The organism is Tessaracoccus antarcticus, assembly GCF_003688855.1.
Taxonomy (GTDB): Bacteria; Actinomycetota; Actinomycetes; order Propionibacteriales; family Propionibacteriaceae; genus Arachnia; species Arachnia antarctica.
In genome coordinates this window covers 570,923-628,593 of sequence record NZ_REFW01000001.1, presented here as the reverse complement: position 1 = coordinate 628,593, position 57,671 = coordinate 570,923, and the positions used below count along the sequence as shown (strand labels likewise).

Below are 57,671 nucleotides of genomic sequence, written 5' to 3'. Positions count from 1 at the left end.
TGATGGTCAGCCGCGCCCTAAAAGTCGCCGCAGCCGCCGCCATGATCGCGGCACTCAGCGTGCCAGGGGGTGTTGTCTCTGCCACTGCAGCACCAGCAACACCCACCGACGCCACCGTGGTTCCCCACTACTTCGGCCCATGGCCGAACTGGGCCAACAGTCCCCTCACCCTTTCCACGGCCGCCGTCACCATCGGTGGCCCCGGCAGTGGCGCGACAGGAGTTGCCGAGGTCGACCCGGTCACGGGAGGCATCAAGAGCATCGCCGTCACGTCACCGGGCCACGACTACGGCGCGGCCACCACAGTGGCCATCGGCGGCAGTTCCGGCACACCGGCGACGGCAAGCGCCACCATCAGCACATCCGGGGTGGTCATCGGCTTCACCGGGATCGTGCCCGGTGCCGGCTACACATCGTTCGACACCGTCCTCAGCGGCGGCGGCGGATCGGGAGCCACAGCGATCGCATCGGGAGGGGTCGATGTCATCGCCATCGGTAGCGGTGGCGCCGGCTACGTCATGCCCACCATTGACTTCGACCTGCCGGATGATCCCAACGGCACCATCGCCAAGGCACACGTCCCCAGACTCGCCAACGGCGACGCTGAGGATGGCCTGGACAGCAACGGCACCGTCATCGCCGTGGTCATCGATGATCCCGGCTCCGGCTACACCACCGCCCCTGCCGCCGCGATCCTCAACGGCACCCAGTTCGACCCGGTACCACTCGCCGACGGCGGTAGCCCCGCAGACATCACCACGACAATCGCACTCTCGGCCGTCAACGTCCTCGACTTCGGCTCCGGCTACACGAGCGCACCCAGCGTGGCCATCAGCGACCCGTTGGGCTCCGGCTCCGGTGCCGCCGCCGCCGCGCTCAGCGACATCGGGGCGGTCACAGCGATCTCCGTCGACAGCCCAGGGGACGGCTACCTCACCAAGGGCATGAAGAAGTTCGTGGATGACCTCCCGGTCACCTGCACGCCCGGGGACGCGGCCAACAACTGCCCCACTGCCCCAGGGGCCAAGTTCATCCCCAACGCCGTGCCACAGGAGAAGACGTACAACGGCGTCAAGGCTGACGAGTACGTCATAGGACTCGTGCAGTACCGCACTTCGTTCTCCTCGGAGATCCCCCAGGGCACCCTGGTGCGGGGCTATGTCCAGCTCGAGACCGCCGACAACGCCTCCATCAGCCAGCACGTCGCACTCACCAACGAACTCCAGAACGGCACGAAAGTACCCGTGGCGGGCGGCTACTTCGGGGTCACCTCACCGCAGTACCTCGGCCCGTTCATCGGCGCCAGCAAGAACAAGCCGGTCCGCGTGGTCTTCCGCAATCTGCTGCCCACCGGCACCGCCGGCGATCTCTTCCTGCCCACGGACAGCAGCATGATGGGCTCGGGTATGGGCCCGATGGCGATGATGGATCCGACCGATGACAAGACGGTCACTGACGAGATCCGCAACCCGGCGTGCAGTGAATTCCCCAAGCCCCAGGGCTGCTTCGCCGACAACCGGGCGACGCTGCACCTGCACGGCGGCATCACGCCGTGGATCAGCGACGGTACGCCCCACCAGTGGATCACCCCCGCCAACCAGACCACGGGATGGCCGCAGGGCGTCAGCGTCGAAAATGTTCCGGACATGACCGAAGCCGACGGCTCCGTCACCTGCGCCGCAGCAGACGACGGCTGCTCGACCTTCTTCTACACCAACCAGCAGAGTGCGCGGATGATGTTCTACCACGACCACTCGTGGGGCATCACCCGGCTCAACGTCTATGCGGGGGAAGCCGCGGGCTACACCATCACCGATGATGCGGAAAAGAAGCTGGTCGCCGACGGGGTCATTCCCGGACCCGCCGACACGCTGCCACTCGTTTTCCAGGACAAGACCTTCGTGCCCTCCGACGGGCAGTTGTACGACACCCAGAACGCCGACGGCACCACGGCCACCTACGGTCAGGACCCCACGTGGAACAAGGCCCGATGGGGTGGCGCCGGCAGCCTCTGGTACCACCACGTCTACATGCCGGCGCAGAACCCCGGGGACCCCTCCGGCATGAGCGCCTACGGCCGCTGGATGTACGGCCCCTGGTTCTGGCCGCCGGCATCCGACACCAAGTACGGAACCATCCCCAACCCCTACCACGACCCTGCCTGCAAGCTTGACGTCCCCTCGACCTGGACGTACCAGAGCGATCCGTTCTGCGAGCCGGACGAAATCCCGGGAACGCCGAACGTCTCGGCCGGCATGGAACAGTTCAATGACACCCCCGTGGTCAACGGGGTGGCCTACCCCAAGGTCACCCTCGAGCCGAAGTCGTACCGCATGCGCATGCTGAACGCGGCCAACGACCGCTTCTTCAACTTCCAGTGGTACGTGGCCGACCCCGATCCGGCCAACGGCAACGGGAAGACGGAGGTCAAGCTCAACGAGGCGGAACTGGCTGCCGCCCAGACTGACACCAACGTCTCCCCCACCCCGGCGGACGCACGCAACAACGCTGCGGGACCGGACTGGATCCAGATTGCCAGCGAAGGCGGCTTCCTTCCTGCCCCTGCGGTCCTCGACGGCCAACAGCCGGCAACATTCATCACGGATCCGACCAGGTTCGACGTCGGTAACGTCGACAAACACTCGATGCTCATTGCACCGGCCGAGCGGGCTGATGCCATCGTCGACTTCTCCAAGTTCGCCGGCAAAACGCTCATCCTGTACAACGATGCTCCCGCCGCCTTCCCGGCCCGGGTCCCGTCGTACGACTACTACACAGGCGCGCCTGACATGAGTCCGGTGGGCGCACCCACCCCCCTGCCGGGGTACGGGCCCAACACCCGCACCATCATGCAGGTGACCATCGCCCCCACCGCCCCCGCACCAGCCTTCAACCTGACCAAACTCCAGACCGCTTTCCGGCACAGTGCTACCGGTACGGGAGTCTTCGAGTCGAGCCAGCACCCCGTCATCGTTGGCCAGGCTGCCTACAACAGCGCCTACGGGACGTCCTTCGCCGCCTCGAGCAACTGCAACGCACCCAACAGCACGGCCACCCGCTGCGACGGACTCGTGAGGGTGAGTGACACCATGAACTTCGGCTTCAACACCCTGAAGGCCCAGAACGCCAAGATGACGTTGCCGCTCGGACCGAAGGCCCTGCACGACGAGATGAACTCGACGACCTTCGACGAATACGGCCGGATGTCAGCCACCATCGGAATCGAGGCGCAACCCCCGACCCCCGGTGCGCAGAACGTCACGCTGTACCCGTTCACCAACCCCGCCACCGAGCTCATCGACGGCACCAACCTGCCCAAGGTCGACTTCGCACTGGACGCCAACGGGTTGCCCGCGAAGGACGTCAAGGTGAGCGCCATCAGCAGCGCCACGGACGGGACGCAGATCTGGAGGTTCACGCACAACGGCGTCGACACCCACCCCATCCACTTCCACCTCTATGACGTCCAACTCGTCAACCGCGTCACCTGGGACAACATCATCATCCCCCCGGAACCGGCAGAACTCGGGTGGAAGGACACCGTCCGGATGAGTCCTCTCGAGGACACCATCGTGGCGCTGCGACCCATCATCCCGAAGGTCCCGTTCGAGGTCCCGAATGCCATTCGGCCCCTGAACCCGATGATGCCGCTCGGATCCACGGCCGGCTTCAACAACACGGACCCGCAGGGCAATCCGACGTCGCCGATCGCCAACGCACTCGTCAACTTCGGGTGGGACTACATCCTCCACTGCCACATCCTCAGCCACGAGGAGATGGACATGATGCGCCCCGTCAGCCTGGCGATGCCGCCACGACGTCCCGACGGGTTGGCCACGACGATGAACGGCACCGGAAACAGCGCGAGGGTGGTGCTCACATGGAACGACAACTCGATCAGTGAAACCGCGTTCGTGGTGCAACGGACAACGGTGGGCGCCACGACGTGGACGGACGTGCAGACGATCCCGTCCCCGCTCGACCAACCCAACCTCCATGGCGTCAGATCCTTCACGGACACGACGGCGGACGGCAGCATCCTCTATCGCTACCGCGTCGTCGCACTCAACACCGTCGGCTACGGCGGTGCCTACCCGAGCCTCACCGTCTCCTCGGTCTCCGACGAGGCGAACTCCCTCACCGCACCTGTCGCACCCACCAACCTGGCTGCGAGCCTGCAGGCAGGTCCCGGGGTCGTCCTGACATGGCAGGACAACGCCAACAACGAGTCCGGCTTCATGGTGGAACGCTCCGCCGATGCAGGTGCCACCTTCACGACGATCGCCACCACCGGCGCCGCAGCGAACACCGGCACCTACACCGACACCACCCCCGTCATCGGCAGCACCTACTCCTACAGGGTCTCGGCGGTGAACGCGGCGGGCACATCCGCCCCGTCCAACACCGTCACCATCGGGGTCCTGCTGCCCGGCACCCCCACGGGCGTCACGGCCATCGCAGCGCGGCAGGGCAACACCGCACTGATCACCGCCAAGTGGACCGACGTGCTGAACGAGACGGGCTACACAATCCAGTGGAGCACCACCCAGGCCTTCACCTCGGTGGCCGGGACGGGTACGGCACAGGCTGATGCCACGACCTTCACGACTCCCGCTGTCTCGTCCAACTCGACCTGGTGGATCCGCGTCCGCGGCAGCAATGTCGTCGGCGTATCCGCCTGGTCCACCCCCGTGATGGCGGCTGATCCGGCCGCTGCCCCGACAAACCTGACCGCAACCCTGCAGTCCGGTCCCAGGGTCAGACTGACCTGGCGGGACAACGCCACCAACGAAACCGGCTTCATCGTGCAACGCTCGGCCAACGGTGGTGCCACCTTCACAACCGTGGCGGCACCCGGTGCCAACCGGAACACGGGCACCGTCACCTGGACCGACACGACCGCCCTGGCCGGCAACACCTACGCCTATCGGGTCTCGGCGGTGAACGCATCGGGCACATCCGCCCCATCCAACACCGTCACCGTCGCGGTCCTGCTGCCCGGCACCCCAACGGGTGTCACCGCAACGGCGACACCACGAGGGAACAACACCCAACGCGTCACCCTCGTCTGGGGTGATGTCGCGAACGAGACTGGCTACACGATCCAGTGGAGCACCACTCAGGCCTTCACCAGGGTCTCGGGCTCGGGCACGACGGGTGCCAACGCCACGACATTCACCACTCCGACCATTTCCTCTGGCTCGCTCTGGTGGTTCCGCGTGCGCGCATCCAACGTCATCGGCGTTTCCGGTTGGTCGACCCCGGTGCTGGTGGGGAATCCGCCGGCAGCCCCGACGACCCTGACCGCAACCCTGCAGTCAGGCCCCAGGGTCAGACTGAGCTGGCGGGACAACGCCATCAACGAATCCGGATTCGTCGTGCAACGCTCCGCCAACGGTGCGGCCTTCACGACGATCGGCACACCCGGTGCCAACGGCAACACCGGCACCGTCACCTGGACGGACACCACGGCCATCACCGGCAACACCTACGCCTACCGCGTCACGGCGGTGAACGCCGCGGGCACGTCCGCCCCCGGCAACACCGTCGCCGTCGCGGTCCGGCTTCCGGTGACACCGGCCGCAATCCGGGGAACTGCGGTTCGCTCGGGCAACAGCGAACGCATGACGATCGCTTGGGGCGACGTGGCGAACGAGACGGGCTACACCATCCAGTGGAGCTCCACGCAGGCCTTCACCAGGGTCTCCGGCTCGGGCACAGCAGCCGCCAACGCCACCTCCTTCACCACCGGGCGGATCTCCAGAACCACGTGGTGGGTGCGTGTCAGCTCCACGAATGCCCTGGGTACCTCCAGTTGGTCCACACCCGTGATGGTGGCTTCCGCCTGACGCCAGCATCACCCTGACACCAGCCCAGCGCCACACCCCCGAGGGTCGCTGGGCTGGTCCACGTCCAGCCCCACCTGACACATGGGGTCCCCGCGGTCCTCACTCCCGGGGAGGGACGCCGTGAGCCCGTCGCCCGTGACGCGGAAAGTCCGGCTGGCCGGTGATCCAGCCAGCCGGACTTTCCGCCGGTGATGTCAGAAGATGCGCACGACCGTGGAGGCCGGCGCCTCCAGAAGGCGCTCGATCTCGTCGTCGAGCCGGACCAGCGTCAGGGAGGCGCCCGCCATCTCCAGCGACGTGCAGTAGTTGCCCACGTAGCTGCGCGCGATGGTGATGCCCTGGTCGGCGAGCTTCTGCGCGGCGATGCCGTAGAGCAGGTAGAGCTCGCTGATGGGTGTGCCGCCGAGCCCGTTGATCATGAGCGCCACACGGTCCCCCTTCTCGAACGGGAGGTCGGAGACAACGGCGTGCAGGAGTTCGTCCACGATCTCGTCGGCCGACGTCAGCTTCGCGCGTCGCCTTCCGGGTTCGCCGTGGATGCCGACACCCACCTCCATCTCGTCGTCGCCCAGGTCGAACAGGGGCGACCCCTTGGCAGGCGGCGTGCAGGCTGTCAGCGCGATGCCCATGGTGCGCGTCACGGAGTTGACCTTCTCCCCGATGGCGACGACGTCCTCCAGTTCGGCACCCTCCTCCGCCAGCGCACCGCAGCACTTGATGACGAAGAAGTTACCGGCGACGCCTCGACGGCCCACGGTGTACAGGGAGTCCGTGACGGCCACGTCGTCGTTGATGAAGAGGGTGGCCACCTTGATGTCATCGGCCTCGGAGAGTTCGGCCGCCATCTCGAAGGCCATCTTGTCGCCCGTGTAGTTGTTGACGAGCAACAGCACGCCCTTGTCCGAGGCGAGCCGCTTGGTGGTCTCGTAGACGTAGTCGCTGGGCGGGGCCGCAAAGACGTCACCGGGGCAGGCGGCGTCCAGCATGCCGGGGCCCACCACCATGACGTGGGCGGGTTCGTGGCCGGACCCGGATCCCTGGACGATGCTGACCTTGTCGTGGCGGGGCGCGTCCGAACGCATGATGAGGTTGTACTCGGGGACGTAGGTGATGGTGTCAGGGTTGGCCAGGGCGATGCCCCTGAGCATCTCGGGCACGAACTGCTTGGGGTCGTTGAGGAACTTCTTCATCGGTACCGCTCCTTCGAGGGTGGGTGGGTGTGGGTGGTCGGGTCCGCTCCGGCGTCGGCGCCGGGCGGGGTGAAGTCAGCGGTGGGGCCAGGCCTCGGCCAGTTTCTCGATGAACACGGCCACGCCCATCGCACCCGCGTCCACCGAGCCGATACTGCGTTCACCGGTGTAGCTGGCGCGGCCACGCCGTGCCTGCAGTCCTGCTGTCGCCTCGGCGGTCTGCCGTGCGGTCACGGCCATGGCGGCAAGGCCGTCGGAGGTGGTGGCGCCGCCGGCCATCTCTGCCTCGAGGGTGTCGATGGCGGGGACCAGCGCGTCGAGGAGGGTCTTCTCCCCCAGCTCGGCCTGCCCGCGCGCCTTGATGCCGTCCACGCAGGAGCGCAGGGCCGCCACGACGTCGCTGGCGCTGGCCTCCCCATGGCCCTTCAACGCGCTGCCGGCGCGCAGGAACGCGGTCCCCCAGATGGGTCCGGAGGTGCCCCCGACGCGCGACATGATGGTCTTGGCAACCTTCTGGAGGAAGACGCCCGGATCGGTGCGGTCGTAGTCGCCCCATTCCTCGAGGACCCGCTCGAACCCGCGCGCCAGTGAGTAGCCGAAATCGCCGTCCCCGACCACGGAATCCAGTTGGCAGAAGTACTCTTCCTGCTCCAGTGCCGTGTCCGCGATGCTGTGGACGACGAACTCGACGTCCTCCTGAGTGGTCATCCCGTGCCCCTCCCCTGATCGTGCGTGCATGTCACGTCGTCGAGGGGGATCACGATGGTGACGGATCGGCGTTGATCGTCGGGTCGAAACCAAGGTGGCGACTGGGTGTTCTAGCCCAGTATAGTCAGGACTTTACCGCGCTGGGGTGGATCGAGATGCGCCCACGCGACGCCTGACGCCAGCAGGACCCGCGTCGGACGACCCGATGGAAAGAGACACCACATGGCGCCCAGCACGCTCGACAGAAACTCCTCGGTTCCCCTGTACGTGCAGATCGAGAACGCGTTGCGGAGCAGCATCGCTGATGGTGAGTTCAAGCCCGGGGACCGGATCCCCTCCGAGGTGTCCCTCAACGACCTCTTCGGCTGTTCACGCATGACGGTGCGCGGCGTTCTCAATGCCCTGGTCGACGACGGCCTGCTCTACCGCGTCCCCGGCAAGGGCACTTTCGTCACGGAACAGAAGATCTCCGCCCGATCTCCGGCGTACCGGGGCATCCGGGAACAGCTGGAACAGATGGGTTTCACCACCACCACCGAACTCGTGACCCGGCGCGCCACGATCCCCGGCGAATCGGTGCGCACCACACTCCGGACGGACCGCAGCGTGGACGTGCACGAGATCGTCAGACGACGCCTCGTCGACGGCGTCCCCGTCAGCCTGCACCGCTCCTTCGTGCCCGTCCCCCTGGCCCCGGACCTCGCCACGGACGACGTGGTGGGTGAGCAGCTGTGCGTCATCCTCGAGCGGGAGTACGGCCTGCGACCCGCCCGCACCATCGAGCAACTGGAAGCCGTCGCCGCCACCCGGCAGGAGGCGAAGTTGCTCGGCGTCGCCGAGGGGGCCCCGCTGCTGCTGCTGGAGGACACCATCTCGGAGCAATCCGGCACGGTGTTCGAGTACTCGAAAATACTTTTTCGCGGCGACAGGATGAAGCTGCACTTCGACTACACCACCTGAGCCGCCTCAGGCGGGGGCGTGAGCGTCGATGACGCGGCGCAGGAACGCGAGGTCCACCACGGCGTCGCCATTGGGGGCCAATCGAGCGGGGTCGTCGACCACGCGCGCCGGCGCGGAGGGCTCCCCCAGATCCGTCAGCACCACAGCGGCTCCGGTGAAATCCTCCCCGGCCGTGTAGCCCGACAGGGTGACCACCACGGGCAGGCCCGCGGACACTGCTGCACGGCAACCCACGCCGGAGTCCTCGACCACCACGGTGTTGGCCGGGTCCGAACCGAGTCCCCGGAGGGCATGGAGGTAGATGTCGGGTGCGGGCTTCTTGCGCTCGACGACGTCGCCGGCGAACACTTTCACGCAACGCGCCGCGTCGCCGCCCACCACAGAGGTGAGGACGGACTCGACGGACGCCACGGCGGAGGTGGATGCCACCGCCAGGCACCAACCGGCCTCCAGCCCTTCGTGGATGAGACGCGCGACCCCCGGCCGGGCCGCCAGCGCACCGTCGGCCACCAGCTCGCGGAAAATTCTGGACTTCACCACGTGCCACTGGCCAACGACGTCGAGCCGGCTGTCCGCGTCATCGGACATGCCGAGGGCGGCGGCCCGTTCAGCCGTGAGGAAGCTCATGAGACGCTCCTTCCCACCGCCGACCCGGAGGAGATCCGCATAGGTGGAGTCGTCCCACTGGATGGGCACGCCAAGTTCCTCAAACATGTGATTGAAGGCCACGAGGTGGCCGTCGCGCTCGGTGTCGGCCAGAACACCGTCGCAGTCCAGGAGGAGGGTGGGGGTGCTCATCGGGAACCACCCGACGCGCGAGCCACGGACCCGAACGCCTCCAGGTGCGCCGTGACGGTCTCCGCCACGCGGGCAGAGATGGCGTCGAAGACAGGCAGGGGCTCCCAGCGGTTGGCATCACGCGCAGTGCGGAGCGCCTCGGCCGAGGCCTCCATGTAGATGCGCTTGATGGCCGTGGAGACGTTGATCTTGGAGACGCCCGCGTCGATGAACGTCCTGAACTCGGCATCGGTGAGTCCGGTGCCGCCGTGCAGCACGATGGGCATGTCGCTCAGCTTTCGCAGTGCCGTGACACGGTCCGGTCGCAGGACGGGGCGGCCCTTGTAGAGCCCGTGTGCGGTGCCGAGTTGGGGAGCGAGGAGGTCGGCGCCCGTCTCCGCCGCGATCTCGACGAGTTCGGATTCCGAGTAGGCATGCGTCAGGACGTCGCTGCCCACGCCGTCCTCCACCCCCACGATGTTCTCGATCTCGGACTCCACCTCAACGCCGCGGGCGTGGGCGAGGTCGACCACTCGACGCGTCTGCTCCCTGGCCTCGGCCAGTCCCAGGTGGGAGGCGTCGAACAGTACCGACGACCACCCGGCCCGCACCACGTCCTCGATCACGGACACGTCCGGGCAATGGTCGAGGTGGAGCGAGACCGGGACGGTGGCGGCGTCCGCGGCAGCATGGAACATGGCCGTGACGAGGTCAACACCCATGGCGCGTGCGGTCCGAACCGAGAACTGGATGATGACGGGCGATCCTGCGGCGGAGGCCGCCTGCACCACGGAGCGCAGGCTGAGGTCATCGAAGACGTTGAACGCTCCTACGGCGTAGCCGCCCTCCTGTGCCTGCCGAACGATGTCAAGAGTGGATGCCCTCATAGCCGCCTCCGGTGCGTCGAAAAAGGATCACGAACCCTTGTGACTATACCTGTCTAGACTGATATGGGCGGGTTCCACCTCGCGAGGCCCTGCGCAGTGGAAGTTCCTGATGCCGAACCAGTGGGCATCGAGCCGCAGGTAGGAGCCCGAGTCCACCACGTGCAACGTGGCGAAGTTGCGGGCCGAAACGTCCTGCGACCCGATCAGCCGATCGCCCTCGAACACCCCCAGCGTCAGGGACCACTCCTCCGGGGTGATGGCGGCCCTGGCCCTCCACAGGAACTGCTGGCTTTCACGCAGCCGACGCTGGGGGGGCCTTGGTCCACCAGTCGAAGACGTGGTGGGCGTTCTCGTCGGCGAACAACGGGGACGAGATGAGCTCGGCATAGGACGGCAGGTCGCTGTCACGCAACACCCGCAGCGTGATGTCTCCGGCCGTGACCCGCAGTCCGAAGGGCGGATACAGGGCTGCCAACGCGTCTTCAGTCATGTCAGACGACACTACGAGTTACCGCCGTGGGAGGCCACGACTTCACCCAACCGCCCTCAGGCGATGGGTCGCGGGACCCGGATCGTTGCGAATGTCCCCCCACCCACGGGGCTCACGAAGTCCAGCGTGCCGTCGAACGGGGCCAGCCGGCGACGGATCCCCGCGATACCGCCACCAGCAACATCCTGACCCTCCGCGCCACCCAGGCCGTCGTCGAACACCTCCACCACCACGTTCCCCTCCGACTCCGACAACGTCATGGTGACCCGGCTGGCCGACGAGTGCTTGATGGCATTGGTGAGCAACTCCGACACGGCGAAGAACAGGGCCGACTCCACCGACCCGACGAGCCGGCCCTCCAGCGACGAGGTCACGTCGGTGTCGATGGGACTGGACGCGGCCAGAGCGCGGAGCGCGTCCGGGAGGCCGCGGTCCGCCAGCACCGGCGGGCGGATGCCTCGCACGAGCGTGCGCAACTCCTGCAGCGCGGTGGCGGAGTCGTTCTTGACGTCGTCAAGAAGGGCGAGCGTGGCGTCAGGGTCGTGCCTCATGAGGCGGGACGCCTGTGTGATCGTCATGCCGATCGTCACGAGTCGCGCCTGGGCGCCGTCGTGGAGGTCACGCTCAATCCGCTGGATCTCCGCCTCCTGCATGTCCAGCGCCGTCATCCTTGTGGCCGTCAGTGTGCGAACCCGTTCCTCCAGGTTGTCCGACACCTCGCCCGCCAGCATGAACCGCACCCAACGGCGGTGGAGACGTTGGACGAGCCGCGCCAGTGGTGGGGCGAGGACCAACATCACAGCCATCGAGCCGAGGAGAAAGAACGTGTCCCCCGGGAAGAAGAACCCCTGGAGGCCCACGTAGAGACCACTCAGCACGAGCCCCCAGGGCACGGCGGCACCGAGGACCGTGGCCACCGGATTGAGAAGGTGCCAGTCAAGGTCTCGGGCGCGTGCGGGATCACAGAGCTGGGCGCGCACTTGGGCCAGGCCCCCGGGCGCGACAGCCGGGGGCTCCTCGTAGCTCGCGGAAACCTCGCGCGTCCCCGTCGTCGACGCCCACCGCCGCTGGTTGTCGGCGTCCCACCGAACCTGGTCGAAGGCCCCGTCGAGGCCGCCGAACCCCAGCAGGGACAGCAGCGCCGTCACTGCGAAGCGCAGCATCGCGAGTACCTCGAACGCGGCGAAGCCCACTAGCCGCAGGGAGTCACCCATGGTGGCGGTGTCCTTCAGGAGTCGCCGACTCAGGCCGCCGCTGCGCGTCCGGGGCCCAGTGCGACGTCGTGACCGTTCAGGGAGGGCTTCCATGCCCCTCAGCATGCCCGGTCCCCACCTGGTTGTCGGTGGTGCACACACCACTGTTGGCGACCCGTCCGTGCGGGTTGCGCCGGGACTGGGGCATGCTGTGAGCGTTGGAGGAGCGGAGGTGGGTCATGCGGGTGTTCGTTGCCGAAGACCAGTTCCTGCTGCGCCAGGGCCTGGAGAAACTTCTGACCAGCCACGGCGTCGACGTCGTCGGTAGCACCGACTCGGGGGCCGGGTTGGTGGCCGCCATCGTGGGATCCGCCGCAGACCTCGCGCTCCTCGACATCCGGATGCCCCCCAGCAACACCGACGAGGGCATCCGCGTGGCCCTGGAGCTGCGACGTCTGCGTCCGGGCTTCCCCGTCGTGCTGTTGTCGCAGTACGTGGAGCAGCTCTACCTCGACGAACTCCTCACCGACGGCGGCTCCGGGGTGGGGTACCTGTTGAAGGACCGGGTGTTCGATGACGTCTCGTTCGTGGCGTCGCTGCGGAACGTCGCCGAGGGTGGCACCGCCGTCGATCCGGCCGTCGTGACGGCGCTGATGCAGCGCCGGAGCGTGGCGCAGAAAATGCAGCGCCTGACACCGCGCGAGGTGGAGGTTCTGGGACTGATGGCGCAGGGCCACGCCAATCCCTCCATCGCGGCGCTGTTGTTCGTCACCGACAAAGCGGTGCAGAAACACATCAACTCAATTTTCGCGAAACTCGACCTCCAGGACGCCGCCACAGCCGCGCGCCGAGTGCAGGCTGTCCTCACCTACCTGCGCAGCTGACCGACCTGCCGCAGCCCCCAACGAACAACCACACGTTGATCCCTGAGTAGCCCCGCGACGAAGGAGCAGGGCGTATCGAAGGGCTCCCCGCACAGGCACCTCGACGAACAACTCGGAGCACGCCCTGTTTCGTGCCAGGGAACGGAGAACTCCGTGTCAGGAGGGGGGCGTGAAGATCCTGGCCTCCCAGCCAAACTGTCGTGCAGCCTCGACGGCATGGGGATCGGTGGCGGTGAAGTGCACGCCACCTGCCGCGACCACTTCCCCCAGCTGGTCCTGCAGCCTCGCGTGGGCGAGGGCGAGGACGTCACTCCCGGGCTGGTCGGCGGTGGGAGTGAGCAGCAGCGGGCTGAGGTGGCCCAGGCCGTGGCCCTCGAGCTCAGCGACGGCCTGCCCGGCATCCTCCGTCAACAGGAACACCGGCGTCTCCGCCCCCAGCAGGTCCTCGATGAGCTCGACTGTTTCCTCCGTGGGCGCATCAGGCCCCAGGAGGGTGCTCAGCGACAGGACTGCCAGCTCCCCGCGACGCAGGAAGTTTGCGATCCGCCACGGGGCCGGGGTGACGAGTTTGAAGACCTGGACGGTGGACAGCACCACCCGCACCGGCCCCTGTCGGGTCTCCAGGGTGACGGACTCCTCGTCGCGCCCCGTCACCACGCCGACGGTGTCGGTGGGACGACCGTCCTCCAGCCGACGACGCACGGTCACACGTTGCCCGTCCGGCACCGATCCCAGGGATTCGCTCATGCCACGGACACTAGCGCCACGGCACCCCCTCACCACACCCGTGTCGCGTCCGACCCCCAGTCGCGGACCCTGTGTCAAGCCTCCTTGACACACCCAGCAGTGACAAGTACGCTTGACATGTCAAGGTAACTTGACATCGAGAGGAGGTCGACATGCAGAACGACATCCGCCAGCTTCGCGTGGCCAACGACATGTCCCAGAAGGAGCTCGCCGAGGTGCTGAACGTCTCGCGCCAGACCGTCAATTCCATCGAGACGGGGCGCTACGACCCGTCGCTACCCCTGGCCATCGCCATCGCCCGCCACTTCCACCGCACAGTCGAGGAGATCTTCCATGTCGAGAATTGAAATGACATCCCGCCAGAAGGCCATCATGCTGATGATGGCCGCAGTGGGCCTGACGATACTCGTGGGGGTGGGCCTGCTGCTGCGGGAGCGGGCCCCCGGCAACATGGGCAACGGCTTCCTGGTCGGGGCGGGCGTCGCCATCGTCGCGGCGCTCATCATGGGCTGGCGTGCCACGCGCTCGCCCTCCGCCGCCACCTCGTTCGAGCGGGCATGGACCTCCCTCGGTGACGAACGCGACGACGCCGTGCTCACCAAAGCCTTGGCCTTCCTGGGCGTTCTGGCGCTGCCGCTGACAGGCGTGGCGGCCCTGGCCATCGGACTGGGCGCCGACGTGCCCATGGTCCTGGTTTTCCTCATGACCGCCGAGGCGTTGGCGGGAATCATTGCCTTCGCCGTCACACTGCGCCGCAACTGACACAGCGGCTGGGTGGGGGCCGTGGGACCGTGATTCCCTCCCTGCGGTCGCGCCCCACCCGGCCGCCCCGGGCGCCTCCACTCAGTCGAGAACCCGTGCGATCGCGAGGCCGTCGTGGCCCTTCGTGCCGACGGTCTGAATGGCCACACCGTCGAGACGCGGGTGATGGGCCATCAGCTCCAGCGCCCGCCGGGTGCCGACCACATCGGGGTCACAGTTCCCGGGCTCGACGATGCGGCCCTTCCGCACCACGTTGTCCAGCACCACCAGCCCACCGGGACGGGTCAGCTTCACGGCCCACTCGACGTAGTGGGGGTTGTTCTCCTTGTCGGCGTCGATGAAGACCATGTCGAACTGTTCCTCGTCAAGGAGCAGCGGCAGCGCATCGAGCGCCGGGCCCACACGCACCTCCACCACCATGTCCAGGCCCGCGCGGGCGATGTTGCCGCGCGCAACCTCCGCGTGACGGGGTTCGTACTCGAGGGTGACGAGCCGCCCGTCAGCAGGCAGAACACGGGCGAGGCGGATGGTGCTGTAGCCGCCGAGCGTGCCGATCTCGAGGATGCGTCGGGCGCCCACGAGTCCGGCGAGCAACTGCAGGAGCTTGCCCTGATTGGGTGCCACCGCAATCTGGGGCAGGCCCGCAGAGTCACTGTCGCGCAGGGCGGCCGTCAGGACGTCGTCGTCGGGCGCGAAGAGCGGGTTCAGGTAGTCGTCGACGTCATTCCAGATCTGGCGGTTGTCCATGTCATCTCCTGTTGTGTGGCCGAGCATCCCCACGCTATTGCCGCAGGGGCCGCCTTGCGAGGCGGTCCGCGATCAGGGGCAGGGCGGCGCGGTCGCTGGGAAGCCACTCGACGTCGCCCAGCGTGGCGGAGTCCAACCAGCGAAGCTGGTCGTGCGAGTCCACGGGACGCGGTTCACCCTGGGCGCTGCACCACCAGAGTTCCATCTCCAGCGTCGCCGAGATCGGCCACCTGCCGCCCGCGGACGACTCCAGTCGTCGCTCCACCCGGACGCTCAGGTCAAGCTCTTCCCGGATCTCCCGGGCAAGCGCCGCCTGCGCTGATTCACCCTCCTCCACCTTCCCACCGGGAAATTCCCACTTCCCGGCCGGCGGGGTGGAGCGGCGGGCAGCAAGGACGTGGCTGGGATTCTCCACATCGTCGACGATGAGGGCCCCCACCACCAGCTGTTTACCCATGCGCATCTCCTTGGTGTTCGTGCACGCCCCGGTCAGGCTATGCCACCCTGGTCACCATGGCTGATGAGCTGGTTGCGGGCCTCTACGAGCGACTGCTCACCGCCACACTGCGCGACTCCCTGCCCGACGGGCTCGATCTGTCGGCCCTGACAGGGGCCGTCGACGCCTCTGACGAACCGCTCGTGCTGACGCGCTACCTCTCGGGCGTCATCCACGACGCCCTCCTGCGGCAGAAGGATCCGGGGCGCCGACTCGCCCTGGCCAATAATCTGCTCCACCACTTGCAGCACACCGACCAGGTACTGGCCCCCACCCGGGAGCTGTTGTCACTGTCCCCGCCGCCGCAGCCGGGGAGCGCACCCCTGTCGCTGGTGCGCCCCACCACCCGCCTGTCCGACCCGGCGCTCCTGACCAATGCACCCGCGGAACCCTCCATCGGCTCCGAGCTGCAGAAGGAAATGCCCTCAGCCGACCGCGTCGACCTGTTGTGCGCGTTCGTGAAGTGGCACGGCGTCCGTGTCCTGGAGGAGCAACTCATCGACCTGAAGGAGCGCGGCACACCTCTGAGGGTGGTGACCACCACCTACATGGGCGCCACCGAGCGTCGCGCTCTGGACCGGCTTGTCCGCGACTTCGGCGCCGAGGTCCGCATCCAGTACGACGCACTGCGCACCCGGTTGCACGCCAAGGCGTGGCTCTTCGAACGCGACACCGGCTTCGACACGGCCTACGTCGGGTCCTCCAACCTCTCGCGGGCCGCCATGCTGGACGGGCTGGAATGGAACGTGAGGCTCTCCCGGGTGGCCACACCGACGTTGCTGGACAAGTTCCGGGCGACGTTCGAGTCGTACTGGAACGACCGGTTCTTCGAGCGCTACGACCCAGACGTCGACGCCGACCGGCTGGACGCTGCCCTGGCCCGTGCCGGCATGGGCACGTCACCCGGCGAAGTTGCCCTCGACCTCTCCGGCCTGGATGTGCGCCCCTACCCGTACCAGCAGGCCATCCTCGAGGCCCTGGCAGTGGAGCGGGAGGTGCACGACCGGCACCGGAACCTCGTGGTGGCGGCCACCGGCACGGGGAAGACGGTCATCGCGGCGCTGGACTACCGGGAACTGGCGCGCGGCGTCGACGGTGAGCGACCGTCGCTGCTGTTCGTGGCACACCGGCGGGAGATCCTGCAGCAGTCGCTGCGGACCTACCGCGAGGTGTTGGCGGACGCGAACTTCGGCGAACTGCACGTGGACGGCCAACAGCCCCAACGGTGGAGGCACGTCTTCGCGTCTGTGCAGTCGCTGCACTCCGCCGGTGTTGCCACCCTGGACCCGGCCGCGTTCGACATCGTCGTCATCGACGAGTTCCACCACGCCGAGGCGTCCACCTACCGCCGTCTCCTCACGCACTTCACCCCCACGGAACTACTGGGCCTGACCGCCACCCCGGAGCGGACCGACGGCGTCGACGTGCGCCAGTTCTTCGACGGCCGCACCGCAGCAGAGCTGCGCCTCTGGGACGCGCTGGAGGCGGAACTGCTGTCGCCGTTCCACTACTTCGGCCTGGCCGACGGGACGGACCTCAGCCAGCTGAAGTGGTCGCGGGGGCGCTACGACGACGCCGCCCTGTCGAACCTCTACACCGGCAACGACAGCCGCGCCCGGATCGTCCTCAAGCAGCTGCAGGACAAGGTCCTGGATCCCGGCAGCATGAAGGCGCTGGGGTTCTGCGTGAGCGTCGCGCATACCCACTACATGGCGGCGGTCTTCAACCGGGCCGGCCTGCCATCCGCAGCGCTGAGTGGCTCCAGCGGCCGAAGCGAGCGCGACAACGTGCTGGCGCGCCTGCGTAGCGGCGAGATCGTGTGCGTGTTCACCGTCGACCTGTTCAACGAGGGCGTCGACCTGCCCGACGTCGACACACTGCTGATGCTGCGGCCCACCGAGAGCGCCACCATCTTCCTGCAGCAGCTGGGCCGTGGACTGCGGCGCAGCCCGGAGAAGGCGGTGCTGACGGTGCTCGACTTCGTGGGCCACCACCGCAGGGAGTTCCGCTGGGACCAGAAGCTGCGGGCACTCACCGGGCGCCTGCCGGGTCAGTTGGGCGACGACGTCGAGCGCGGCTTCCCGTTCCTGCCCTCGGGCTGCCAGATCGTGCTCGACCGCACCACCCAGACCGCGGTCCTGGCCAACCTGCGGGCGCAACTGCAGCAGGCAACGTGGTCCACGCTCGTCTCGGAGCTGCGCACCCTCGGCGAGACGGACCTGCAGGGCTTCCTGGCGGCCTCCCATCGCGACCTCGCTGACGTCCTGAAGAAGGGGCAGCGGTCGTGGACGGAGCTCCGCCGCGACGCCGGCCTACACACGCCCACCGGAGGTGACGAGGAGGCGCCGCTGCTGAAGCGGGTCCGCGCCTTCGCCCACGTCGACGACGATGTCCGGGTCCGCGGCTACCAGCAGGTCCTCGGCAGCGACGTGGCGTACTCCCGGCTTGACCCGACATCCCAGAGGCTCGCACGGATGGTAGTGTTCTCCGTTTGGCCCAAGCTCGGCTTCGACGGCTTCGACTCCGCCCTGGACGCCCTGCGCCGTGAGGCTGCCGTCGCCTCGGAACTGGGTCACGTCATGGACTTGGCATTCGACCGCAGCCGCACGCTGCCCATTGAGCTGGACGGACCCCTCGCAGGCCTGCCGCTGCGGGCGCACGCGCGCTATCAACGCGAGGAGATCCTCTCGGCGCTGGACCATGCGTCGCTGTCCAACCTGCCCGGCAACTTTCGCGAGGGCGTGCTCTTCGTGCCGTCGCTGAACGTCGACGTGCTGCTGGTGACCCTCAACAAATCCGGCAAGGACCGCTCCCCCTCCACGATGTACAGGGACTATGCCATCAGTGAGGACCTGTTCCACTGGGAATCGCAGTCGCAGACGTCGATCCAGTCGCCGACGGGACAGCGCTATGTGAGCGGCGCCAGCACCGTGCTGCTGTTCGTGCGCGATGACCCCAAGGACGACCTGGGGACATCGCCGTACACGTTCCTCGGCCGGGCGCGACACGTCAGCCACACGGGCAGCCGCCCCATCGCCGTCACCTGGCGCCTGGAGCGTCGCATGCCGGCCGATCTGTTCAACGCAGCCAAGGCCATCGCCGGCTGAGTGTCAGCCGTCGGTGCTGCCGGGTTCGGCGGGAGGCTGCACCACGGCTGGCGGTTCGGCAGGGGGCTCCACGGCGGCCGGCGGTTCGGCCGGGGCTTCGGCCGGGGGTTCCGGGGACGCCTGCTGCTCAGCAGGCTGCTCGGTGGGCGTTGGATCTGCGGAGGGCTGCTCCTGCGTGGGCTGCGCATCCGTGGTGGTCTCTTCAGCGGGCTGCTGTTGTGTCGGCTGTCCCTCCTCGGAGGGAACCGCACCCGGTGACTCCTCCAGCACCGGCTCCTCCGACTTCCCCGCGTCGGGGGAGTTGTCATTGGAGGAGGTGAGACCCGAGATGGTGGTACCCGTCCGGGTCTCGCTGCTGCCACCGGTGAACGAGGACACGGGTCGGCCAGTCGAGAGCTCGAAGGCCAGGATGATGGCCATGGTGGCGACGAAGAGCCCCACGGCGAGCAGGATGATGTGCTTCCACGGCAGGCCCCGCAGAGTTTCCGAGAGGGGCTTTTGGGGGGGCTTCGGGGGGAGGACCGCCGTGGCACCCGATGCGGGAACGGGTCCGTCCCCGGCGTTCGCGGAATCTGTGCGTGTGGGACGCCGGGTGCCCCGCCGGGTGTCGACGTGGGCCTTGGTCTTCTGCAGCGACTGCGTGTAGATCGAGCCGCCCACCGTGATGACAAGGCTTCCCAGGGCGGCACCAATGAGGGTGCCTGCAGCTCCCAGCGTGGACAACAACACTGCTGATGACACCGCACCCAGGGCGGAGCCCGCGGCGGCGAACCAGTTGATTTCAAAGGTTTTTGATGTGCTCATTGGTGCCATTGTCCACCTTGGGGTCGGTATTTCTGGTACGCCACGGTCGGCACCCGTCAGCCGGACCTCCGCCGACGCCCCTTTCCCGACGGCCGCGCTGAGGCTGCCGGCGCCCGCCCGGAGCGGTGCGTGCCCCTCGTCAGAGTGGGACGAGTTCGACGATCTCCCTGCCCCACGCCCGCACGGCCTTCTCGTCGACGTGGTCCTGCGCGGACTGCTGGAGGGTACGCAGGAACAATCGTTTGAACCAGGTCACCTTGTCCGGGGCGTACCGGCCCGCAAAGGACTCCAGCGCCACGGGGTCCACCCGGGACAGCACGGCCTTGTTGTACCCCAGCGATTCGTCGCGCTTGGACGGTTGCGCCGCGTTCAGGCACACGTTGAACAGTGCCACGCGCGTTGTGGAAAGTGTCGACTCATTGGCCGCCACCCAGGCCGAGGCCTCCGGGTACCACTGTCCCGCTTGGATTCCGCTGCCCAGCACCACGAGATCCCGCGACGACGCGTCCGGTCGGGTCCTGAGGTCCGCGACGTCGACGTCGTGTCCCAGCGCCCGCAACTCATCAGCGAGCAACGCCGCGATATCGGAGGCGGCCCCCGCCCGTGATGCCCAGCCGATCAGTATCCGTGCCATGGGTGGCACGCTATCCGCGCAATTCTTCAGACCCGCGGCGGGGTCGCCTTGCCTTCAGGCACTCACTTGGGAAACCGCCGCGATAGGGTCAAACCACTCAGTTGAGCAAGGAGGCACAGTGACGAAATCCAGCAAGCGTGTCGGGGTGTTGACGGCAGGCGGCGACAGCCCCGGACTCAACGCGGCCATCCGCGGACTCGGCAAGGCAGCGCTCGGGCGTCACGGGATGGAGCTCATAGGGTTCCGGGACGGCGTGCGTGGCTTGGCGGAGAACCGCTACATGGAGCTCACGTCCGCGAGCCTGTCGGGCATCCTCACCATCGGCGGCACCATCCTCGGCACCAGCCGCGACAAGGTCCACAGGATGGTGGTCGACGGCGAGCCGAAGGACATGATCCCGACCATCGTTGACGTCTTCGAGAAGAACAAACTCGACTGCCTCGTCATGCTGGGCGGTGGCGGCACCGCCAAGAATGCGCTGCGACTGTCGAAGGCGGGCCTCAACGTGGTGCACCTTCCCAAGACCATCGACAAGGACGTGGCGCACACTGACAACACGTTCGGCTTCTCCACAGCCCTGGAGATCGCCACGGACGCCATCGACCGGCTGCACTCCACGGCCCACAGCCACCACCGCGTCATCCTCGCCGAGATCATGGGCCACAGGGCCGGCTGGCTCACGCTGGGCGCCGGACTGGCGGATGGCGCCGACATCATTCTGCTGCCCGAAATCCCCTACACCGTGGAATCCATCGCCGAGACCATCCAGAGGCGCCGCGACCGGGGCACCAACTTCAGCGTCATCGCCGTCGCTGAGGGCGCACGCGACGTCCAGGCGCACGCAGACATCGCTGCCGCCGAGGCCCTCAAGGCATCGGCCAGCAGCCCTCAGTCCAAGAGTGCCGCCAAGGCGCACCTGGCCAACGTCGAGGACACCCACCGCGAGCACACCTTCAGGTTGGCCCGCGGGCTGGAGGCGGTCACCGGACTGGAGAGCCGCGTCACCATCCTCGGCTACGTCCAGCGGGGTGGCACACCCTGCGCTGAGGATCGGCTGCTCGGTACGCGCATCGGCTCAGCTGCCGCCGAGCTCATCGCCGACGGCGAGTACGGGATCATGGTCGCCTCGCGCGGTGAGGACACGGCACCCGTCCCACTCGAGGACGTCGCCGGCAACCTGGCGCTGGTCCCGCTGGACCATTCATGGTTGCAGGCGGCCCGCGATGTGGGCACCGGGCTGGGCGACTGACGGGGCCGTCGGCTGGTCCAGCAGCCGGCGGTACACCTCCAGGTAGTCCTCCACCATTCGTTCGACGCCGAACCGTTCGACGGCGCGCTCGCGCACCGCGTCGCGGTCCAGGCGCAACGCGTCGGGCAGCACTGCGACGGCTCCCTCCACGTCTGACGCGAGGTACCCGGTGATTCCCGGTTCCACCACCTCACGCATCGACCCCAGGGGATACGCCACCACAGGGGTCCCGCAGAGCATTGACTCCACGACGGACAACCCGAAGGGCTCCGCGAAGCTGATGGGATGCAGCAGGGCCGCGGCGGCGCCGAGCACGCGGGCGCGTTCTTCCGAGCCCACCGACCCCAGGTAGCGCACCCGGTCGCCGTCAATGTGCGGGCTCACCTGCTGGTCGAAGTAGTCGTGGTCGTGGATGGGGCCACAGATCAGCAACGGCCGGCCCACCGCCCGTGCGATGGCTATGGCCTCGGCCGTGCCCTTGTCCGGATGGATGCGTCCGAACGACACCAGCGCCTCACCTCCCGGACCAGGGGGCAGTTCCGTCACGTCTACGCCGTGGTGGACCGTCGCAATGTAGGAGAGATCGGGGCTGCGGTCGGCGTCGGAAATGGACACGAACGCGGAGCCGGAGCGTTGGTAGGCGGGCAGGATGCCGGGACCGGAGAACCCGTGGATGGTGGTGAGCATCGGCGCAGCGCAGTGCGCGTGGAATGCCAGCGGCAGCCAGTCGAGTTGGTTGTGGACGAGGTCGAACTCGGACGATCTCTCGAGTGCGTGCGCGACGTGCAACGCCTCCCACACACGACCGTCCATCTCCGGGTCCTCGGAATACGGGTGCGGTGACACCCCGTCCAGGGCGGCGGCGGTGACGGAGTCGAGCGTTGCGAACAGTGTGACGTCCACGCCCCGGGCCACGAGCCCCTCGGTGAGCAGACTCGTCACCCGCTCCCACGGTCCGTAATGCACCGGCGGGGTGCGCCAGGCGATTGGTCCCAGCATCGCGACCTTCACAACCGGTTCCTTCCTCAGAGGCCGCACCCGTGCCGACCTCGGCGTTGGTGCATGCCTGGCCCGATGCTAGTTGCCACGGTGGCACCCGGGCGGCATCGGCGGAGATCGCACAGTGCACGGTGCAGGACCGGGGCATGCGGAGAGCCCGGGGCGGCTGCCTACACTCGTGTGGTGACCTCCACCTCCCGCCGCAGGCTGCTTCTGGCCGGTGCCACGGTGCTGCTCTCGGGCTGCAGCGGCTCGGGGATTCCACCCCTGACTGAGGTGCGTGTGCCGGGCACCTGCCGCACCCCCGACTCCCTCGTGGAGTTCTCGACGCTCGGCGGAGCCACGCTGGGCTACGAGGTGGGGCGCACCTCAACCTCGTACAAGGCGGACCCACGGTTCGTCGAGCTGCTCGAGGCGTGGGCGGAGGACTGGTCCCCCATGAGCGGGCTGGGCGCGATGACCACCATCTGGAGCTACGGCGCCTACGTGGACAAGTGCGACTCGTTCCACGCCTCCGGCCGCGCCTTCGACATTGCCGAGGTGGAGCACGAGGGCGGATCCATCTCCTGCCGCTACGACGTCTGGGGTCCGGGCAGTGCAGTCCAGAACAGGGACTACTGGCGGCTGGCGGCGTCCCTGCACCTGCACTTCGGGTACACCCTCACGCACCTCTACGACGAGGCGCATCACAACCACATTCACGTGGACAATGCCGTCTCCGGGTGGGGCACCCCCACGTTCAGCCCCCGCTCGCGCGTCCAGGTGCAATTGGTGCAGGCAGCCTGCCGCGACGTGTTCGGCGCGGACGTCGAGATCAGCGGCAGCTACGACGAGCAGACGCAGTCGGCCCTGCGAACCATCCAGGCATCGCTGGGTATCACCCGGCCGCTGGGGGACGCCGACGGATGGCGTGAGTTCCTCCGCTTGACGGCGTCCGCAACGTGAGCCGTCCGCTGCCTCAGGACTGCGACGCCGGGATGTTCACCATCCACGTCACTCCGAAGCGGTCGGTCAGCTGACCGAAACGGTCACCCCAGGGCGCCTGCTCCAGAGGCAGGGTGACGTCGGCGTCATCCGACAGATGCTCCCACCACGAAGTGAGCGTCTCCGCATCACCACCGGCGGCATCGTCGCTGCTCAGCGAGACGGTGCCGTTCCCGCTCATGGGCATACCCGGAGGTACGTCGGCGGCCATGATGTGAATGCCTCGCTCAAGGTAGAGCGACGAATGCATGATCAGCTTGGCCGTGTTCGGATTGGTGTCGCCCATGCCCTCTCCAAAGGTCATGGAGGAGAGGTCGCCGCCCAGCACCCCGTGGTAGAAATCCATGGCCTCCTTGGTGTTGCCGTCGAACTGCAGGTACGGGTTCAAGGCAATGGACATCGGAAACTCCCCCTGGTTCGAGGTACACACCGTCGCGCACTCTCCCTGCCATTCTCCCCCTGCCCCCGGCGGGAGGGAACCCCCACGAGCAGCAGTTTCCGGCTGATTTGAATGCTGTGCTGAGATGGGTGGCATGACGACTGCTGTGGATTTCTGGTTCGACCCCGCCTGCCCCTTTGCATGGATGACCTCCCGCTGGATGCTGGAAGTGGAGAAGGTGCGCGACGTGAAGACCACCTTCCACGTGATGAGCCTTGCGGTGCTGAATGATGGCCGCGACCTGCCCGAGGACTACCGCGAGCACATGGACAAGGCGTGGGTCGGGGCGCGCGCCGCGCTCGCCGTCGAGCAGCGCCACGGCTCGGAGGCCCTGAAGGCGTTCTACACCGCCGTCGGGACCCGCTTCCACCCGGGTGGTGAGCCCCAGACCCCAGAGACCATCGGCAAGGCGCTCGCTGACTGCGGACTGGAGGCAGACATCGTCGAACTGGCTCAGACGGACGAACTCGACGACGACCTGCGCCGCTCCCACCACGAGGGTATGGACCCGGTGGGCGACGAGGTGGGCACACCCGTCGTCAGGATCAACGGCATGAGCCTCTTCGGCCCGGTCATTTCCCCCGCCCCCAAGGGCGAGGAGGCCGGGGACCTCTTCGATGGTGTCCTCAAGGTCACGGCCTACCCCGGTTTCTTCGAGCTCAAGCGCAGCCGCGACGTGGGGCCCATCTTCGACTGACCCTCGACCCTGTGCAGTCTTCGAGCCGGACCCCTACTCGTCCTCGTCCCGTGGTGCAGGCTCCAGCAGGTCGGCGATGCTGGCCATGACCTCGGTGGGACGGTAGGGGAACGTCTCGATTTCCTCGACACCCATGATTCCCGTGAGCACGAGGATGGTGTGGAGTCCCGCCTCGATCCCCGCGACCACGTCGGTGTCCATGCGGTCTCCCACCATCCCCGTCTCCTCGCTGTGGGCGCCGATCTTGTTCAGTGCCGAGCGGAACATCATCGGGTTGGGCTTGCCCACAACGTAGGGCTCACGGCCGGTGGCTTTCGTGATCAGCGCCGCAATGGCACCGGTGGCTGGCACGATCCCCTGCTCCGTGGGGCCGGTGGCGTCGGGGTTCGTGGCGATGAAACGGGCCCCGCCGGCGATCAGACGGATGGCTGTGGTCACCGACTCGAACGAATAGGTGCGTGTCTCCCCCACCACCACGTAGTCGGGATGCTGGTCCGTCATGACCATGCCCGCCTCGTGCAACGCCATCATCAGACCCGCCTCGCCGATGACGTAGGCGGAGCCCCCCGGCTGCTGGTCTTTCAGGAAATCGGCGGTGGCCAGCGCGGACGTCCATATCCGCTCCTCGGGGACGTCGAGGCCGGAGGCCTGGAGTCGGGCGGCGAGGTCTCGGGGCGTGTAGATGGAGTTGTTGGTGAGCACCAGGAATTCGGTGCCCTCACGCCGCCATTTCTCAATGACTTCCTGTGCCCCGGGAATGGCGGTGTTCTCGCGGACGAGCACCCCGTCCATGTCCGTGAGCCAGCACTTGATGTCCGCACGGGTTCGCATGACACCAGAGTATCTGCGGCCCTCAGGGATGTGGGAGATTTGAGAGGGACCCCACGAACTCCTCGAGAACACTTTCCAGACGTCCGTGGATGCGGTGGGTGGCGAGGTCATCCCCGCGAGTTGTGCCGTCGTTGACGATGATGACCCGTTTGCTGTCCCTGGCAGCACGCCGCACGAACCGCAGACCGCTCATCACGCTCAGGCTGGTTCCCAGCACCAGCAGCGCGTCCGATCTCTCCAGCATGTCGAACGATGCGTTCACCACGGCCGGGTCAGCGTTCTCCCCGAAATACACCACGTCGGGTTTGAGTACCCCCCGGCACACCGGGCAGTCGGGGTAGATGAACTCCTCAGTGCGGTCCACCTCCGCGTCGCCGTCGGGCAGTCCCGCGGCCTGGCGCGCCAGGTAGTCGAGTCGTGACGCGAATTCGGGGTTCAATTCCAGAAGGGTGGCCTGCAGCGCCTCGCGGTCGATGACCGTGCCGCAGGTCAGGCACGACACGGTGGCGAGGCGGCCGTGGAGGTCGAGCACGGGGTTGGAGCCGGCCGCCTGGTGGAGCCCGTCGACGTTCTGTGTCACGACGCCCGTCACCGGCAGAACGGTCGCGAGGTCCGCCACCAGGTGATGCACCCGGTTGGGCTGTGCCACGCGAAACGACGGCCAACCCACCGTGCTGCGGGCCCAGTAATGACGCCTGGCGATGTCTGAGGACACGAACTCCTGGTAGGTCATCGGGGAGCGCGGAATCGCGCCGGGACCGCGATAGTCCGCCAATCCCGACGCCGTGGACGTGCCCGCGCCGGTCAGGACCATGGTGCGCAGCCCGTGCAATGCCGCGGCCGCCTCAGCGACCTCGGCGTGCGAGGACTCGCGCCCAAATGACGAGTCCTCGGGTGCGCCCCAGGCCTTGCCGCCAGCTACGTCGCGTCCCACGTGGGCGGTGCGAAACCAACCGCCCACATCGGGTACCCCATGCTGCTCTGCCACGAAGTCAGGCTACCCGCGGCCGTGCCCCGCCCGCACGTCCACGGCGTCGATCTCGGTGTAGAAGCTCGCACGGGTCATCGTGATGGTGTTCCATCCCCTCGCGAGCTGCACCGTGTGCTCGATCCTCTGCCAGTTGCCCCACCGGGTGTGGGGAAACACCACCAGATCGGCGCGACGGCCGTTCACGGAGACCCGATCGCTCGACTCCAGCGGGTAACCGCCCCGTTCGGATCCGTTGGCGAAACGGATACCGAGCGTGGAGCGTCCGCCCTTCTCCGACCACACGCGCAGGGTCACGGAACTGTCGGCGAAATCCATCCCACCCACCTTGCGCCCACCCGAGGCGCTGGCGTCATCCACGATCCGGGCGTTTGTGACTGCGCCGGCCTCCGCCTCATACCGGGTGGCACCGTCCGCAATGTCGTCCGACTCAGTGGGTGCCACCGCAGCCAACCGCCTCGGAAGGTCCCGGTACACATCGACTGCGTCCAACTCAGCGAACCACGTCCCGCGTGTGAGAGTGATCTCGTTCCAGCCCTTTTTCACTTTGACTCGCTGCTCAACAACCTGCCAGTTGCCCCACGTCGTGTGCTCGAAGGAGACACTGCCCGCGCGCCGCCCGTTGACCAAGAGATTGTCGGTGGACTCGACTCGCCGCCCCGCTTCGTCCCGCGACCCGTTCGAGTAGCGAATACCAAGCGTCATGGAACCGCTGCGCGTGGCATGGATGCGTACGGTCACTGCACTGTCTCGCGCATCCATCCCACCGACCTTGGCCGAGGCGGATGCGGTGTCGTCGGCGACGACGCGGGCGTTGACCACCCGTCCCTGCTCGGCTTCGTACCGCCGGGAGGCACCGTCAACAACGGGTACACCGTCGATGAAGTCGAGGTCACGGACGTACATGGCGCGACGGGTGAAGGTGGGGTCCCAGCCATGGAACACCAGTGCCGTGGACCCGTCGCGACGTACGACGACATCCTGCCCGCCCGGTCCCACCACCCCGCCCCGGAAGAGGTCGGTACTCAGGAAGGGTGCCGGCGCCTTCTTCCAGGGACCGGCCAGGCTGTTCGAGGTGGCCCACCCGGTGCGGTAGTTGCCGCCGTAGTAGTCGTTGGCGGAGTAGAACAGGTGGTACGTGCCGTTCACCCGCACCAGCGTCGGCGCCTCCACCACCGAACCCTCCCAGGGTTGATCGTTGCGAATCATCTCCACAGGAGGGCCCATCAGCGTGGCGCCGTCGTTGGAGAGAGGTTGGATGAACAGGATTGTGGGCAGGCTGCAACAGTTGCCGTCGGCCTTCCACAGCAGGTAGAGCTGGCCGTTCTCGACGTAGGTGGCAGCGTCGATGGCCCCGCCGAGTTCCGTGGGACACACCAGCGCTTCCTCACCGACGGGGACGAACGGTCCTTCGGGACGCTTCGCGAGTGCAAGTCCTATGCACTGCAGGTCCGAAGCCCTGTCGTGCGCCGTGTAGTACAGGGCATAGCCGCCCTCAACGGCGGTCACCTCCGGCGCCCACACGCAGAAATCCTCCGTGCCATCGGGGGCAACGCTGCAGGGCCCCACCCAGTCACCCACGGTGGGCATGGCATCAGGCCGCTCCGTCCACGTACGCAGGTTCTTCGACGTTGCGTGCTGCACGTTGACGCCATCGGAGTTCGTGGCATAGGCGTGATAGGTGCCGCCCACCTGCAGGACGTCCGGGTCCGGGAAGTTCTCCTTGATGACAGGGCTGATGGGAGGTGCCGGCGTAGCGTCGGCATGAGCGTCCGGCGCGGCCGGCGGGGAAATGCCCAGGAGAAGAGCCAGTGCGATCGCCACGGCCAAAGCTGGTGATGCACGCATGATGCCACCTCGTCTTTTCAACGTTGAAAACAGGGATGGTCATCATTGTGCGCCCCCCAAGAGAGCTTTGGCAAGCAATTCTGCCCGGCCATGACTAGACCCCGCTGTACGCTGGCGAGGCCACAAAGGAGGCTCCCCATGCCCAGGCAACAGAGGGTGGTCGTCCCATGATCCGTTTCGACCACGTCCACAAGGAATACCCGGATGGCACCATCGCGGTCGACGACTTCACCCTCGAGGTGCCTTCGCACGAAGTGGTGGTGCTGCTCGGCAGCTCCGGCTGCGGCAAGACCACCCTGATGCGGATGGTCAACAGGATGGTGGATCCGTCGTCCGGATCCGTCTCCATCGACGGCGACGACGTGGCCCACAGCGATCCCGTGAAGCTGCGGCGAAGCATCGGCTACGTCATGCAGTCCGGTGGCCTGCTGCCCCACCGCACCGTGGTGGACAACATCGCGACGGTCCCGCTGCTGCTGGGCGCCACACGCCGCTCCGCCCACGCCCGCGCGTCAGAACTGCTGGACCTGGTGGGCCTGGAACAGTCGGTGGCCAAGCGATACCCGAGCCAACTCTCCGGTGGCCAGCGCCAGCGCATCGGTGTGGCCCGCGCCCTGGCGTCGGACCCCAACATTCTCCTCATGGACGAACCCTTCGGCGCCGTGGACCCCGTGGTGCGTGCCGAACTCCAGCGGGAGCTGCTTCACCTGCAGAACGAACTGGCCAAGACCATCCTCTTCGTCACCCATGACGTGGACGAGGCGTTCCTGCTGGGACAACAGGTGCTGGTGCTGCGGACCGGCGCCGAGGTGGCACAGCACGGCAGCCCCGCCAACATCCTCCTGGACCCGGCGGACGATTTCGTCGCGAACTTCATTGGTGGGCCCCGCCGCCACCTGCGCACGGAGATGCGCGACGGCCGCCACATCGTGGTCGATGCCGCCGGTCATGTGACGGGGGTGCTGCAGGACGACCGTGGGGCGGCCGGATGAGGTTCGATTGGGTGGCCGACAACATGGGCCAGATTCTCATGATGTCCTGGGCACATGTTCAGGTTTCCGTGCTGCCGATTTTCCTGAGCCTCCTGATCGCCGTGCCCATCGCATGGTGGGCACACCGCCAGAAGAGTGCCCGGCGCGTCCTCGTCCCGATCAGCGGCGTGTTGTACGCACTCCCGTCGCTCCCGCTGTTCGTTCTGCTGCCCGTCGTCCTCGGCACCCGCATCCTTGACCCCCTCAACCTGGTGGTGGCCCTGACCCTGTACGGCGTGGCCCTGCTCGTGCGCACGGCCGTGGACGCCTTCGACTCCGTAGGACGCATCATCCGCGACGACGCCCTGGCCATCGGACACTCCCCCCGTCAGGTGTTCTGGCGGGTTGCCCTGCCGCTCGCAGGTCCGCCGCTGCTGGCCGGGACGCGGGTGGTCAGTGCCTCCACACTGTCGTTGGTGTCAGTGGGTGCGCTCATCGGCGTCCCGTCCCTGGGATACTTCTTCACCAACGGGTACCAGCGCGGTTTCCCCACGGAGATCATGGTGGGTGTCATCGGCACCGTCGTCCTCGCCGTCATCTTCGACGTCATCATCGTCGTGGCTGGCCGACTTCTCCTACCGTGGGTGCGCGCCACCGACAGGAGGCGCGGATGATCCAGTTCGCCGACGCCTTCGCGTGGCTCGTTGATCCCGCCAACTGGCCGGGACCCAACGGCATCACCGCCCGCATCCTTGAGCATCTTTGGTACTGCCTGCTGGCGCTCGTGCTGGCCCTCGTCATCGCCATGCCTGCCGGCCTGTACATCGGTCACACTGGTAAGGGCCGCGCCCTGGCGATCGGCCTGACGGGAGCACTGCGCGCGCTGCCCTCCCTCGGGCTGCTGACCTTGCTGGCCGTCACCATGTCTCTGGGTCTCCGGCTGGCCATCGTGCCATCGACCATCGTGCTGGCCATCCTTGCCATCCCACCGCTGCTGGCGGCCGCGTACTCGGGGGTGGAGGCCGTCGACCCCGACGTGGTGGACGGCGCCCGCGCCTCGGGCCTCAACGAATGGCAGATCGTGGGCCGGGTGGAGGTACCCCTCGCGGCCCCCCTGCTCGTGGGCGGTCTGCGGTCCGCCGTCCTGCAGGTCATCGCCACGGCCACCCTGAGCGCCTTCCTGGGTCTGGGTGGCCTCGGCCGCTTCATCCTCGACGGCCAGGCCGTGGCCGACTACACCCGCATGCTCGGCGGGGCCATCCTCGTGATCGCTCTCGCGCTCATCCTCGACGGCGGCATTCTCCTGCTCCAGCGGTGGCTGGTGCCCTCAGGGGTCAGCATCGCGCTGGGAACCGGCCGTCTTGAGGGACGTTGAGGCCCGCGCACCGGACCCCAATCCCCGGAATACCGCCAACAGCGAACGCATCCACTCACTACTCGCCCCAGCGCCGACTAGCATCGACATGCACTCTTCCCTGGAAAAGGACCGCACTCATGAGCCCACAATTCACCCGCCGCGCGCTGATCGGCTTCACCGCCGTCGCCGCTCTCGCAGCCGGCTGCTCCAACGCCGACCCCATGGCCACATCTTCCCCCTCCGCCACCACCGGTGCGAGTGAGACAGCGGCCGCCACCACGATCACCGTGGGATCGGCACGCTTCCCCGAGGCGGAGATCATCGCGGAGTTGTACGCGCAGACGCTGGAGGCTGACGGGATCACCGTCAAACGCAACATGCAGATCGGCGCGCGCGAGACCTACATCGCCGCCATCAAGGATGGATCCGTGGACCTCCTTCCGGAGTACACGGGCAACCTTCTGCAGTTCTGGGACCCCAAGACCACGGCCAAGTCACCCGAGGACGTGTTGTCCCAGTTGCGTGACAACACCCCGGAAGGTCTGCGCGTACTGGACCCATCCTCCGCGGAGGACAAGGACTCGTGGGTGGTGACGTCGGACTTCTCCTCCAAGAACAAGGTCACCTCGCTGGCCGACCTCTCCACCTTCGGCGGCAAACTGCGGCTGGCGGGCAACCCCGAACTGGCGGAGCGCCCCTACGGCCCCAAGGGGCTCACGGACATCTACGGGGTGCCGGCCGCCAACATCTCCTTCACACCCATTGACGATGGCGGTGGCCCCCTCACGGTGCAGGCGCTCGTCGACGGCGACGTCGACCTGGCGGACATCTACTCCACCACCCCGGCCATCGCGGAGAACAACTTCGTGGTTCTGGAGGATCCGTTGAACATGATCGTGTCGCAGCAGGTGTTCGCGCTTGCCAGCGAGAAGGTCCCGGCATCCGCTGACGAGCGTCTCAACGCCGTCAGCAAGGCCCTGACCACCGACGATCTCATCGCCATGAACGCCCGCAACCAGGGCGACGAGAAGGCTTCGCCCTCCACGATCGCGGCCGACTGGCTGAAGGAGAAGGGCCTCATCTGAGGCCAGTTCCCCTCGCCGACGTGGGTGAACCTGAGCCGCGCTAAATTGGAAAACGAACAGTGTGCTGGGCCTTCACGTCCGGCACCCCCGCTTCAGTTGGCAGACCACCACCAGGAGGAATGGCATGGCAGGAAAGAAGACCACGAGGGCAACGGCCCGCAAGAGCATGACCGACTCATACACTGTCCCGGGCGTGAAGCTTGAGGAGGGCCAGGATCTGGCGAAGGAACTCCAGAGCTGCCTTCACAACCTCAACGACCTCCACCTGACGCTCAAGCACGCCCACTGGAACGTCGTGGGCCCGAAGTTCATCGGCGTCCACAAAATGCTTGACCCACAGGTGGACGCAGTGCGGGAGATGACGGACGCTGTCGCCGAGCGGATGGCCACCATGGGCGTGCCCCCCGTTGGTACGCCCGGCGCACTCGTGAGAGACCGCGACTGGGATGACTACCCCATCGGCCTGGCGCAGGCATCCGAACACCTGGGTGCGCTCGACATCGTGTACACGCGTGTCATCGAGAACCACCGCCGGGTCATCGACCTTGCGGGCGACGTCGACCCGATCACCGAGGACATTCTCATCGGCCAGACCGGCGAGATGGAGCAGTACCAGTGGTTCGTCCGCGCGCACCTTCAGGACGATGAGGGCACGCTGTCCACCAGCACCGCCACCACGGAGCAGGAAGCGGCCCAGCAGGCCATGGAGGGCGATCGCAGGATCGACTGAGCACCTCCAGTTCGCAAACGGCCCCCGGGAATTGTTTTCCGGGGGCCGTTGTCATGCTGGCGTGCAGGTCGGTGCCGCCGCACGAACTGTGGGGAACTCACGCTCGACAACCAAAGAAATCTCAGGATCCAGCTGCCTCCAGGAGCAGCTTGGAGCAGCCAGAACGCTTAGCCTGTGAGACCAATCTGAGTATTGCCTTTGAAATCCTCAGTTTCTAATGTTACCTTCCTATGGTCATCGTCCGTCGTGGAAGGTTCACACACACATGTTGAAGCGCATCCTGCCAGCACTCATGGCAGCACTCATGGGGGTCACCCTCGCTCTGGTCCCCTCGAACGCCGCTCACGCGAACACGTCATCCTCGCAGGCCAAGGTCTACTCGCAGCCCGGCGACCACCTCGTCAACGGCCGCTACTGGAAGACCGCCTGCGAGAAGTACTCCTCCTCCGTCGTACGGTGCGAGACGAAGATCTGGACCACCAAGATCGTGAAGTCCGGCGGCGCCAACGTGTCACACAAGGGTTGGGTCTTCAACAACCTCACCTACCTCCCCTCCTCCCGCGCCGCCTGGGCGAAGAACCCACTCGGCCACAAGGGGACCTGGACCGCCTCCGACGGCCGCAAGTGGAAGACCGAGTGCGACACCGCCGCCACGGGCCTGGGCGGCTGCCGCTCCTACGCGCTCACCGGCAAGAAGTGGGTCGTCAACAACATCGTGCAGTTCAGCAGCTCCGCCGTCGCGGCCGTGACGACCATTCCCGCCGCCGCCCCGAAGCTGGCCAATGTGCCCGTGGAGCAGTCCGTCGCGAAGGCGGCTGCGGCCGCCACCGGGTCCTCCAAGCAGAAGATCGTTTCCGCCGCGCTGGCCAAGGTCGGCAGCCGGTACGTGCACAACGCCTCCGGTCCCAGCTCCTTCGACTGCTCAGGGCTGACCGCCTACGCCTACAAGCAGGCAGGCATCACGCTTCCCCACAGCTCGCGCACCCAGTCGTCCATGGGCACGCGGGTCTCGAGGAGCAACCTTCAGCCGGGCGACCTGGTGTTCTACTACAGCCCCATCAGCCACGTGGGCATCTACATCGGCAACGGCAAGATCGTCGACGCGGCCAACCCGCGCAGCGGCGTCCGCGTCGCATCGGTGGACTCGATGCCCTTCTCCGGCGGCGCCCGCGTCGGCTGACCCCTCGGGGCCCCAAGGACCCCCCAGCACAACGAGAACCGCCCCCGGACATTCCGGGGGCGGTTCTTCACTGTGGTCACCGATCATGGTGAGGTCCGTGACGTTGGCTGCCGGTGGAGGAGGCGCACGGTGTGGTGGGTGACTGCTTCCAGCAGGATATTCAGGACGAGATGGCTCCGCCGTCGTCCTTCCACCGGGACACTTGCTTGTCGGGAACGGAGGCGATGACTGGGGCCGACGGTGCGGGCTGCGCCGCGGCGCTTGCCTGCTGGGAACAGTGTGCGCAGCAGTAGAGGGTGCCGTTGCGTTCCACGCCGTGGCCGAGGATGCGGCAACCACACGTCTCGCAGCGCGATGCCATGGTGTGAATGGCGCACTCGAAGCTGTCGAACGTCCCTGTGTCCGATCCGCGCGTGATGCTGAAAGCGTTCTGGTCATCATTGCCGCATGTGTCACAAACCGCCATGGTCCGCTCCTGGTTCGTCGGGGTTCCGTCCCCACCGCCAGCCGGGTGAGGACTTCGCTGATGCATGTTTCACGTCACACCCTAGCCTCCGGTGTGGAGACGGCGCGGTACCGGAAACGATGGTGTGTGGGTGACACGCCGACGTGTACTAGTTGACATGTCATACAGTTTGGTGCAAAGTAAGTGACACGTCATCAATTTGGCCACCCCAACCCCTGAGGAGCACTCATGACCACCACCATCACTCTCGCCCAGCTCGATGAGCTCTCCGGCACCTGGACCATCGACCCGTCGCACACCCAGATCGGCTTCACCGCACGCCACGCGATGGTCACAAAGGTCCGAGGCGCCTTCAACGAGTTCGAGGGAACCGTGGTCGTGGACGCGGGGGACTTCTCCAAGTCCATCGCCACCCTGACCATCCAGGCCACCAGCATCGACACCCGCAACGAGCAGCGCGACGGCCACCTGCGCAGCAACGACTTCCTCGCCATGGACGAGTTTCCGGAAATCACCTTCGTCTCCACCCGGGTCACCCGCACCAGCGACACCAGCCTGGAGCTCACCGGCGACCTGACGATCAAGGGCACGACCAACTCCGTCACCATCCCCTTTGACTTCGAGGGCACTGCCACCGACCCCTTCGGTAACCTGCGCGCCGGCTTCGAGGGCTCAGTGGTGATCAACCGGAAGGACTACGGCGTGACCTGGAACGCTGCGCTCGAGACCGGCGGCGTGCTGGTCAGCGACAAGATCACCCTCGAGTTCGAGGTCTCCGCAATCAAGAACGCCTGACCCGTCGGCTGAGGCATTCGTCAGGGGGCCGTTCCAGCATCTGCTGGGACGGCCCCCTTCGACCTGTCCCGATCACACCCTTTGCTCCTGCACGATCCGTGCGGAGGTCGACGGGCGCGTGAGTCTCAGCGACAATTCTCCTGCAACGCGCACACCACCGGCGAGCGAGCTGCGCTCACCACCCGGCGACCGAGGAGAACCGATGAGCGGACGGGAAGCTCGGTTACCTTGGCCGCGTCCGGAACGAGCTGTTGCTGGACGTGCCGGAACCATCCCGGGTGGTACTGCTGGGCGGAGAGCCCTTCGAGGAACCATCATGACGTGGTGGAACTTCGTGGCCCGGACGCGGGCGGAGATCGACAGTGCATACGCCTCCTGGGCCCGGCAGGACGACCGCTTCGGTCGGGTCCGCTCCAGCCTGCCCCTCATCCCGGCCAAGGCGCCGTTCTGGAAGCAGGACCCGGGGCCGCGGTGACCGCCTGCAGTATCCCCCGGCGTCAGGTGCCGCTGGCCTGGCGCAGCAGCTGGTGAAAAGGGGTCGGTGCGGCGAATTCATCCTCGACCGTGCGGCGGGCGCCAGCAGTGCTGGTGGCCGACGGCGCCTTGCCCATGAGTTCCGCCAGTTCACCTGCGGCCCGTGCGGCCCGGCGCTCGAGACCTTCGTCGCCGAAATCGTCGATGGCTGCGAAGACCCCGGTGGGCACCACTACGGCGTGCAGGTAGGAGAACAGGGGACGCAGCGCGTGGTCGAGCACGAGCGAGTGTCTCGCGGTACCGGCGGTGGCGGCCACCAGCACGGGCTTGCCGTCCAGAACCCCCTCGTCGAGCACATCAAAGAATGTCTTGAACAGGCCCGAGTACGAGGCCGCGAAGACCGGGGTCACGGCGATGATGCCATCTGCGCGACGTATCGCCTCGATCGCCTCACCGAGCTTGACTCCCGGGAATCCCGTGAGCATGTGGTCGGTGAGCTGGTGGGCGAGGTCGCGCAGCTCGATGGTGGTGACCTCCACCTCACCGAGCGACTCGACGGTGGCGGCGGTGAGGGTGTTGGCCAGGAGCCGGGTTGATGAGGCAGTGGACAGGCCAGCGGAAACGACGGCGAGCGAGGTCATGCCGACACCTGCAGTGCGTCCTCGGCGCGGTGTCCGGTCGCAGCGTCGGCTGCGGCGTAGACCGTGGAGTCCTTGGCGCCCCCTGCTCTGGCGACCATCGAAGCGTGGGTCGGTGCATCCGGGATGTGGGCGGGACGCCCCTCGGCGAAGCCCTTGCGCATCTCCGGCAGGATCTCGCCCAGCAGGTCCAGTTGCTCGAGGACCGTCTTGAGCGGCAGGCCGGCGTGGTCGAGCAGGAACAGCTGGCGCTGGTAGTCGCCGGCGTAGTCGCGGAACGACAGGGTCCGCTCCAGCACCTGCTGGGGCGAGCCGACGGTCAGCGGGGTGGCCTTCGTGAAGTCCTCCAGCGACGGGCCGTGTCCGTAGACCGGAGCGTTGTCGAAGTAGGGACGGAAGTCGTTCCAGGCATCCTGGCTGTTCTTGCGCATGAAGAACTGGCCGCCCAGGCCCACGATGGCGGTGTCAGAGGGGCCGTGACCGTGCGCCTCCCACCGCTCACGGTAGAGGCGGATCATCTGTCCGGCGTGGCTGGAGGGCCAGAAGATGTGGTTGTGGAAGTAGCCGTCTCCGTAGAACGCGGCCTGCTCGGCAATCTCGGGGCTGCGGATGGAACCGTGCCACACGAACGGGGGGACGCCATCCAGCGGGCGCGGCGTGGACGTGTATCCCTGGAGGGGGGTACGGAACCGGCCCTTCCAGGTGACGACGTCCTCGCGCCACAACTGGTGCAGCAGTGCGTAGTTCTCGATGGCCAGGTTGATGCCCTGGCGAATGTCCTTGCCGAACCAGGGATAGACGGGCCCGGTGTTGCCGCGACCCATCATGAGGTCGACGCGGCCACCGGAGAGGTGTTGCAGCTTCGCGTAGTCCTCCGCGATCAGCACGGGGTCCGTGGTGGTGATGAGCGTCGTGGCGGTCGAGAGGATGATCTTCTTCGTCTGCGCTCCGATCCATGCCAGCGTCGTCGTCGGGGCCGACGAGATGAAGGGCGGGTTGTGGTGCTCACCGGTCGCGAAGACGTCCAGGCCGATGTCCTCGGCCTTCTTCGCGATCTCGACCTGGGCCTGGATGCGCTCGAATTCGGTCGGGGTGCGGCCTGTGGTGGGGTCGGTGGTGACGTCGCCGACGCTGAAGATGCCGATCTGCATGCTGGGCCTCCGGGAAGTGTGATGGTCAACCGCCACCAGGTGAATTGGTGACGTGTCACTTACTTTAGTGTCATGTGGATGACGTGTCAACTATTTCCGCTGGCCGGGCAACCCATCCGTGGGGATGCACCGCCGAACGTGGGGCCCTGACGTGCTGCACTTGGGTGACGCGCACGGGCTGCGTCAAACATCTATGTGACATGTCAACTATGTGCGCTAGGATGGGGGCATGAATTCCACCACACCATGGCTCTCCGACGCTGAGCAGCGCACCTGGCGCAGTTGGTTGTCGGTCAACGCACAACTCCCTGCAGCGCTGCACAGGCAACTGCAGCGCGACTCGGGTTTGTCCCTGCAGGACTTCGAAGTCCTCGTCCACCTGACCGAGACCGCGGACCACCGCTCGAGGGTCGCTGATCTGGCCCAGGCCCTGCAATGGGAGCGCAGCCGCCTCTCCCATCACGTCAAGCGTATGGAAACCCGTGGGCTGGTGCTGCGCGAGGAATGCCTCGAGGACGGCCGTGGGGCCTATGTCGTACTCACCGAAGCGGGCCTTGAGGCCATCGAGAACGCGGCACCCGGTCATGCACAGACTGTGAAGGAACTCGTCTTCGATCACCTCACCAAGCGAGAACTCGAAGGCTTCACCAGCGCAGTGGAAAAGGTCCTGTCGTACCTGAACCAGCCCATCTCGCACACACGTGCACCGTCCCGCACCAAACCATCACCAGAGAAGGAAAGCGCATGACCAAACTTGCCATCATCTACTACTCCGCAACCGGGCACGGCACCACCATGGCCGAACACGTTGAACGATTCGCCAAGGAGGCCGGCGCGGAGGTGCGTCTCCGCCACGTCCGAGAGACCGTCGACGAGTCCGTGTTCGCCGCGAACCCCGCGTGGCGCGCCAACTACGAGGCGACCAAGGACCTCCCGGAAGCCACGGGCGACGACATCGTCTGGGCGGATGCGGTGATCTTCGGCTCGCCGACCCGGTACTCCAGCGTGGCAGGGTCCTTCCAGTCGTTCATCGACACGCTCGGTGGACTCTGGAGTCAGGGGAAGTTGGCGGACAAGGTGTACGCCGCGTTCACGTCCTCGCAGACCACCCACGGTGGCCAGGAGACGACGCTGCAGCACATCTACCAGATGGTCATGCACTTCGGCGGCCTCGTTGTGCCGCCCGGCTACACGGCGGCGTTGAAGTTCGTCGACGGCAATCCCTACGGCGTGTCCCACGTCACTGGGGCCACCAACCAGAATGAGTTGGAGCAGCACACCATCGACGCCCTGGAACACATGACGCAGCGAGTCATCACCATCGCCGAACGCCTTGCCTGACCTGAACGTCTGACCTGGCGCGACCCAGGCCCACCTCCCTCAGACAAGAAGACCCGCACACGAAAAGACCCGCACCTGAACTTGTCAGGTGCGGGTCGTCACGGTGGGCCTAACTGGATTTGAACCAGTGACCTCTGCCTTATCAGGGCAGCGCTCTAACCAACTGAGCTACAGGCCCGTGTACCGCTCGCTGACTCTATCGCAACGATCGGCACGTGATCAAACCGGGCGGATCAGTCCTCCGCCAGCGTGACTTCCAGTCCGCCCATGATGGTGGCGGCCAGGTTGTACAGGAACGCAAACAGTGTGGACACGGCAGTGATGATCACGACGTCGATGGCGGCCAGGACCGCGGCAAAGCCGAGGATGCGGGAGCCACTGATGAAGTCCTCCACGCGGAATTCGCCGCCGCCCTGATCCCCCACGAGAGTGGTCATGAACTGGTTCACCGCATCCAGCGCACCGGATCCGGCGATAACCGACCACAGCACGGACACCACGATGATCAGCATCACGCCGAAGGCGATGGAGAACAGGAAGGTGGTCTTCATCACCGACCATGGGTCGATGCGTGCCAGACGCAGACGCGCCTTGCGGGTGCGACGGGACCCGACTTTCGGCGCCCTCGGAGACGTCACGACGGATTCAGCCGAGGCAGCCGATGCCGGCGCGGTGGCCGCGGAGGCGCTGCTTGCGGCGGACGCGCTGCTGCTGGCGCTGCGGGCAACGGGCTTCCTCGGGGCCGGGACAGCCGTCCCGAGCGGGCGTGTGGCCCACTCGACAGCCGACTGGTTGCCTGCCCTGGGGCTGATGGTGGTGGACTCTGCAGCCGACTCGTGCGTCGACGGCGAACCAGCCGACTTCACACCCACCTGCGCCGCGGACGACGCACTGCTGGGTGTTTCGTCGCGATAGATGTTGCCGGAGCCCTTCCGGTCGGCCGAAAAATCCAGACCCGGTGAGCCGTCGGCCCCGGGCCAACGTGGGGCATCACTCATCGCCGTCCTCCTGGCTTGCGTCGTCAACCGGTTCGGCTGGCGTGTCAGTTTCCACGGTATCGCCTGCTTCCGGCAGATCCATGTCCTCGATCGGGGTGTCCTCGTGCTGGTCGGTCTCTGCGAACTCCGGGTCCTCGGACTCCGGGTCCTCGATCTCCGCCTGCACCTCGGACTCCGGGTAGAGGGCGATGGCAGCCACGCTGTCGTCGCCACGGACACCCACGAACTTCACGCCCATGGTGTCGCGGCCCTTCACGGCCACCTCGGAGACGAGGCTGCGGGTGATCTGGCCTGACATCTTGATGGCGATCACCTCGTCACCCTCGGCGACGATGAGGCCGCCCACCAGCGAGCCACGGTCCTCGTTCAGACGCATGGCCTTGATGCCGAGACCTCCACGACCCTGCTGGCGGTACTCCGCGACGCGGGTCCGCTTGGCGAACCCACCGTCGGTGACGGTGAACACGAAGCTGTCGGACTGGTCCTCCGCCGCGGGCAACACAGCCATGCTCAACAGCTCGTCCCCGTTGCGGAACTTCATGCCCGTCACGCCCGAGGTGGCGCGTCCCATGGGGCGCAACTGCTCGTCGGACGCCTGGAAGCGAATCGACTGCCCCTTCTTCGAAATCAGCAGCACGTCGTCCTCGGAGGAGCACAGCTGCGCCCCGATGAGTTCGTCGCCCTCCTCGCGGAAGTTGATGGCGATGACTCCGGCCTGGCGGGGGGAGTCGTAGGACGTGAGTGCCGTCTTCTTCACGAGCCCGTTGCGGGTGGCCAGCAACAGGTACGGGGCCGCGTCGTAGCCGCTGATGGTCAGCACCTGTGCGATTTTCTCGTCCGGCAGGAACGACAGCAGTCCCGCCACGTGGCCGCCCTTGGCGTCACGGCCGGCCTCCGGCAGCTGCCACACCTTGCTGCGGTACACGCGGCCATGGTTGGTGAAGAACAGCAGCCACTCGTGGTTGGTGGCCTGGAACAGGTGGGCCACCTCGTCGTCAGGGCGAAGCGTTGCGCCACGGACACCCTTGCCACCCCGGCGCTGCACGCGGTAGGCATCGGCGCGGGTGCGCTTGGCGTAGCCGCCATGGGTGATGGTGACGACGACGTCATCGTCGGGGATGAAGTCCTCGTCGGAGAAGTCACCGTCGGCGGCCACGATGCGGGTGCGCCGCTCGTCGCCGAACTTGTCGACAATCTCTTGCAACTCCGTGGAGATGATGGAACGCTGGCGCTCCTCGCGGGCGAGGATGTCCTTGAGGTCCTCGATCTTCATCTCGAGAGCCGTGAGGGTGTCGATGATCTTCTGGCGCTCCAGAGCGGCCAGACGCCTCAGCTGCATGTCGAGGATCGCCGTGGCCTGGACCTGGTCGATGCCCAGCAGCTCCATCAGGCCCGTGCGGGCCTCCTCCGTGTTCGGGGAGCGGCGGATCAACGCGATGACCTCGTCGAGCGCGTCGAGCGCCTTTCCGAGGCCACGGTAGATATGGGCCTGCTTTTCCGCGTCGGCGAGCTGGTACTCGGTGCGGCGACGGATGACCTCGATCTGGTGCTTGATCCACAGCGAGATGAACTGGTCCAGGCGCAGCGTGCGGGGCACGGAATCCACCAGGGCCAGCATGTTGCAGCCGAAGGTGTCCTGCAGCTGGGTGTGCTTGTACAGGTTGTTCATGACGACGCGCGGCTGGGCATCACGCTTGAGCACGATGACGAGCCGGAGCCCGGTGCGGGCGGAGGTGTCGTCGCGGATGTCGGCGATGCCTGTGAGCTTGCCAGCGTTGACGAGGTCGGCAATCTTCACTGCCAGAGCGTCCGGGTTCGTCATGTACGGCATTTCGGTGATGGCAATGAGGGTGCGACCGGTTTTGGGGTCCTCCTCCAGGTCCATCACGGCCCGCATCGTCACGGAACCACGGCCGGTGCGGTAGGCGTCCTCGATGCCCGAGCGGCCCACGATGAGGGCACCGCCGGGGAAGTCGGGACCCTGGACGCGCGCCATGGCGGCTTCCAGCAACTCCTCCTTCGTGGCGTCGGGGTTCTCGAGTGACCACTGAACGGCATCGTTGATCTCGCGCAGGTTCTGCGGCGGGATGTTGGTGGCCATGCCGACGGCGATACCCGTGGAGCCGTTGACCAGCAGGTTCGGGAACCGGGACGGCAGGACGACGGGTTCGGACTCACGGTTGTCGTAGTTGGGCTTGAAGTCGACGGTGCCCTGCTCGATCTCACGCACCATCTCCGCGGCAGGCCACGCCAGCTTGCACTCGGTGTAGCGCATGGCGGCGGCCTTGTCGTTGCCCTGGCTGCCGAAGTTTCCCTGCCCGGTGACCAGCGGCAGGCGCATGGCCCACGGCTGGGCCAGGCGCACGAGGGTGTCGTAGATGGCCGTGTCGCCGTGCGGGTGGTAGAGGCCCATGACCTCACCGATGACGCGGGAACACTTGTTCCAGCCGCGGTCCGGGCGGTAGCCGCCGTCCCACATGGCGTACAGGACCCGCCGGTGCACCGGCTTCAGGCCGTCGCGCACGTCGGGCAGCGCTCGCCCGATGATGACGCTCATCGCGTAGTCGAGGTAGCTGTTCTGGATCTCGACCTGCAGGTCGATGGGCTGTACGGTGCCGAGTTGCGGTGGAACGATCTCGTCCACGAGGCTCTCGTCGGCGTTGCCCGTGGGGCTCTGTGGTGTGTCAGTCATCTCTTACCTCGGGCTCAGATGTCCAGGAAACGGACGTCGCGGGCATTGTGTTGGATGAAGTTGCGGCGCTGCTCGACGTCCTCGCCCATCAGGATGGAGAACATCTGGTCCGCCATGGCGGCATCCTCGAGTCTCACCTGCAGCAGGATGCGCTTCTCCGGGTCCATCGTGGTGTCCCAGAGGTCAGCGGCGTCCATCTCACCGAGACCTTTGTACCGCTGGATGGGGTTGACGTTGGGGAGCTTCTTGCCCTCGGCCAGACCAGTGTCGCGCAGCGTGTCGCGCTCCACGTCGTTGTAGGCCAGTTCATGGGGCGAGTTGGACCACCGCAGACGAAACAGCGGCGGCTGCGCCAGGTACACGTGGCCGGCATCGATCATGGGCCGCATGAAGCGGAACAGGAGCGTCAGGAGCAGCGTGCGGATGTGCGCGCCGTCGACGTCAGCGTCGGCCATGAGGATGAGCTTGTGGTAGCGCAGTTTGTTGACGTCGAAATCCTCCTGGATGCCGGCGCCGAGTGCGTTGATGATCGCCTCGACCTCCTTGTTGGCCAGGATGCGGTCGATGCGCGCCTTCTCGACGTTCAGGATCTTGCCGCGGATGGGCAGGATGGCCTGGGTCCTCGGGTCGCGGCCACCGCGGGCGGAGCCGCCTGCCGAGTCACCCTCGACGATGAAGACCTCGCACTCGGTGGGATCGGTGGACTGGCAGTCCACCAGCTTGCCGGGCAGGCCTCCGCCGCCCAGCAGGCCCTTGCGGCTGCGCGCCATGTCGCGGGCCTTGCGCGCCGCCACGCGGGCGGCGGCCGCAGCCTGCGACTTGCGGACGATGTCCTTGCCTTCGGCGGGGTTGCGCTCGAACCAGTCCCCCAGCCTGTCATTCAGCACCCGCTGCACGAACCCGCGGGCCTCGGTGTTACCCAGCTTCGTCTTGGTCTGTCCCTCGAACTGCGGCTCGGCCATCTTGATGCTGACGATGGCGGTGAGGCCCTCGCGGATGTCGTCGCCGGAGACGCGGTCCTCGGACTTCTTCACCAGGCCCCACGTCTGACCCCACTTGTTGACGGTGTTGGTCAGCGCGGACCGGAAGCCCTCCTCGTGGGTGCCACCCTCATGGGTGTTGATGGTGTTGGCGAAGGTGTGCACGCTGGTGGTGTAGGACGCATTCCACTGCATGGCGATCTCGACGCCCATGCCCTGGGACTCTGCGTGGGCCTCCACGGCGATGACGGTGTCGTGGATCGTCTCCTTGGAACCGGAGAGAAACTTCACGTAGTCGATGAGGCCGTCCTGGTAGCAGAACGAATCGTGGCGGTGTTCGTCGTCGAGGTCGTCGCCTGACTCTTCGCCCTCATGGGTGCGCAGGTCAGTCAGCGTGATCTTCAGACCCTTGTTGAGGAATGCCATCTCGCGAAAGCGCGTGGCCAACGTGTCGTAGTTGTAGTGCGTGGACTCGAAGATGTCGGGCGAGGGGTAGAACGTGATGGAGGTGCCCGTCTCGTCGGTTTCCTCCAGCTGCACGAGGTCCGCCTTCGGCACACCCATCTCGAAGGACTGCGCGTAGCGGTGGCCGTCGCGCTTGACCTCAACGATGAACTCGCGGCTGAGGGCGTTCACCACCGAGGACCCCACGCCGTGGAGTCCGCCGGAGACCTTGTAACCGCCGTCGCCGAACTTGCCGCCGGCGTGGAGCACGGTGAGTACGAGCGTGACCGTGGGAATTTTCTCGGTGGGGTGTTCCTTGACGGGGATGCCGCGCCCGTCATCGGAGACGCGCACGCCCCCATCGTCCAGGAGCGCGACGTCGATCTGCGTGCAGTAACCGGCCAGCGCCTCGTCAACGGAGTTGTCGACGATCTCATGGACCAGGTGATGCAGACCGCGCTCCCCCGTGGAGCCGATGTACATGCTGGGGCGCTTGCGAACAGCTTCAAGGCCCTCCAGCACCGAGATCTGATCAGCGTCGTAGACCCCCGAGGAGGTGGTGTCGCCCGTATCGGTCAACTCCTCCAACCGTTCGGTCACCAGTTCCTCTGCGAGCTCTTCCGACACCGAATCTCCTGTTCACACAACAGCCGCCGGATTCCGACGGCTTTGACAACATCCTAAGTCTACCGGGTCGGGGTCGGAATGGAGGTACCGAGACCCCGCCGTTTCGCCATCAAACGGCAAAAAACGCTGTTGTGAAGCCCCGGTGGGGGTCTGGACGGGTCCCCGTATCCCTCCATGCCCGCCAATCGGTCTGTGAGCCGTCCGGGATGGCGCCGGTCAGGCTGCAGCAGAGGGGCCAATTCTCCCTGTCCGCGAGACCCGCAGGCAGGGAGAACCGGCCCCCCCTGAACAACAACGACGTCGTTGCTCTCCGGATCAGATCATGTGAAACGGACAATGTTGTTGAACAACCAGCCCTGCGTCATCCCGTAGCGCCACACGCCGTCAGCGCCTCTGGTCCCCGCGACGTAGGTGGCCCAGATGTAGCTCCGGCAGCCATTGGCCCCCGTCGCCGCCGTGTCGCATTCCGTGCGCCACTTCCGGCCATCCGCGGTGCTCCAGTTGCCGGAGCGCCCCAGGGGGTTGCCCGCCCACTGGGCGCGCGTCATGTGGGGCAGGTAGGTGAGGTTGTTGAAGTACCACCCTGTCCGGGACACGTATGCACCGTTGACGACGCTCACCTGGGTGGCCCAGATGTCCGTGCGGCAACGGATTGTCTGCGAGTACGTCTCGCACGTGGTGTACCAGGACCGGTCATTGATGAGGTGGAACCCCGGTACCTCGTAGGGGGCCACAGCCGGCTTCCGCGTGACCGTGGGCTTCGGCGTTGGCGTGACCGTGGGCGTTGGCGTTGGCGTGACCGTGGGCTTCGGTGTTGGCGTGACGGTGGGCGTCGGCGTGACGGTCGGCGTCGGTGTCGGTGTCACCACCGGGGTCACCCGGATGGTCACCGCAGCCGCCGCGCCGGAGCCGTCCTTGGCCGTGGCGGTGACCACGGCTGTACCCACACTCCTGGCCGTCACTGTCCCGGCATCGTCGACGCTTGCGACACCGGTGTCACTGCTGGACCAGGTGACGCCGGCATCCGATGCGTCCTCGGGAAGCACGGCAGCAGTGAGGGCCAGAACCCCGCCGACGAGAAGGTCGGCCGCCCCGTCCACCACTCCGGTTCCCGAGACGGACACCGAGTCGACCGGCACGGAGACACGGAACGACAGGATGTCGTCAAAGCCCTGTCCACCGATGCGAACCCGGACGTCCTCGAGCGTCGTGGCCGCCGACGGATAGCTGTGGCTCAGCACCCCTCGTGCGTCCACGGTGACGAGGGCGATGTGGTCCAACCCGTCGGAACCCCGAATGGTCCCCTCGACCACGATGACCGAGCGCGGCGAGAAACCGGCACCAGTCAGCGTGACCAGTTGCGTCGTCGGATCGAACGAGACGTCGAATTGGGGATCGGATGCTGGCAGGACCTCACGGAGGGGTTCGTGCGTGAACACTCCGTCGGAGCTGACAGGCTCAAGGTTCCATGCCCCCGTCAACGGATGCAGTGTTGCCTCGTCGATCAGGAGGTACTGCACGGCAGCCGCCTGCGTGCCTTCGGGCAACTGGATGGGCAGGTCGCCGTCCTGGTTGCCGTCCGACGCATCGAACCTGGCCTCGTTGTCACCGAGGACCCGGTTCTGCTCGTCGTAGGCCACGGCGATGCTGCGGATCACACCCTCGGCCCTGCCGGTGCCGAGGAGGTAGCCCACGGAGACCTTGCCGGGCTCCACCGTGGCGGTCAGTCTGGTCACGTCCACCGGTTCGTTGATCACATCACCGAGGAAGGTGACCTGCGGGTCGCCCCAGACACCGTGGTCGCCAGCGATGTCGCCGTCGACGGGGTCCATCACCAGACGCACCGCCCCGTAGGACATCAGGGTGCCGTCGGCATCGACATGGGTGAGGTCGAGATCGAAGTGGTGAAGATCCCGCTGGACCTCAAGCTCGCCCGAGTGATTCCAGTTGGACATGACCGGAGACGTTCCCAGCTTCACCCAGCCATCGGTCGGCAGGCCACCGCCCGTGGGCTGAGGGTTGGCTGCGGAGTAGTAGCCGTTGGTGAGTGTGCTGGCATCCTGACGCGCCCACACCTCGAAGCGAACCGTTGGCCCGGCCGAGGATTCAGCGGAGTCCGGCTCAAGGGCCCAGTCCACACCAACGTCTGCGGTGAAGCGCAGGGCATCCCGGTGCGAGATGTCGATGTCCAACACCTGTTGCGCCGATCCGGCCACGCCGTGGGCGTACTCCTTGATGACAGCGGCGTCGCCGCGGCCGCTCTGCCGAAGCGTGAGACCGGGCAGCGCGCCCGCGCCCTTGTCGACGCGGACCGTGCCGTCGCCGCTGTAGACGTAGACGAGGTTGCCGTTGAGCACCGAGGACTGGTCCTGGCCGTCCACCGTGAAGGCCGGGGCCGTGACCATGTCACCGAGGTTGACCAGTTGACCCGCGGGCGCGGTGGCCCGGGCGAACTCGATACGGTAGTCATCCAAGGCGACCAGAACCGTGGCGGTGCCGGGGACACCCGTGGCCTGGTTGGCGTGCACGAAGATACCGGCGTCATGGTCGACCGAGACGACCGGCGTACGGGCTCCGCTGGCGAGCACCACCGTGTAGTCGTGCACGTCCGTCGAGAAGCCGGGCAGCGGGGCGCCGTCGAGGCGGATGGAGCGGAGTTCCGGGTCGGCGGGCACGTCGAGTCCAATTCTGGGATCTCCCCACACGCCTTGGTCGTGACCATTGTCCCCGTTGGCGTTCATCACCAGACGGAGCGCCTGGTAGCGCTTCGGGACGCCGTTGTCGTCATAGGTGAGCGCAATGTCGCTGAACGTGAAGTCCTTCTTGCCGGTCTGCACCGGGCTGAACGCCAGCTTGGTCCACCCGTTGGTGACGATGGTTCCGGTACCCGCGGCCCCGGGGGCCATCGGCTCGTAGTAGTCGGCATCCAGTTCACTGACATCCTTGTGGGCCCAGACCTCGAAAATGATCGAGGAACGAGTGGCACCGGAGCCGGCCCACTTGGACGGGTCGATTCCTCCCACACCAGAGAACGACTTCGCCGCATAGGCGGAAATGTCGATGTCCATGATCTGCTCGGCGTTGCCCTGGAAGCCCTTGTCGTGGAATCCACTGGCCGTCTGGAGCGCAGCACCGGTGCCGCTGACGTTCTCCCCGATCCCTGCGTAGCCGCTGTAGGCGTAGAGGAGGTCACCGACACCGGCCATACCGACGGTGTAGCGCCCAGAGCCGGAAATGCTCCCGGGGACCTGGACGATGTCGGGGATCTGGATGGTCGGCTTGGGTGCCGCTCCCGGCGTGATGTCGACCACGTAGTCAACGGTCGAGGATCCCACCATCACGTGGAGAACCGCGGTGCCGGGAGTGGAGCCCGGCTGCTCGATGGTCACCGTCGCGCCCTCGGGGGCCGTGGCAGCCACCACGGGCACCCGGGCCGAGGGGTAGTAGTCGGGCAGCGTGTAGTCGTAGGCGAACTTTTCGGGCTGGAAACCCGTCAATGGCATACCGTCGATCGTGATCGCATCGAGCATCGGGAAGGCAGGCTCGGGGTAGATCTCCTTGGACAGTGCCATCGGATCCGTGCCTGCGGTCAGTGGTCGCAACATGTAGGAGTAGCTCTGGTTGGCGGCGTCGCTCTTCGGGAGGACCGCCGTGGGCGGCTCGGAACCCCAGTCGAGGTTGCCGACACCCTTCTGGTGCTTCAGCAGCCGCAGCACCACGTCGTCGGTCTTCTGGGCCTGGAACGGGTAGAGGATCTTGGAGTTGTACGACGACAAGGCCTTCGGGGTGTAGTGCAACGCCACCGCTTCCAGGGGATCGCCGGAGTAACCGGGACCGTAGTTCATTGACGCAAGCAGGCCATCACCGGCGTCGTTCGTGAGCGCGAGCCACCGGACATCGGTCTTGTTGCCGTTCTCCTGGACCCGCTCGTACGGCACGAACTGGTCCGTGACCGTCCCGTTCCAGACGCCGACCTTCACACCCTCCTTGCGGTCCCAGTAGGTCTCCGCGGGCCCGCGGCCGTACCAGGAGACGTTCTCGAAAGCACTGGGGACCTGCATCATCATGCCGAACTCGCCCAGTTGGTCGGGTGCACCGGCAGACGGGACGAGCTTGGCGGCGACGGCGATCGTGCCGTCTGTGTGCACGGTGTACGCGGTCGAGAAGGCGCTGCCGTTGCGCAGCGTCGAGTTGACGACGATGCGCGAGACGCCATCGATGGCAGTCAGTACGTTCACCTTGACGTCAGTCGCGTTCTCGCCCTGGTCAAGCCAGCCCTGGTAGGCCTCGGCCGCATTCGTGGTGTGGGCGTTGCCCTTCACAGCGCTCGACTGGTCCGTCTCGGCCCGGAAGAAGGAGCCGACGGGCGCCTTGGATATGAGGTCCCGACCGCCGACGACGTAGGCGTCCAGAAGTCCCGTGGTCTTGTCCACGGATACGGAGAACTCCTCACCGCTCGGTGTCTCGCCCTCAACGACGACGGCGTCGTGCAGGTCCTGGGTGCTCGACGGCGGGACGGCCGTGGGATCGATGTTCTGGTCCTGACCCACGGCGCCGATCAGGAACTGTGCGCTGCCCTGGACGTAGCCCTTGTCGGCGTACGGTGCGTCCGCCTTCAGCTTGTACTCAACGAGGAGGAAATACTCCGCACCCGCCTTGGGGGCATCAAGAACGTAGGGAGCCGTCAGGGTCCTGGTCGAGCCGGCGTTCACGTTGCCGGTGGGGGCCGCAAGGCTGGCCTCCGCGTCGGTGAACGTCCCGCTCTGGATGGTGGCGCCATCCTCCTGCAGTGACCAGACGATGTCGTAGTGGTTGGCGTTCTTGAATCGGTTGAGGTTGACCATCGTCACCTGCTGGGCAGTGCCCTGCGTCGGTGTCTGGGTGAATTTGATGTCCTGGTACTGCTGGCGCACCTCGTAGGCCTCAGGTTGCCATGTGCGGTCCGGGAAGATGAGCCCGTTCATGAGGAAGTTCCCGTCGCCGGAGACCTGGGGCCAACTGCCGTCCATGCCGTAGAAGAGGTCGTCGCGGGTGATGTCACCGCCCGGGTCAACGCCCGGCTTGAGCGTCAGGGCCGACTGGTCGACGTAGTCCCAGATGAAGCCGCCCTGCTGGCGGTAGGAGCCCTCCATGAGGTCGGTGTAGCGCTTGAGCTCCCCGCCGGTGTTACCCATGGAGTGCTGGTACTCCATCATGATGAACGGCTTGCGGGAATCGGGCCGGTTCGCCTGGTCGTACGGCGGGTACATGGCACCGATCATGTCCACCCGTGGGTTGCCGTTGTCACCCTGGTAGTGGATGAGCTTCTCGCCATCGAGTTCCTTGATGACATCCATCATCGTCTCGAAGTTGGGACCGGTGCCGGCCTCATTGCCGAGGGAGTAGATCAACACGCTCGCGTGGCTCTTGTCGCGCTGCACCATGCTTTCCATTCGCTGGCGCATGGATTCGGTGTAGCGGCTGTCATTGCCGGGGAAGTCGCGGCTGGTCAGGCTTGGATCGATGGAGAACGGGGTGTTGTTGATGCCGTCGCGGCCATTGTGCGATTCCACGTTGACCTCGTCCATGACGTAGATCCCATACTCGTCGGCCAGGTCCAGCAGATGGGGGTCAGGCGGGAAATGGCTGGTCCGGATGGCGTTCATGTTGAGCTGCTTGGCGTTCTGGACGTCCTTCACGATCATCTCGTACGGAACGTGGTGGCCGTGGGCGGGGTCGTTCTCGCCCCGGTTCACGCCGTAGAACTCGATGTTCTGGCCGTTGATGCGCATGTTCGACGTCGAGTCGGTGGTACCCGCGTCTGCCATGTAGAACTCGCGGATGCCGACGCGCTTGCCCATGGACTGGATCGAGGCACCTGCAGTGTCCGTCAGTTCCAGGACGACGGTGTACAGGTTGGGGACTTCCGCGGACCACAGTGAGGGATTGGCGAGAACGATCTCCGTTGTGACCGAGCCGGTGGTGCCCGGTGCCACCGTCAACGGCGGCGACGCCTGCACCTTGACTTCATTGCCGCTGGCATCGAAAAGGTGGGTCCTGACGATCCGTGTCTGCGCCGCATCACCGGTGTTGGCAATGTCGGAGCGAACCGCGACCCTGGCGGACGAGTAGTCGTGGTTGGCGAAGGTGGTCTCCACGTTGTAGTCGTAGATCGACGCCTTCGGCTGGACGGTCAGGACCACGTCCCGGTGGATTCCACCGAAGTCGAGCCCATCCTGGTTTTCGAGGAAACTGCCCGTGGTCCACCGGTAGACCTGGACTGCGATGTGGTTGGTGCCCTCGTGCACGTAGTCGGTGATGTCGAACTCCGACGTGCTGAAGCTGTCCTCCCCGTAGCCGACGACGGCGCCGTTGACGTAGAGGTAGAAGCCGGCCTCGACCCCCAGGAAGCTCAGGATCTGGCGGTTGCCCGCGATCTCGTCGGCAGTCAGGTCAAGCATGCGCATGTAGGTGCCCACGGGATTGAACGTGGTGGGCGCTTGGGCAGCCTCGAAGTCTCCCTGGCTGGCGATACCGCCACCGGAGGCCTGGAACGGGTAGTCCTGGTTGTTGTAAATGGGGTAGTCGGTGCCCAGAGCACCGGCGTACTTGCCGGCCACCTGCCAACTGGAGGGCACCATGATGTCCTGGTAACCCTCGTCAGGGATGGCAGTCACGCCGGCCAGTTCGGGCTTGTCGGCGGGTGCTTGGACGTAGTTGAACTTCCACGTGCCGTTGAGAAGTGTGGCGTTCGTCGATGCCCGCTCGGCGGAGTGCAGGTCAGGGTTCGCTTTGGCGTCTCCGACGGTGTCGAAGGGAATCATGACGCTCCGGGCCGGCGTCTGCCCCACTCGAACGACAGCGGGTGTTCTCCATTCCTGGCCGGTGACCTCAGGGTTGGCCACCGGGTCGCCGGGGGCGGCGTGGCTCACGGGTGCCATGGGAACCCAGAGCAGGGCTGCTGAGATCAGGAGAGCGACCAGTTTTCTGCGGGGCGCGTATGCGGGGGGCATGGTGAAACCTTTCGTTCGCGACGGCAACGTCGCAAAGCGGACACAGATGTGGGGTGACTGGTACGTCCTCAGTACCACCCCGAACACGTCACGCCGACCAACCGGGCTGTGCCCCGTCCACGGATAAAACGTTTCAAAAACCTATCACGGGCCTCCCGCTGCACGCTGGCGGTCTACGGACTGAGACCCACGGCGATTTCCCGGTTGCCTCGGCCCCCACGCCGCGAGGTGCCCAGACCGTATTCGGCGCCGACACACCGTGGGCTGCATCAGCACAGGGGTGGCGAGGGCATTCACCATGAACATCAGCTTGGTTCTTGCCCGAGATCTCCCCGAGGTCGAACGTCACCCCCACCACACAATTTGCGCCGCCCTGTTCCGCCGTGGACTCGCGGCCGAGGTCGTCGGCACTCCGGCACGCGTCAGGCGCTCGCCCTCGTGACGAGGGTGACGGGGAGCATCATGGAGGGGCCGGGAGGCAGGGTTGCTCTGCCGGCCGTTCCCAGGTCAGGAGTGCGTCCCAGGAGCCGTAGCAACAGGCGCACCATCATGCGGCCTTGCGTGACGGTCTCCTGGCGGATGGTCGTGAGAGGCGTCTCGGCGGTCGCGCCGAGTTCGATGTCGTCAAACCCGACGACGGCCACGTCGTCGGGCACCCTCTTCCCGAGCCGCCGAAGGGTTTGCATGGCACCGAGGGCCATGAGATCGGATGCGGCGAAGACCGCGTCCAGATCGGGGGCCTGGTCAAGGAGCTTCTCCATGGCACTGGCCCCACCCGCTGCGGAGAAGTCGCCGGTGGCGACGAGTTCCGGTGCCACCGGCCCTGGGAAGGCGTCACGGAAACCATGGAGCCTGTCAATCCCCGCCGACATGTCGGGCGGTCCGGCGATGGTGGCGATCTTCCGTGAGCCCCTGTGGATGAGGTGCTCGGCAGCCAGACGTGCACCCCGCCGATTGTCGTGGTCCACATGTGCGATGTCCGACCAGGCGCCATCCATGGGACGTCCACCCAGCACGATGGGAATGCCTGCGGTGGCCATGGAGGGCGCAATCTGGAGGGCGGTGTGTTCGGAGATGACGAGGACGCCGTCGACGGGGCGCCCAAGAAGGTAGTTCTGGAAGCGCCCCAATTCTTCGGGCGTCTGGATGAGCGCCATGAGCATCCGCATGTCGACGTCACCGAGCTCCTTCGAGACACCCTGGACGATGTCGGCGAAGAACGGGTCGTGGAAGAACCGTGCCTGCGGCTCGGTCGCAACGAGAGCCACCATGTCGGTGCGTCGGGTGCTCAGCGCCCGGGCGGCGTGGTTCGGTACGTAGCCCAACTGTTTGATGGCGACGCGAACCCTGTCGGCCACCTGTGGTTCAACAAACTTGGTCTCGTTGATCACCCGGGAGACGGTGGCGCGTGAAACACCTGCGGCCGAGGCGACATCGTCGAGCGTCACAAACCGCTTGACTGCGCTCATGCCACCTCGCTCTCCCTGGGTGTGCAGTGTAGGGCCGGGAGGCGCGGACGTGGTGCTGGCTTCAGTCGAGCTGGGTGTTCAACACCACCGTCAGGTTCACGGAGCGGAGCTGGTCTGACGAGAACATGGCGCACCTCCGTTGTGAGGCGGAGGTGCACCCTTGTGTCTACTCGTTGTCCCCGCCCGTGAACACGGTCTCATCGACCTGCTGGTTGGTGGCCGCGTCACCGGCGTCGGGCCATACCCAGTCCTTGACCTCGGGGATGTCGTCGCCATAGGTCCGTGCGTAGGCGCGGGCGTCGAGCCGGGCGTCGGACATCTCCTGCCGCAGACCCGCGTAGCGCGTACCCAGTCCCGGAACACGGTCGATGACGTCCATCACCAGGTGATAGCGATCAATGTCGTTGAGCATGGCCATGTCGAAGGGCGTGGTGGTGGTGCCCTCCTCCTTGTAGCCGCGCACGTGGATGTTGGAGTGCCCCGTGCGGCGGTAGGTGAGGCGGTGGATCAGCCACGGGTAGCCGTGATAGTTGAAGATGACGGGCTTGTCGGGCGTGAAGATGGTGTCGAAGTCCCGGTTCGAGAGCCCGTGGGGGTGTTCCTTCTCGTCCTGCAGCCGCATGAGGTCCACGACGTTGACCACCCGGACCTTGAGGTCGGGTATGTGCCGCCGGAGCAGGTCCGCTGCGGCCAGCACCTCCACCGTCGGGACGTCGCCGGCGCAGCCGAGCACCACGTCGGGTGAGGTGCCCGGCTCCTCCGTACCCGCCCACTCCCACACGCCGAGGCCCCTGGTGCAGTGCTTCACCGCTTCGTCCATGGTCAGCCATTGCGGGCTCGGCTGCTTGCCTGCCACCACCACGTTGATGTACTGCGTGGAGCGCAGGCAGTGGTCGAAGGTGGAGAGCAGCGTGTTGGCATCCGGCGGCAGGTACACCCGCACCACGTCGGCCTTCTTGTTGACGATGAGGTCGATGAACCCCGGGTCCTGGTGGGAGAAACCGTTGTGGTCCTGCCGCCAGACGTGCGAACTGAGGAGATAGTTGAGGCTGGCGATGGGGCGGCGCCATTCGAGCTCGTCGCTGACCTTCAGCCACTTGGCGTGCTGGTTGACCATGGAGTCGACGATGTGGATGAACGCCTCGTAGGACGACATCAGGCCATGGCGCCCCGTCAGCAGGTAGCCCTCCAGCCAGCCCTGGCACTGGTGCTCGCTGAGCATCTCCATGACCTGGCCGCGCCTGGCAAGGTGCTGGTCCACCTCAGGGGATTCGTAGTCAGCCATCCACTGCTTGTCGGTCTCGTCATAGACGCCCTGCAGCCGGTTCGACGCCGTCTCATCCGGCCCGAAGATGCGGAAGTTGTGGCGGTTCTCCTCCACCACCCCCGTCAGCCAGGTGCCGAGCACGCGGGTGGCCTCGGCAATTGCGGCGCCGGGGTGGGGCACGTCGACGGCGAAGTCCTCGAAGTTCGGCAGTCGCAGTTCCTTGCGGATCACTCCCCCGTTGGCCTCCGGCCGTTCCCCCATCCGGAGGCCCACCGGCGGCGCCAGCCTCGCGATCTCCTCGCGCAGGGCGCCGGAGTCGTCGAAGAGTTCCTCGGGCCGATACGACATCAGCCAGTCGTTGAGGTTCTTGAGGTGTTCCTCGGTGTCGCGGGCGTTGGCCAGCGGCACCTGGTGGCTGCGCCAGCTGCCTTCGGTCTTGTGGCCATCGATCTCCTTGGGACCGGTCCATCCCTTGGGGGTGCGGAACACAATCATGGGCCAGCGCGGACGCTCGGCGTCGTTCTCGCCCTGCTCCGCGGCTGTGGCGCGGATGGCGGCGACGTCGTCCATGACGCCGTCGAGGAGTTCGGCGTAGCGGCGGTGGTAGCCCTCGGGCTCCTCGTCGTCGAAGCCGGCTGTGAAGATGTGGGGGGTGTGGCCGTAGCCCTGCATGAGGTCGACGAGTTCCTCCTCACTGATACGGGCCAGCACCGTCGGGTTGGCGATCTTGAAGCCATTGAGGTGCAGCACGGGCAGCACTACCCCGTCAGTGACGGGGTTGAGGAACTTGTTGGAGTGCCACGACGTGGCCAACGGGCCGGTCTCGGCCTCGCCGTCGCCGACGACGGCGAACACCAGCAGGTCCGGGTTGTCGAACGCGGCCCCGTACGCGTGGGAGAGCGCGTATCCGAGCTCCCCGCCCTCGTGGATGGAGCCGGGTGTCTCGGGCGCGACGTGTGACGGAATGCCGCCAGGGAAGGAGAACTGCTTGAAGAGCCGTTGCAGGCCGCCCTCGTCGCGGGTGATCTCCGGGTAGACGTCGGTGTAGACACCGTCCAGGTAGTTGCTGGCCACCAGGCCGGGGCCGCCATGTCCGGGACCGGTGATGTAGAGCGCCTTCTGGTGCCGCTCGGAGATGACCCGGTTGAGGTGGGCGTAGAGGAAGTTGAGTCCGGGTGTGGTTCCCCAGTGGCCGAGCAGACGCGGTTTCACGTCATCGCGGTTGAGTGGCTCACGCAACAAAGGGTTGCGCAGCAGGTAGATCTGCCCGACGGACAGATAGTTTGCGGCACGCCACCACGCATGGATGCCATCCAGATGATCGTCGGTGAGTTCGGGGCTGTCGCACTCTGCTCGGGTGCGCCACGTGCTGGTCATGGATGTCCTGTCCGCTGGTCTGGAGTACCGCCGTTTCCATTCAAACACCCGGCACCTACAACGCACGGGAACGAAGTCAAAGAACCGACACCACCGCGCCACACCACACCGCAGCGGCGTGCCCGCGCTCTCACTCGCAGGCAATCCCGTCGTCGTCACCATCCATGGCGGAGCGGTATCCGGGTTCGCCACGCAGCAGTGGTGCTGCGCCGGCTTCGCGCGCCGCGGCGCAGTTCTCGTAGTAGACGTCTTCCGCGGGGGTCCCCGTCGCAGCTGGCGAGGAGACTGTGGTCGACGCCGGGGTGGAGGGTGCGGTGCCCTCCGGCGCCGCGACGGCATCGATACTGTCATCGGTCCTCGGGGGTTCCGCCGAAGTGACCAGGTCCTTGCCGGGGCACCGCTGCAGGATGTCCTCAATGGCTGCGTACTCAGCCCCTGTCACCCACAGCCCATACCTGGCCTTGACCGCAACCTGTCGCGCCACGTAGTCACAGCGGTACGACTTGTTCGGCGGCAGCCAGGTGGCGGCGTCACCATCGCCCTTCTGCATGTTCGCCGTCCCCGCAACGGCAAGAAGGTTCAGCGGATCGTTGGCGAAGTGTGTCAACGTCGCCTGGTCCCACTGCTGTGCCCCCTTCTGCCATGCGTCTGACAGGGCGACGACATGGTCCACATGAATGTCCTGGGACGTGGCGCTTCCCCGTATGAACGCGATGGTGGTGCCCGTGTACGGATCTGCCAGCGTTCCCCGGGCCACGGCACAGCCGTTGGATCCGGGTCTGGTGCGGGCATCCATCAGGTCACGACGCAGGATGTCGTTCCTCGTGTCGCAGCCGTTGCGGTCGACGTCGGCCCACGCGGCACCGAACCGGTCCCGGCTGTAACCGGTCCTGGGAGCCCGCCCCTTGATCTCCAGACCCGACAGCGCCGCCATGGCGGACCCGTCAACGGACACGGTCGCCGTCGTGTGCGCCGCTGACGGCTCCGCCGGAGATGATGCCCGGCTGACCGTGGGGTCCGACGTGGCGGAAGAGGCCGACGCGGGCGCATCGACGGTGGAGGATGCCGTTGTACCGCCGAACCCGATGACCAGCACCGCAACGGCGATGGCCCCCAACACGCCCAGTCCGGCCGTGGTGGTCACCGTCAGCAGCCGTCGTGGGCGGCGGCCCGGGCGGCGGGTGTCCGTGTGGATCTCGCGTCTCCGTCTACGTTCGGGACCCCTGAGGGGGCTTCGGACGACACCGTATCGCGGGCGCGCACCCGCCCCGTCACGGCCCCCGGCGGACCACCCGGCGCGTCATTGCCTGAAGCGCACCATGCTGTTGAAAAGCCACCCGTGCGTCCACTGGAACGCGCGGTTGCCGCGTGCATCCACGCTCGAGACGATGTAGCGCGCCCGGATGAAACTGCGGCAACCATTTCCGCCCGTGGCCAAAGTGTCGCACTCGGTGCGCCACATGCGGCCCTGCGTGGATGTCCACTCCCCCGCGTGCCCGAGCGGGTTCCCGGCCCACTGGGAGCGCTTCATGGAGGGCAGGTACGTCAGGTTGTTGAAGTACCAGCCCGTGCTCGACCGAAAGGCACCGTTGACGTAGGAGACCTGGGTGGCCCAGATCGACGTCCGGCACCGCAGGGTCTGCGAATACGGCTCGCAGGTGGTGAACCACGTGCGGCCGTTCACGTCGTGGTACCCCGGCGTCGAATACAGGTCAGTCGGGCCCGAGCCGGACGTGACTGACGGCGACGGGGACGGGGAGGCAGACGGCGACGGTGAGGGCTTCGGGCTCGGTGGGGGCGTCGGGCTTGGTGACGGTGCGGTCGCGACCGTCACCTCGGCCGATGCCGGGGAACCCTTCCCGCCGTCCTTGTCCGTCGCGGTGACCGAGACGGTGCGGGGGCCGGAGGCCATGTAGGTGTGCGTCACGGACTGGCCCGCGGGGCCCACAACCGTGGCGATGGCCGAGCCGTCACCCCAGGTGATCGTGAAGGTGAACTGGGCCGCCATGTCCACCGATGAGGGGTCCGCGGCTCCGAGTACGAGTGAGAACGGCAGGCCGACCGTGGCGGCCAGGGAACCAGTGATGGCCACGCTCGGTGCGGCGTTCTCGACTGTCAGCGTGGTGGCTGCCGAATCGGTGGTGAGGCCCCCTTGGGAAACCCTGACCATCACAGCACGGACCATGGGCCCGTCGTCGATGCCCATAGACTCAAGTTCCGCCCACGTCAGCGTCGGTGAGCTCCCTGATGCGTCCCCGAAGACGCCATCCCCGTTGACGTCCCACGTGTACGTCATGCCGGGAGAGGACCCTGAGCCGTCGAGTGTCACCTCAGCGCCCTCGCCCACGGTGTAGGGACCGCCGGCAT

47 protein-coding genes and 1 tRNA gene (2 of these 48 running past the window's edge) are annotated in these 57,671 nt (G+C 66.5%); 20 read left to right on the top strand and 28 right to left on the bottom strand.

The window, feature by feature from the left end:
* Nucleotides 1-5,849, top strand: partial view of a multicopper oxidase domain-containing protein gene (locus EAX62_RS02650; protein WP_199711075.1) — the 3' portion only. 13 nt of this gene lie to the left of the window's left edge; the window shows 5,849 of its 5,862 coding nt (coding positions 14-5,862); the start codon falls outside the window, past its left edge; the stop codon is at nucleotides 5,847-5,849.
* A gap of 194 nt (nucleotides 5,850-6,043) precedes the next feature.
* Here EAX62_RS02650 and dhaK read toward each other — a convergent pair whose 3' ends face one another.
* Entirely contained in the window at nucleotides 6,044-7,039 is a 996-nt protein-coding gene (dhaK, locus tag EAX62_RS02645; RefSeq protein WP_121900103.1) for a dihydroxyacetone kinase subunit DhaK, read from the bottom strand.
* Nucleotides 7,040-7,114: 75 nt separating this feature from the next.
* Nucleotides 7,115-7,747 carry a dihydroxyacetone kinase subunit DhaL gene (gene dhaL, locus EAX62_RS02640; RefSeq protein WP_121900102.1) on the bottom strand — a complete coding sequence of 211 codons (633 nt, stop codon included), beginning with the start codon at nucleotides 7,745-7,747 and terminating at the stop codon, nucleotides 7,115-7,117.
* Between the two features lie 222 nt (nucleotides 7,748-7,969).
* Here dhaL and EAX62_RS02635 point away from each other — a divergent pair, with 222 nt between their 5' ends.
* A complete protein-coding gene (locus tag EAX62_RS02635) occupies nucleotides 7,970-8,707 on the top strand; it encodes a GntR family transcriptional regulator (RefSeq protein WP_121900101.1) in 738 nt (245 codons plus the stop codon).
* Between the two features lie 6 nt (nucleotides 8,708-8,713).
* Here EAX62_RS02635 and EAX62_RS02630 read toward each other — a convergent pair whose 3' ends face one another.
* From EAX62_RS02630 to EAX62_RS02610, 4 genes are all read right to left on the bottom strand, one after another.
* Nucleotides 8,714-9,505, bottom strand: a complete 792-nt coding sequence (locus EAX62_RS02630) for an HAD-IA family hydrolase (RefSeq protein WP_121900100.1) — start codon at nucleotides 9,503-9,505, stop codon at nucleotides 8,714-8,716.
* On the bottom strand, nucleotides 9,502-10,371 hold the full coding sequence (locus EAX62_RS02625; RefSeq protein ID WP_121900099.1) for a class II fructose-bisphosphate aldolase: 870 nt from the start codon (nucleotides 10,369-10,371) through the stop codon (nucleotides 9,502-9,504). The genes EAX62_RS02630 and EAX62_RS02625 overlap by 4 nt, the downstream gene beginning before the upstream one ends.
* 292 nt (nucleotides 10,372-10,663) lie before the next feature.
* Complete coding sequence (locus EAX62_RS02615) at nucleotides 10,664-10,861, bottom strand: hypothetical protein (protein ID WP_121900097.1); 198 nt, start codon at nucleotides 10,859-10,861, stop codon at nucleotides 10,664-10,666.
* A gap of 56 nt (nucleotides 10,862-10,917) precedes the next feature.
* A complete protein-coding gene (locus tag EAX62_RS02610; RefSeq protein WP_233557779.1) occupies nucleotides 10,918-12,168 on the bottom strand; it encodes a sensor histidine kinase in 1,251 nt (416 codons plus the stop codon).
* 125 nt (nucleotides 12,169-12,293) lie between these two features.
* Here EAX62_RS02610 and EAX62_RS02605 point away from each other — a divergent pair, with 125 nt between their 5' ends.
* The gene (locus tag EAX62_RS02605; protein ID WP_121900095.1) at nucleotides 12,294-12,938 is read left to right on the top strand and encodes a response regulator transcription factor; all 645 of its coding nucleotides are present in this window, start codon (nucleotides 12,294-12,296) and stop codon (nucleotides 12,936-12,938) included.
* A gap of 156 nt (nucleotides 12,939-13,094) precedes the next feature.
* Here the strand turns inward: EAX62_RS02605 and EAX62_RS02600 are convergent, their stop codons facing one another.
* Nucleotides 13,095-13,685, bottom strand: coding sequence for a hypothetical protein (locus EAX62_RS02600; RefSeq protein WP_121900094.1), 591 nt, complete (start codon nucleotides 13,683-13,685; stop codon nucleotides 13,095-13,097).
* A 152-nt stretch (nucleotides 13,686-13,837) separates the two neighbouring features.
* On the opposite strand from EAX62_RS02600, the gene EAX62_RS02595 reads away from it, so the two are divergent.
* Nucleotides 13,838-14,032 carry a helix-turn-helix transcriptional regulator gene (locus EAX62_RS02595; protein ID WP_121900093.1) on the top strand — a complete coding sequence of 65 codons (195 nt, stop codon included), beginning with the start codon at nucleotides 13,838-13,840 and terminating at the stop codon, nucleotides 14,030-14,032.
* On the top strand, nucleotides 14,019-14,447 hold the full coding sequence (locus EAX62_RS02590) for a hypothetical protein (RefSeq protein WP_121900092.1): 429 nt from the start codon (nucleotides 14,019-14,021) through the stop codon (nucleotides 14,445-14,447). Before EAX62_RS02595 ends, EAX62_RS02590 begins: the two co-directional genes overlap by 14 nt.
* Before the next feature lie 81 nt (nucleotides 14,448-14,528).
* Here the strand turns inward: EAX62_RS02590 and EAX62_RS02585 are convergent, their stop codons facing one another.
* Together EAX62_RS02585 and EAX62_RS02580 are read right to left on the bottom strand one after the other, a co-directional pair.
* Nucleotides 14,529-15,194, bottom strand: coding sequence for an O-methyltransferase (locus EAX62_RS02585; protein WP_121900091.1), 666 nt, complete (start codon nucleotides 15,192-15,194; stop codon nucleotides 14,529-14,531).
* Between the two features lie 34 nt (nucleotides 15,195-15,228).
* Nucleotides 15,229-15,651 carry a (deoxy)nucleoside triphosphate pyrophosphohydrolase gene (locus EAX62_RS02580; protein WP_121900090.1) on the bottom strand — a complete coding sequence of 141 codons (423 nt, stop codon included), beginning with the start codon at nucleotides 15,649-15,651 and terminating at the stop codon, nucleotides 15,229-15,231.
* Nucleotides 15,652-15,707: 56 nt separating this feature from the next.
* Between EAX62_RS02580 and EAX62_RS02575 the strand changes: the two genes are divergently transcribed.
* Entirely contained in the window at nucleotides 15,708-18,797 is a 3,090-nt protein-coding gene (locus tag EAX62_RS02575) for a DUF3427 domain-containing protein (protein ID WP_121900089.1), read from the top strand.
* Between the two features lie 3 nt (nucleotides 18,798-18,800).
* Here EAX62_RS02575 and EAX62_RS02570 read toward each other — a convergent pair whose 3' ends face one another.
* The gene (locus EAX62_RS02570) at nucleotides 18,801-19,601 is read right to left on the bottom strand and encodes a hypothetical protein (protein WP_121900088.1); all 801 of its coding nucleotides are present in this window, start codon (nucleotides 19,599-19,601) and stop codon (nucleotides 18,801-18,803) included.
* A gap of 139 nt (nucleotides 19,602-19,740) precedes the next feature.
* Complete coding sequence (locus tag EAX62_RS02565; RefSeq protein ID WP_121900087.1) at nucleotides 19,741-20,235, bottom strand: flavodoxin domain-containing protein; 495 nt, start codon at nucleotides 20,233-20,235, stop codon at nucleotides 19,741-19,743.
* 118 nt (nucleotides 20,236-20,353) lie between these two features.
* On the opposite strand from EAX62_RS02565, the gene EAX62_RS02560 reads away from it, so the two are divergent.
* Complete coding sequence (locus tag EAX62_RS02560; RefSeq protein ID WP_233557778.1) at nucleotides 20,354-21,484, top strand: 6-phosphofructokinase; 1,131 nt, start codon at nucleotides 20,354-20,356, stop codon at nucleotides 21,482-21,484.
* Here the strand turns inward: EAX62_RS02560 and EAX62_RS02555 are convergent.
* A complete protein-coding gene (locus tag EAX62_RS02555; protein ID WP_199711074.1) occupies nucleotides 21,437-22,483 on the bottom strand; it encodes a glycosyltransferase family 4 protein in 1,047 nt (348 codons plus the stop codon). The genes EAX62_RS02560 and EAX62_RS02555 overlap by 48 nt on opposite strands.
* Before the next feature lie 183 nt (nucleotides 22,484-22,666).
* Here EAX62_RS02555 and EAX62_RS02550 point away from each other — a divergent pair, with 183 nt between their 5' ends.
* Nucleotides 22,667-23,428 (top strand): hypothetical protein, encoded by a 762-nt coding sequence (locus EAX62_RS02550; RefSeq protein WP_121900084.1) that lies wholly within the window; start codon nucleotides 22,667-22,669, stop codon nucleotides 23,426-23,428.
* 13 nt (nucleotides 23,429-23,441) lie between these two features.
* Here EAX62_RS02550 and EAX62_RS02545 read toward each other — a convergent pair whose 3' ends face one another.
* Nucleotides 23,442-23,867 carry a VOC family protein gene (locus EAX62_RS02545; RefSeq protein ID WP_121900083.1) on the bottom strand — a complete coding sequence of 142 codons (426 nt, stop codon included), beginning with the start codon at nucleotides 23,865-23,867 and terminating at the stop codon, nucleotides 23,442-23,444.
* A gap of 133 nt (nucleotides 23,868-24,000) precedes the next feature.
* Here EAX62_RS02545 and EAX62_RS02540 point away from each other — a divergent pair, with 133 nt between their 5' ends.
* Nucleotides 24,001-24,603, top strand: coding sequence for a DsbA family protein (locus EAX62_RS02540; RefSeq protein WP_199711073.1), 603 nt, complete (start codon nucleotides 24,001-24,003; stop codon nucleotides 24,601-24,603).
* A 33-nt stretch (nucleotides 24,604-24,636) separates the two neighbouring features.
* On the opposite strand, the gene EAX62_RS02535 is transcribed toward EAX62_RS02540, so the two are convergent.
* The 3 genes from EAX62_RS02535 to EAX62_RS02525 are packed head-to-tail and all read right to left on the bottom strand — an operon-like array spanning nucleotide 24,637 to nucleotide 28,270.
* Nucleotides 24,637-25,434 carry an HAD-IIA family hydrolase gene (locus EAX62_RS02535; RefSeq protein WP_121900082.1) on the bottom strand — a complete coding sequence of 266 codons (798 nt, stop codon included), beginning with the start codon at nucleotides 25,432-25,434 and terminating at the stop codon, nucleotides 24,637-24,639.
* Between the two features lie 22 nt (nucleotides 25,435-25,456).
* Complete coding sequence (locus tag EAX62_RS02530) at nucleotides 25,457-26,422, bottom strand: Sir2 family NAD-dependent protein deacetylase (RefSeq protein WP_233557777.1); 966 nt, start codon at nucleotides 26,420-26,422, stop codon at nucleotides 25,457-25,459.
* Between the two features lie 9 nt (nucleotides 26,423-26,431).
* On the bottom strand, nucleotides 26,432-28,270 hold the full coding sequence (locus tag EAX62_RS02525) for a family 43 glycosylhydrolase (RefSeq protein WP_121900081.1): 1,839 nt from the start codon (nucleotides 28,268-28,270) through the stop codon (nucleotides 26,432-26,434).
* Nucleotides 28,271-28,437: 167 nt separating this feature from the next.
* Here EAX62_RS02525 and EAX62_RS02520 point away from each other — a divergent pair, with 167 nt between their 5' ends.
* The 6 genes from EAX62_RS02520 (at nucleotide 28,438) to EAX62_RS02495 (ending at nucleotide 33,593) form a co-directional block, all read left to right on the top strand.
* Nucleotides 28,438-29,262 carry an ABC transporter ATP-binding protein gene (locus EAX62_RS02520; RefSeq protein ID WP_121900080.1) on the top strand — a complete coding sequence of 275 codons (825 nt, stop codon included), beginning with the start codon at nucleotides 28,438-28,440 and terminating at the stop codon, nucleotides 29,260-29,262.
* A gap of 41 nt (nucleotides 29,263-29,303) precedes the next feature.
* Entirely contained in the window at nucleotides 29,304-29,915 is a 612-nt protein-coding gene (locus EAX62_RS02515) for an ABC transporter permease (RefSeq protein WP_407703305.1), read from the top strand.
* Nucleotides 29,912-30,616, top strand: coding sequence for an ABC transporter permease (locus tag EAX62_RS02510; protein WP_121900078.1), 705 nt, complete (start codon nucleotides 29,912-29,914; stop codon nucleotides 30,614-30,616). Before EAX62_RS02515 ends, EAX62_RS02510 begins: the two co-directional genes overlap by 4 nt.
* Before the next feature lie 119 nt (nucleotides 30,617-30,735).
* Nucleotides 30,736-31,683, top strand: a complete 948-nt coding sequence (locus EAX62_RS02505) for a glycine betaine ABC transporter substrate-binding protein (RefSeq protein WP_121900077.1) — start codon at nucleotides 30,736-30,738, stop codon at nucleotides 31,681-31,683.
* Nucleotides 31,684-31,807: 124 nt separating this feature from the next.
* A complete protein-coding gene (locus EAX62_RS02500; protein WP_233557776.1) occupies nucleotides 31,808-32,413 on the top strand; it encodes a Dps family protein in 606 nt (201 codons plus the stop codon).
* Nucleotides 32,414-32,678: 265 nt separating this feature from the next.
* A complete protein-coding gene (locus EAX62_RS02495; protein ID WP_233557775.1) occupies nucleotides 32,679-33,593 on the top strand; it encodes a C40 family peptidase in 915 nt (304 codons plus the stop codon).
* Nucleotides 33,594-33,753: 160 nt separating this feature from the next.
* On the opposite strand, the gene EAX62_RS02490 is transcribed toward EAX62_RS02495, so the two are convergent.
* Nucleotides 33,754-34,059 carry a Prokaryotic metallothionein gene (locus EAX62_RS02490; protein ID WP_199711072.1) on the bottom strand — a complete coding sequence of 102 codons (306 nt, stop codon included), beginning with the start codon at nucleotides 34,057-34,059 and terminating at the stop codon, nucleotides 33,754-33,756.
* A 228-nt stretch (nucleotides 34,060-34,287) separates the two neighbouring features.
* Between EAX62_RS02490 and EAX62_RS02485 the strand changes: the two genes are divergently transcribed.
* Nucleotides 34,288-34,854 carry a YceI family protein gene (locus EAX62_RS02485; protein ID WP_121900075.1) on the top strand — a complete coding sequence of 189 codons (567 nt, stop codon included), beginning with the start codon at nucleotides 34,288-34,290 and terminating at the stop codon, nucleotides 34,852-34,854.
* Between the two features lie 316 nt (nucleotides 34,855-35,170).
* A complete protein-coding gene (locus EAX62_RS17360; RefSeq protein WP_158600474.1) occupies nucleotides 35,171-35,329 on the top strand; it encodes a hypothetical protein in 159 nt (52 codons plus the stop codon).
* A gap of 22 nt (nucleotides 35,330-35,351) precedes the next feature.
* Here EAX62_RS17360 and EAX62_RS02475 read toward each other — a convergent pair whose 3' ends face one another.
* A complete protein-coding gene (locus EAX62_RS02475; protein WP_121900073.1) occupies nucleotides 35,352-35,969 on the bottom strand; it encodes an FMN reductase in 618 nt (205 codons plus the stop codon).
* A complete protein-coding gene (locus EAX62_RS02470) occupies nucleotides 35,966-37,117 on the bottom strand; it encodes an LLM class flavin-dependent oxidoreductase (protein ID WP_121900072.1) in 1,152 nt (383 codons plus the stop codon). The genes EAX62_RS02475 and EAX62_RS02470 overlap by 4 nt, the downstream gene beginning before the upstream one ends.
* A gap of 229 nt (nucleotides 37,118-37,346) precedes the next feature.
* Between EAX62_RS02470 and EAX62_RS02465 the strand changes: the two genes are divergently transcribed.
* Both EAX62_RS02465 and wrbA read left to right on the top strand, forming a co-directional pair.
* Complete coding sequence (locus EAX62_RS02465; RefSeq protein ID WP_121900071.1) at nucleotides 37,347-37,865, top strand: MarR family winged helix-turn-helix transcriptional regulator; 519 nt, start codon at nucleotides 37,347-37,349, stop codon at nucleotides 37,863-37,865.
* Nucleotides 37,862-38,458, top strand: a complete 597-nt coding sequence (gene wrbA, locus EAX62_RS02460) for an NAD(P)H:quinone oxidoreductase (protein ID WP_121900070.1) — start codon at nucleotides 37,862-37,864, stop codon at nucleotides 38,456-38,458. Before EAX62_RS02465 ends, wrbA begins: the two co-directional genes overlap by 4 nt.
* A gap of 104 nt (nucleotides 38,459-38,562) precedes the next feature.
* Here the strand turns inward: wrbA and EAX62_RS02455 are convergent.
* Together EAX62_RS02455 and EAX62_RS17040 are read right to left on the bottom strand one after the other, a co-directional pair.
* Nucleotides 38,563-38,636, bottom strand: a tRNA-Ile gene (locus tag EAX62_RS02455).
* 55 nt (nucleotides 38,637-38,691) lie between these two features.
* On the bottom strand, nucleotides 38,692-39,009 hold the full coding sequence (locus EAX62_RS17040; RefSeq protein ID WP_233557774.1) for a DUF3566 domain-containing protein: 318 nt from the start codon (nucleotides 39,007-39,009) through the stop codon (nucleotides 38,692-38,694).
* Nucleotides 39,010-39,025: 16 nt separating this feature from the next.
* Between EAX62_RS17040 and EAX62_RS17035 the strand changes: the two genes are divergently transcribed.
* Nucleotides 39,026-39,373, top strand: coding sequence for a hypothetical protein (locus EAX62_RS17035; RefSeq protein WP_233557773.1), 348 nt, complete (start codon nucleotides 39,026-39,028; stop codon nucleotides 39,371-39,373).
* A 75-nt stretch (nucleotides 39,374-39,448) separates the two neighbouring features.
* On the opposite strand, the gene gyrA is transcribed toward EAX62_RS17035, so the two are convergent.
* The 7 genes from gyrA to EAX62_RS02415 all read right to left on the bottom strand — a co-directional run.
* Complete coding sequence (gene gyrA, locus EAX62_RS02445; protein ID WP_121900068.1) at nucleotides 39,449-42,148, bottom strand: DNA gyrase subunit A; 2,700 nt, start codon at nucleotides 42,146-42,148, stop codon at nucleotides 39,449-39,451.
* Nucleotides 42,149-42,162: 14 nt separating this feature from the next.
* Complete coding sequence (gene gyrB, locus EAX62_RS02440) at nucleotides 42,163-44,175, bottom strand: DNA topoisomerase (ATP-hydrolyzing) subunit B (protein WP_233557842.1); 2,013 nt, start codon at nucleotides 44,173-44,175, stop codon at nucleotides 42,163-42,165.
* Between the two features lie 344 nt (nucleotides 44,176-44,519).
* Complete coding sequence (locus tag EAX62_RS02435; RefSeq protein WP_121900066.1) at nucleotides 44,520-51,191, bottom strand: glycoside hydrolase family 2 TIM barrel-domain containing protein; 6,672 nt, start codon at nucleotides 51,189-51,191, stop codon at nucleotides 44,520-44,522.
* A gap of 422 nt (nucleotides 51,192-51,613) precedes the next feature.
* Entirely contained in the window at nucleotides 51,614-52,660 is a 1,047-nt protein-coding gene (locus EAX62_RS02430) for a LacI family DNA-binding transcriptional regulator (RefSeq protein ID WP_121900065.1), read from the bottom strand.
* Between the two features lie 166 nt (nucleotides 52,661-52,826).
* Nucleotides 52,827-55,304 carry a phosphoketolase family protein gene (locus EAX62_RS02425; protein ID WP_121900064.1) on the bottom strand — a complete coding sequence of 826 codons (2,478 nt, stop codon included), beginning with the start codon at nucleotides 55,302-55,304 and terminating at the stop codon, nucleotides 52,827-52,829.
* Nucleotides 55,305-55,434: 130 nt separating this feature from the next.
* Nucleotides 55,435-56,448, bottom strand: a complete 1,014-nt coding sequence (locus EAX62_RS02420; protein ID WP_233557772.1) for a GmrSD restriction endonuclease domain-containing protein — start codon at nucleotides 56,446-56,448, stop codon at nucleotides 55,435-55,437.
* Between the two features lie 156 nt (nucleotides 56,449-56,604).
* Nucleotides 56,605-57,671, bottom strand: the final stretch of a protein-coding gene (locus tag EAX62_RS02415) for an Ig-like domain repeat protein (RefSeq protein WP_121900063.1). Its footprint extends 1,759 nt past the window's final position; the window shows 1,067 of its 2,826 coding nt (coding positions 1,760-2,826); its start codon lies off the right edge, out of view; it ends in the stop codon at nucleotides 56,605-56,607.

Bases quoted from the DNA above. Each gene is read 5' to 3' on its own strand.
- EAX62_RS02595 (WP_121900093.1), top strand. From the start codon at position 13,838: ATGCAGAACGACATCCGCCAGCTTCGCGTGGCCAACGACATGTCCCAG.
- EAX62_RS02635 (WP_121900101.1), top strand. From the start codon at position 7,970: ATGGCGCCCAGCACGCTCGACAGAAACTCCTCGGTTCCCCTGTACGTG.
- EAX62_RS02570 (WP_121900088.1), bottom strand. From the start codon at position 19,601: ATGAGCACATCAAAAACCTTTGAAATCAACTGGTTCGCCGCCGCGGGC.
- EAX62_RS02615 (WP_121900097.1), bottom strand. From the start codon at position 10,861: ATGACTGAAGACGCGTTGGCAGCCCTGTATCCGCCCTTCGGACTGCGG.
- EAX62_RS02575 (WP_121900089.1), top strand. From the start codon at position 15,708: ATGGCTGATGAGCTGGTTGCGGGCCTCTACGAGCGACTGCTCACCGCC.
- EAX62_RS02520 (WP_121900080.1), top strand. From the start codon at position 28,438: ATGATCCGTTTCGACCACGTCCACAAGGAATACCCGGATGGCACCATC.
- EAX62_RS02580 (WP_121900090.1), bottom strand. From the start codon at position 15,651: ATGGGTAAACAGCTGGTGGTGGGGGCCCTCATCGTCGACGATGTGGAG.
- gyrA (WP_121900068.1), bottom strand. From the start codon at position 42,148: ATGACTGACACACCACAGAGCCCCACGGGCAACGCCGACGAGAGCCTC.
- dhaK (WP_121900103.1), bottom strand. From the start codon at position 7,039: ATGAAGAAGTTCCTCAACGACCCCAAGCAGTTCGTGCCCGAGATGCTC.
- EAX62_RS02510 (WP_121900078.1), top strand. From the start codon at position 29,912: ATGATCCAGTTCGCCGACGCCTTCGCGTGGCTCGTTGATCCCGCCAAC.
- EAX62_RS02465 (WP_121900071.1), top strand. From the start codon at position 37,347: ATGAATTCCACCACACCATGGCTCTCCGACGCTGAGCAGCGCACCTGG.
- EAX62_RS02470 (WP_121900072.1), bottom strand. From the start codon at position 37,117: ATGCAGATCGGCATCTTCAGCGTCGGCGACGTCACCACCGACCCCACC.
- EAX62_RS17035 (WP_233557773.1), top strand. From the start codon at position 39,026: ATGCGTGCCAGACGCAGACGCGCCTTGCGGGTGCGACGGGACCCGACT.
- EAX62_RS02505 (WP_121900077.1), top strand. From the start codon at position 30,736: ATGAGCCCACAATTCACCCGCCGCGCGCTGATCGGCTTCACCGCCGTC.
- wrbA (WP_121900070.1), top strand. From the start codon at position 37,862: ATGACCAAACTTGCCATCATCTACTACTCCGCAACCGGGCACGGCACC.
- EAX62_RS02555 (WP_199711074.1), bottom strand. From the start codon at position 22,483: ATGCTGGGACCAATCGCCTGGCGCACCCCGCCGGTGCATTACGGACCG.
- EAX62_RS02535 (WP_121900082.1), bottom strand. From the start codon at position 25,434: ATGCGAACCCGTGCGGACATCAAGTGCTGGCTCACGGACATGGACGGG.
- EAX62_RS02545 (WP_121900083.1), bottom strand. From the start codon at position 23,867: ATGTCCATTGCCTTGAACCCGTACCTGCAGTTCGACGGCAACACCAAG.
- EAX62_RS17360 (WP_158600474.1), top strand. From the start codon at position 35,171: ATGACGTGGTGGAACTTCGTGGCCCGGACGCGGGCGGAGATCGACAGT.
- EAX62_RS02430 (WP_121900065.1), bottom strand. From the start codon at position 52,660: ATGAGCGCAGTCAAGCGGTTTGTGACGCTCGACGATGTCGCCTCGGCC.
- EAX62_RS02625 (WP_121900099.1), bottom strand. From the start codon at position 10,371: ATGAGGGCATCCACTCTTGACATCGTTCGGCAGGCACAGGAGGGCGGC.
- EAX62_RS02585 (WP_121900091.1), bottom strand. From the start codon at position 15,194: ATGGACAACCGCCAGATCTGGAATGACGTCGACGACTACCTGAACCCG.
- EAX62_RS02425 (WP_121900064.1), bottom strand. From the start codon at position 55,304: ATGACCAGCACGTGGCGCACCCGAGCAGAGTGCGACAGCCCCGAACTC.
- EAX62_RS02490 (WP_199711072.1), bottom strand. From the start codon at position 34,059: ATGGCGGTTTGTGACACATGCGGCAATGATGACCAGAACGCTTTCAGC.
- EAX62_RS02435 (WP_121900066.1), bottom strand. From the start codon at position 51,191: ATGCCCCCCGCATACGCGCCCCGCAGAAAACTGGTCGCTCTCCTGATC.
- EAX62_RS02495 (WP_233557775.1), top strand. From the start codon at position 32,679: ATGTTGAAGCGCATCCTGCCAGCACTCATGGCAGCACTCATGGGGGTC.
- EAX62_RS02540 (WP_199711073.1), top strand. From the start codon at position 24,001: ATGACGACTGCTGTGGATTTCTGGTTCGACCCCGCCTGCCCCTTTGCA.
- EAX62_RS02605 (WP_121900095.1), top strand. From the start codon at position 12,294: ATGCGGGTGTTCGTTGCCGAAGACCAGTTCCTGCTGCGCCAGGGCCTG.
- EAX62_RS02500 (WP_233557776.1), top strand. From the start codon at position 31,808: ATGGCAGGAAAGAAGACCACGAGGGCAACGGCCCGCAAGAGCATGACC.
- EAX62_RS02515 (WP_407703305.1), top strand. From the start codon at position 29,304: ATGTCCTGGGCACATGTTCAGGTTTCCGTGCTGCCGATTTTCCTGAGC.
- EAX62_RS02475 (WP_121900073.1), bottom strand. From the start codon at position 35,969: ATGACCTCGCTCGCCGTCGTTTCCGCTGGCCTGTCCACTGCCTCATCA.
- EAX62_RS02600 (WP_121900094.1), bottom strand. From the start codon at position 13,685: ATGAGCGAATCCCTGGGATCGGTGCCGGACGGGCAACGTGTGACCGTG.
- EAX62_RS02610 (WP_233557779.1), bottom strand. From the start codon at position 12,168: ATGGAAGCCCTCCCTGAACGGTCACGACGTCGCACTGGGCCCCGGACG.
- EAX62_RS02630 (WP_121900100.1), bottom strand. From the start codon at position 9,505: ATGAGCACCCCCACCCTCCTCCTGGACTGCGACGGTGTTCTGGCCGAC.
- EAX62_RS02525 (WP_121900081.1), bottom strand. From the start codon at position 28,270: ATGCGTGCATCACCAGCTTTGGCCGTGGCGATCGCACTGGCTCTTCTC.
- EAX62_RS02590 (WP_121900092.1), top strand. From the start codon at position 14,019: ATGTCGAGAATTGAAATGACATCCCGCCAGAAGGCCATCATGCTGATG.
- EAX62_RS17040 (WP_233557774.1), bottom strand. From the start codon at position 39,009: ATGAAGACCACCTTCCTGTTCTCCATCGCCTTCGGCGTGATGCTGATC.
- dhaL (WP_121900102.1), bottom strand. From the start codon at position 7,747: ATGACCACTCAGGAGGACGTCGAGTTCGTCGTCCACAGCATCGCGGAC.
- EAX62_RS02565 (WP_121900087.1), bottom strand. From the start codon at position 20,235: ATGGCACGGATACTGATCGGCTGGGCATCACGGGCGGGGGCCGCCTCC.
- EAX62_RS02485 (WP_121900075.1), top strand. From the start codon at position 34,288: ATGACCACCACCATCACTCTCGCCCAGCTCGATGAGCTCTCCGGCACC.